Origin of the sequence: Pseudomonas sp. R45(2017), from assembly GCF_002112305.1 — a bacterium.
Lineage (GTDB): Bacteria > Pseudomonadota > Gammaproteobacteria > Pseudomonadales > Pseudomonadaceae > Aquipseudomonas > Aquipseudomonas paraglycinae.
The window spans coordinates 1-51017 of the sequence record NZ_NEHH01000019.1; the positions used below are offsets into that span (position 1 = coordinate 1).

Below are 51017 nucleotides of genomic sequence, written 5' to 3' on the forward strand. Positions count from 1 at the left end.
CTCCCCGGGCGGCGGTGGCTACAACGAACTGCGCATCGAAGACAAAAAAGGCGCCGAACAAATCTTCATCCACGCCCAGCGCGACTGGGATGAAAACGTCGAACACGACCAGAAGATCCGCGTTGGGAATGAACGTCACGACACTGTGGTGAAGAACACCTACACCGAGCTGAAGGCTGAAGAACACCGCACCACGATTTCCGATCGCAAAGTGGAAGTGAAAGCCAGCGATCACCTGACCGTTAACCAGGACCAGCACATCAAACTCGGCACCGCTCAGTTGACCAGTGCAGGCAAGGAAATCCACCTCAAGGCCGGGGACAAAATGGTCATCGAGGCCGGCAGCGAACTGACCCTCCAGGCGGGTGGCAGCTTCATCAAACTCGATGGCGGCGGCATCACGGTGGTCGGGCCGGTGGTGAAGATCAACGCCGGTGGCTCGGCGGGAACAGGTTCCGGGATTGCGATCCTGATGCCGCTGCTGCCGATCCCTGCGCCGTCGGCCAAGGCCGGCAATCTCATGGCGCCCGCGCAACCGGGCGTATTGCCGACCAAGCCCGAGCCACGGGAATACTTCTTCGACATTACCCTGACCGATGTGCCCGGCGATGAAGGTTTCCCGCTGGCCCACACCCTCTGGCAGATCGTCCAGGACGGCGTGGATCAACCGTTGCTCGAAGGTCAGACCGACGAGAACGGACGCGTCAATATCGACGAACCGCAACGCCTGAAACTCTCCAAAGCTTATGCCGAAGCCGGCCCGTTGTGGCTGTGCTATCCGGGGCAACGCGTGCCCGTGGCCCTGCATGACGAACCGGCGGATGCGGACAAGGAGCGCTTCGCTCTCGCTGCCCTCGACTTTCATGACAGCACCCACCACCGCACCATCAACACCGCCAGCAACGAACGCAGCAAGCAGGACTTGCTCACCGACGGCGACTTGTACAGCCGCCTGCACAGCACGGACGAATGACCATGACGGATTCCGCTACCCCCTACAACGGCGTTCGCCACAAGGAAGTCAGCCAGATCAACACGGCCGCCGGCAAAGCGCTGCCCGCCGTCAACGCGCCGGACTTTTTCATACAGGACAAGTCCGCCTTCGCGCCGAAGCGCAGTGGCAACCAGGTACGTTTTTTCACCACTGGCGAGGATTACTACAAGGATCTGGCCAAGAAAATCGCCAAGGCCGAAACCTCGATTTTCATCACTGGCTGGCAGGTCAACTACGATGTGACCCTGGACGGCAAGCAGACCTTGTGGGAGTGCTTGTACAACGCCCTCCAGGCGCACCCGACACTGAAAGTCTTTGTCATGCCGTGGCTGAGCCCGGCGGCAAGCGTCGGCACTCATGACTTCGAAACCATGCTCGCGGTTTTCCAGCTCAACGCCGGGCTGAAAGTGCCGCGCGCCTTCTGCACCCCGGCCATCCAGCAAAGCGACATGAAGGGTCTGGGCTCGACATTTTCCCATCACCAAAAGTGCGTGGTGATCGACAACAAGATCGGCTATGTCGGCGGTATCGACCTGGCCTACGGTCGTCGAGATGACAACAACTTCAGCCTCAGCGCCGTCGACCGTCAGGGTAACGATGCGTATAACCCGGGGATTCCGCACCTGGGCTGGATGGACATGAACAAGCACGTCAGTCGAGCCGGCCTGCTGCTGGGCACGCTGTTCGACCTGTCCAAACCGCTGGCCGAAACGACCATCGGCACAGAAAACACCAACATCAAACTGGCGTTGCCCCGTCGCGCCAGCGTGATCAACGCCATCGCGGCGATTCAGAACTTCTTCGCAAGTCCCCCACTGCCCGTTCTGGACCGGGCAATGAAGGCTGGCAAAAGTCTGAAGGAGTCCGTGTCCTCCATCGATCCTTTGGCCAGGCCCAGGGAATATCTGACCGACGCGGCCATCCGCAATATCACCGCGCTGATCAAACACAACTGGACGCGCCTGCCGCTGGCCGAACCGCTCAAAGGCCAGGCTCAAGTGTGGATTCGCGAAGTCGAAACCAGCGCCGGCAATTTGCAGGCTTCCGTGCGTCTGAAGAGTTACGAGCTGATCAACAACTGGACGAACTCGACCGATCTCGGCCGTCTTGTCGCGATGTTCTGCGACAAGGGTTACGACGCGATGCCCGCAGAGAAAATGGGTTGGCTGAACAACATCGGCCAATTGACCACTTCATTGCTCGGGCACTTTTACGCGTTGCTGCAAGACCGCGTGGCCAATCACCGGGAGCCCTTTGAATATCTCAAACACCAACCGCAGCCGCTGGCTTCGGCAGATTACAGCCGGCTGGACAAGGATCAGCCGCGCATGCCGTGGCAGGACGTTCATAGCCGCATCGAAGGGCCGTCGGTGTACGACCTGTCGCGCAACTTCATCGACCGCTGGAACGGCCAACAGGCTTACATCGCCGAGATCAAGAGCCTGGAAAAAACCACCGTCATCGTCGCCCTGATGGAGTGGGTCAACACGCTGGTCAGGGACGCCGGCCTGCCCCATCACCTGGATCTCAACAATCAGATCAACCTGAAGCTGCCCATGCCCAAACCGGTCTGGATCGATCAGGCCCCGACCCTGCCGACGCCACCGCAGACAGCGCAAGGCGGAGTCAGCGTGCAAGTGCTGCGCAGCGCTTCAGCCGCGATGACCACTCAGGAAGCCAAGGGTCGAGACATGGCCAGGGTCAACCTGCCGCTGCCCGAGGGTTTCAACGTGGGCGGGGTCCAGGACAACTGCCTGCGCGCCATGCTGCAGACCATTTCCAGTGCCCAGCACTTCATCTACATCGAGAACCAGTTCTTCCAGACCGACTTCGGTGACGAGGGCGAGCTGGCGGAAGGCCGGCCGCTGTCCGGCCCGATGGCCAGCCTGCGCGACCCGTCCACCTTGAACGAGAATTTCGTCGCCCGGATCAAACTGCGTGAAGCGATGGAAGACCAGGACTTCACCCAGATCGACTGGAAAGAAGTCAACGCCATCAGCAAGGAGCCCGGCGAAGAGGCCCGCACCTTTCTCAAAAGTTTTCTGACGATCTGGCAGACCAACGCACAGGGCTGGCTGACGCAGAAACTGGGGAAAGAACAGAAGCTCACCAACACCATTGGCAAGGCGCTGGCCGACCGCATCGGTCGGGCGATTGCCGAAAACCGTCCTTTTCACGTGTACCTGATTTTGCCGGTGCATCCGGAAGGTGCGCTGAACGTGCTGAACCTCATGCACCAGGTTCACCTGACCATGCAAAGTCTGGTGTTTGGCGAACAGAGTCTGGTCAAACGCATTCAACGGCACATGGCGATAAAGGACATGATGGATCGCGGGGCGAGCAAGGAAGAGGCCGGGAAGATTATTGAGCGGGTGGATACCAACAAAAAGCCCGTCTACGCCCAACAGGACTGGTCAAAATATTTGACCCTGCTCAACCTGCGCACTTGGGATACGCTTGGCGATCGCGTGGTCACTGAACAGATCTACGTGCACAGCAAGTTGTTGATCGCGGATGATCGTGTAGCGATTCTCGGCAGCGCCAACATCAATGACCGCAGTCAATGCGGGACACGTGACTCTGAGCTGGCAGTCATTGTGCGCGATAGCGAATCGACTGACGCCAAGCTGGACGGCAAACACAACCAGAAGGTAGGGAAGACAATCAATAAATTGCGCAAGGATTTGTGGAAGAAGCACTTCGGAATGAGTCAGGCGAAGCAAAATGGCCCTGTGGCTCACTTTTCTGTTTCGGACGAAGTTCTCGATCAGCCTGCTGCTGAAAAGACCTGGAGAGCGATCCAGAATCAGGCTGCTGACAACACCAAAGCTTATGAACTTGCCTTCAGCTTTATCCCGCGAAATTTCAGTCGATTACAAGTAATCGAATCATCCACGATCCAAATGTACCAGAGCGGATTTCCAGCCCCAATCTGGCCAACCTGGACATATCGCTCAACTTTGTATCTCGATCAAGGCGGCCAGATATCGGACCCATTGCCCCATGAACAAGGTTTTTGGGAAAGCAAGACCTTGGCTGGAGTAAAAACGTATCCCGCCCCTATCGGGATTCAAGGATTCATCACGGCGTTACCTATCAACTGGACAAAAGGTGAGAATAACGATTCGGGATTGAACCTGACGATCATTGCTCACCATGACGATAAGAAGAACGATGTTCGCATCGCAAGCGCGAGCAAGACGCCCCATTCAAATGAGCACAATTCATGATACGAGTCATCATTGCCTTCACCAGCCTGCTGCTTGGCGCTCAGTCAGCTTGGGCTGAATCCAAGCTGCAAGAGTGCTTGGGACGCATGCGATTCCAGTCGCCAGAAAAGTTTGAGTGGGCAACCTTCGCGATCGAACGCAGCAACATGAAAAGTGCCGGCGGCCATGTTTTTTCGAAAAATGTTCACGCAGTGAGCGACTTCGTTAGTTACAACTACGACGATCTGACCATCAGAGTCAGCGATATTACGACCCGTGAAAATTTCGACAGGGAACGTAATGCCATCATCCATGAAACCGAACTCTATAAAAAAAACTTAGAGGAAGATCTCAAAACCAATGAGCGTCTGCTGGAAACGATCAAGCGAATGAAATACAGCGCCGACATCGTCAAAAACCACGAAAACGAAATCACCAAACTGGAAGACCAGATACGACAGACCAAAACCTATGAACACGACCTGGGCATCCCCGATTCCCACGTTCTGGGCAGCAAGGAAACGCCCTACGAATTCCTGCTCTGGCGCAACAACCGGGTGTTCTACTTCAACATGAACAAACCCGCCGAAAACTCCGCACAACGGATCAAGGACCTTGCCGCCCGCTTCGAAGCCCGCGACCTCTATGAAGTACCCGAAGGCCCCGGCGTCTGTATGCCTTACGGCTTTATCCATGACGACGGCAAAACCGGTTTCAGTGTCAAGAACAGCCTGCGCTTTACCAGCACTCCGAACGTGATCATGAGTTTGATCAATGCCTCGCAAAACGATCCGACCAAACCAACCCGTGGCACCTACGACACCGACTACCGCCCCGGCTACGACGCCGAAATCTGGAAAAAGTCGAAGATCATGGAGAAGTTCTACATCGGCGATCGCATGACCACCCTCGAAGGCTGGCGTCTTGACCCTCGTCCGGAAACCACCGAACAGGATCGCGCCTGGTTCGCCATCGCCCATGTTGGCGGTCTGGCGAGCCCGCTGATCGCAGCGCAGATGTTCACTTTCCAGAAAGGCACCGACGGCCTGAAAGATCTGGTGCCACCGCCCGAGGCGGTCGTACCGCGCTTTTTGAAGTTGACGCAAAGTATCCGTGAGCAGTGAGAGTCGGGTCGTGAACATGAAGCCACATCGAAGTAAGCACAGTTCATGAACCGAATCTTCTTTTCCTTCGCAGTTCTGCTGCTGGGCAGTCAGTCAGCACTTGCGGAACCTGCCTTGCACGAATGTCTGGGACGTACCAGATTCGAGTCACCGGAAGCATTCGAGTGGGCAACGTTTGCTATCGAACGTAGCAACATGAAAGGTGCAGGAGGACACGTATTTTCCAAGAATGTGCATGCGGTGGGCGACTACGTTAGTTATGACTTTGACGAACTCACCATCAGAGTCAGCGATGCCACGACACGTGAAAATTTTGAAAGACAACGCAACGCCATCGTTCACGAAACCGAACTCTACAAAAAGCGCCTCGAGGACAAGCTTGAAACCAACAAGGACCTTTTGGTATCGATCAAGGAGATGAACTATTCCCGTGACCAAGTGAAAAAGCAGGAGGAACAAATCAAAAAACTGGAAGAGCAAATACCCAAAGTAAAAAAATACGAACACGATCTAGGTATCCCCGACTCCTACGTCATGGGCGGCGAAAATATCCCCTACGAATTCCTGCTCTGGCGCAACAACCGGGTGTTCTACTTCAACATGAACAAACCCGCCGAAAACTCCGCACAACGGATCAAGGACCTTGCCGCGCGTTTCGAAGCCCGCGACCTCTATCAAGTCCCCGAAGGCCCCGGCGTCTGTATGCCCTACGGATTTATCCATGACGACGGCAAAACCGGTTTCAACGTCAAGAACAGCCTGCGCTTTACCAGCACGCCCAACGTCATCATGAGCCTGATCAACGCCTCACTCGGCAACCACGCCAAACCCACCGACGGCACCTACGATACCGACTACCGCCCCGGCTACGACGCCGAAATCTGGAAAAAGTCGAAGATCATGGAGAAGTTCTACATCGGCGATCGCATGACCACCCTAGAAGGCTGGCGTCTTGACCCTCGTCCGGAAACCACCGAACAGGATCGCGCCTGGTCCGCCATCGCCCATGTCGGCGGTCTCGCGAGCCCGCTGATCGCAGCGCAGATGTTCACTTTCCAGAAAGGCACCGACGGCCTGAAAGATCTGGTGCCACCGCCCGAGGCGGTCGTTCCGCGCTTTTTGAAGTTGACGCAAAGCATCCGTGAGCAGTGAAACGCTGTCACCGATCAGCCGAATCGGGAACTCAAGGTCGCGGCCCATGGACTGATGTGCAACGATGTTGCCCTGCATCACGCCATTGACCGCAAGACCAAGGACGTTTCATGACTGCCATCAACACCCCGCCCCCCCTCGCACCCGGACGTCTGCAACAGATGTCCACGCGCATCGCTTTCTTCATTGCCGGGCTCGGCATCGCCGCGTGGGCACCGCTGGTGCCCTACGCCAAGGCGCGGGCCGGTCTCGATGAAGGCACGTTGGGGTTGCTGTTGCTGTGCCTGGGCGTCGGTTCGATTCTGGCGATGCCGCTGGCGGGGATTCTGGCCACGCGATTTGGCTGCAGAAAAGTGGCTACCGGCGGCACGCTGCTGATCTGCGCGGCGTTGCCGTTGCTGGCGACGGTGTCGTCGATTCCGGCGTTGATCGCCACGTTGTTCATGTTCGGCGCCGGGCTGGGCACGGTGGATTCGACGGTGAACCTGCAAGCGGTGATCGTCGAGCGGGCCAGCGGCAAGAACATGATGTCGGGGTTTCACGGCCTGTTCAGCCTCGGCGGGATCGTCGGCGCAGCGGGCGTGAGCGCCCTGCTCGGTCTCGGGTTGTCGCCACTGGCGGCGATGCTGGTGGTGGTCGTGGTGCTGATCGCGGCGCTGTTCAAGGCGGTGCCGCACATGTTGCCTTACGGCAGTGAAAGCTCGGGCCCGGCGTTCGCAGTGCCCCACGGAATCGTGCTGTTCATCGGCGGCATGTGCTTCATCGTGTTCCTTACCGAAGGCGCGGCGCTGGACTGGAGCGCGGTGTTCCTGGCGCAGGAACGCGGGATCGACACCGCCTATGCCGGGCTGGGTTACGCAGCGTTCGCGTTGACCATGACGGCCGGCCGTTTGACCGGTGACCGGATCGTCCGCGCACTGGGCGCAACCCGGATCATTCTGTTTGGCGGACTACTGGCAGCGGCGGGACTGTTTCTGGCGACGTTCGCCCCGAGCTGGCAAGCCGCGCTGCTGGGCTATGCGCTGGTCGGTGCCGGCTGTTCGAATATCGTGCCGGTGCTGTATACGGCGGTGGGCAAACAGACGGTGATGCCGGAAAGCATCGCCGTGCCGGCAATTACCACGCTGGGTTATGCAGGGATTCTGGCAGGGCCGGCGGTGATCGGCTTTGTCGCCCATGCCAGCAGTTTGAGTTTCGCCTTCGGGCTGATGGCGACGTTGCTGGTGGCGGTGGCGATTGGCGGGAAAGCGCTGAAGGTCTGAGCTGGATCGTTCCCACGTCGAGACGCGGGAACGATCAGTGCAGATCAGAAACCGACGCTGGCCTGCACGAAGAACGTCCGTGGCGTGCCCACGTAGATTCCCGAGTTGTTGTCGCTGGAACGGGTGAAGTACTGCTTGTCGAAGATGTTTTTCACCCCGGCGCCGAGCTTCAGGTTCGACAGCTGTGCACCGAAGTCATAGCCGCCGCGCACGTTCCAGGTCACGTAGCCCGGAATGTCGCCGTACTGCCCGTCCGCCGTGCCTTCGGTGATGTAGTTGCCATTGAAGCTGCCGTCAGCATTCACGCCGGTGCCCGGCGAGCGCTGTTTGGACTGGGCGAAACCGTCGATGTTGTAGGTCCAGCGGTTGATGTCGTAACGCAGGCCGACGGTGGCCACCTGACGCGAGTAGAACGGCAGGTCGCGGCCCTTGAAGCCGGGGATCTCGCCTTCGTAGGTCGCGCGGGTGTAAGTGAATCCGGCGTTGGCGGTCAGGCCGTCGAGGCGTGGATCGAGCGCCGCCATGTCGTAGTGCACCGACGCTTCGATCCCCTGGTGCTTGGTCGCGCCGAGGTTGGTCCAGCCCACGTCGTTGCTGATGTATTGCAGTTCGTCATCGAAGTCGATGTAGAACAGCGTCACTTCACCGCCCCACACGTCATTGTTGTAGCGCGTGCCGATTTCGTAAGTCTTGGCTTTCTCCGGTTCCAGGCCATTGGCGGTCTGGTCACCCGAGCCGCCCTGGCCGAGCTGGAAGTACTGCAGGCTGCCGAACGACGTCTCGTAGTTGGCGAACAGCTTCCACGCATCGGACAGGTGATACATCACGCTCAGGGCCGGCAACGGCTCGTTGCTTTCGATGCTGCGGTTTTTCTCGGGGACGGGTTTGCCGGCGGTGTCGAGCACAGCGCGATCATGCCAGTCGGTGCTGATGTGTTCGAAGCGAATGCCCGGGGTCACGGTCCAGTTGCCGACGTCGATCTTGTTGTCGATGTACACCGAGTTGGCCTCGGTGCCGCCGGTACGGTCCTGGAACACGTGACCGTCGGAGGTCTTGGTGACCACTGGCACATTGTTGACCAGCGCCAGACGGCTCGACTGCTCGTGCATCGCCTCTTTCAAATAACGGTAACCGACGCTGACTTCCTGGGTGGTCGGGCCGACGTCAAACACACGCGAAACACGCGGCTCGATACCCAACGTGTAGTAGGAGCGCGGGAACGAGCTGAGGGTTTTCTGATCGCGGGCGGCGATGGTGCTGCCGCGAAAGCTGTCGGAATAGTAGGTCAGCACTTCTGCCTGGGTGCGCTCGTCGATCTGCCGGATCCACTTGAACGACACGTCCTTGCGGCGGCCGCTGAAGCCGTCGTAGTCGCGGTCGGACTGGAACGGTTTGTCGTCGTACTGCTTTTGCGTCAGGCCGCCGGGCATGTCGGCGCTGGCGTCGTAGTAGTGGAAGTTGAGGCTGAAATCGTCCTGATCGGTCGGTGCCCAGTGGGTCTTGAGGATCACGTCGTCGATGTCGTTGCCGTTGTTGCGCTCGCGGTAACCGTTGCCGTTGACGCCCGAGTACAACAGCGCCATGCCGATGCCGTTGTCGGCCGTGCCGCCGAGGAACGCGGTGTCGATGTGTTTCCAGCCACCGTGCTGCGAGGTTTCCAGGGTGGTGCCGATTTCACCGGTGGTTTTTTCCGGGATCGCGCGGGTCACGAAGTTGATCACGCCGCCGACGTTCTGCGGTCCGTAACGCACGGAGCCGGCACCACGGACCACGTCGATGCTGTCGAGGTTGCCGGAAGAAATCGGCGCCATCGACAGTTGTGGCTGACCGTACGGGGCGAACGCGGCCGGCACGCCATCAATCAATACGGTCGAGCGTGGCGACAGGCGCGACGTCAAACCCCGTACGCCGACGTTCAGCGAAATATCGCTGCCGCCGGTGCCGTTGGCTTCCTGCACCTGCACGCCCGGCACGCGGCGCAGCACGTCGCCGACGTTCATCGCGCCCTGCTCGACCATCGCTTCACGGCGAATCACCGTGCGCGCGCCGGGGTGGTTCTGCACCACGGCGGCGTCGGCGTCACCGAGCCAGTCGCCGACCACTTTGATGTCGGTCACGCCCAGCTCCAGCGGGCCGTTGGCGGCGGAAGTCGGGGCCGGGGACAAGGTCACCGAGCCTTCATTGATCTGATAATCCAGACCGCTGCCTTGCAGCAATTGGCGCAGGGCCTGCTCCGGAGAAAGATTGCCGTCCACCGCCGGGGCCTGTTTGCCGGCAACCAGGTCCGGGCTGAAAAACACCTGCAACGACGTTTGCTGGCCCAGTTCGCTCAGGGCCTGGCCCAACGGCTGTGCGCGGATGTGAATGGCTTCGGCGGCGAAGGCCATCGGCACGGCGGCGTTGACCGCCAGCGCGAGCGCCAGCGGTAACCAAGGGAATTTTTTGTTTTTGGCGGTGGAGTTTTTCACGTCGAACGGAGTCCTGTGGATCGCAAGAGTGTGCGGCTGTTAATGCAAACCAGTTGCAGTTGAACAGGAAGACGACGAACTCGAAAAAAACCTGAATTTTATTTTGAAATTATTTCCTGGCTGCCGTCGGCAAGAGTGCGCACGGCCACTGGAAGGATGCTCGGCAAGGCCCTGAGCAAGGCATCGGTATTGTCGGATTTGAACACGCTGGTCAGGCGCAAATTGGCCACGGCGGGGTTAGAGACCTTCAGCGGCTTGTCGCGATAACGCGACACTTCCTCGGCGACTTCGCTGAGGCTGGCGTTGTTGAACACCAGTTTGCCGCTGCGCCAGGCTGTCAGCTCCGCCGGGTTGACCGCGTAGGCCGGCGTTACTTTGCCCTGTGCATCGATCCGCGTGCCGAGGCCGGCAGTGAGGCTGATGAAATCGGCATCGGCCGCACCACGACCCTGCACCCTGACCGTGCCCTGCTCCACCGCGACCCGGGTCTGCGTCACATCGCGGCGCACATCGAAACGAGTGCCAGTCACCGTGACCTTGCCGCTGCCGGCCTCGACCACGAACGGGCGAGAAGTATCGTGCTCGACGCTGAACATCGCTTCGCCTTCAGTCAGCTCGATGAGCCGCCGATCCTTCTCGAAACGCACCTGCAGACGGCTGCGGCTGTTGAGGTCGATCACCGAACCGTCCGGCAGCGCGACATGCTTGCGCTCGCCCAGCGCGGTGGCGAATTCGGCGCTGTAACCTTGCGGGTGATTCAGACCGCTGAACAGACCGAGCCCGAGCGCCACCGCGACCACGCTGGCCGCCACGGCATAACGCAACAATGGACGGCGTTCGCGCCGTGCCGGCGGGGTTTCGCACAAAGCTTTGAGGCGTGGCGCCGGCAGCAGATCCGCCGCCGTCCACAAGCCCTGGAGCAACTGGAATTCGTCACGGTGCTGGGGATGTTCGTTCAGCCACGCGTCGAAGCGCTGCTGTTCGTCGACACTGACGGCCGGCTCCTGCAAACGCACAAACCAGCGTGCCGCGTCATCGCGCACCGTTGTTTGCCCGCACGCGCAATCACGAGTATCCATCATGGAATGTCCTGTTTGGCTGGGGATGAAAAGACGCCGCGGCTCATGAATGCGCCCCGTCCAGGCGATCACGCAGATGCCGCAGGGTGCGGATCATATACTTTTCCACCATGTTCTTGGACAGGCCCAGGCGCTCGGCGATTTCCGCCTGGGTCAGGCCTTCGATCTTCTGCCAGACGAAGATACGTCGACAGTTGACCGGAAGCTCCGTGAGCGCGCGTTCGATGGAATCGGCCAGCTGGATCGCATGCATGTAATGCTCCGGATCGCCGGTCGGCGACTCACTGAGATCGATCGCCTCCGACTCCATGGCGCCCCGCCGGTCCTCACGCCGATAGCCGTCCACCGCGATGTTGCGCGCGGTCTGATGCAAATACGCCCGGGGTTGCTGCACCGTCGACGAATCGGATTCGAGCACCCGCACAAAGGTGTCGTGCGCCAGATCCTCGGCCTGCGAGCGATTGCGCAGGCGACGGGTCCAGGTGCCGATCAACTCTTCGTAATGCTCGAGAAAGCCGGGTCTGCGGGGCAGCATGGGGATCATTGCGGCGTGCTGAAGAAAGGGGCGTGAATAGTAATGCTTCCTATTAAGCCGAAGCAATGGATTCCTCGGGAATGCCGACGAAGCTGTTTCCTTCTATCAATCCGGCGCTCTAACCCGCGGCAATCCCTGCCTTGCGCGGGCAGAACCACCCGTGCATCAGACCCGCCTGAAAGAACTGGACCGGCGCCTCGAACCCGGACGACTCGATCAGACTGGCGACCTGCGGCACCGGCAGAATCGCCACATCCCGGGCATACGCCGTGCGCGCTCGTTCGAGCATTTGCGGCGGCACCTGGGCCGAAGCCATCAGCGTCATCCAGTGACGCAGCAATGCTTCATAGGCCGGGGATTGAGTATCCGAGGCCAGATCAGCATTCGCCAGAATCCCACCCGGTACCAGACGACGGGCAATCTCACGGAAAAAGTCGATACGCACCTGAGGGTCGAGCAAAAACTGCGACACCAGAAAACAGGTTGCGCCGTCGTAACCGGATTCATCCGTCAGCGTATCGAGGTAGCCTTCGTGAAAATGGCAGCGGGAGAGAAAACCGCCCTCTGTCGCTCGCTGACGGCACACGTCGAGCATGGCGCCCGAAGGGTCGACTGCGGTGAATTGCCAGCCGGGAAACTGCTGCGCCAGATGGGCCATTTCCACACCGGTGCCCACGCCGACGCAGAGTATCCGGGCATTCTCCGGCAGGCCCGCGAACACTGAATCCAGCAGCAGATACAGGGCATCACGAAGGGGCGCCATGCCGCTCCACTGTTTGTCATAGACGGCGGACTGCTGGTCGAACAAGGCCTTGAGTGCTTGATTGTCCATGGAAAACCTTCCTCTGCATCATGATCGCGGTGAAGTTTCATTATCGCAGGGCTGTCAAGACCTCCCCGATACAGCCTGAGATTGATCATTCCACCCATCAACTGGTCGCAATCCATCAACCCCACCCTCGCGCCGCACCCTAGATTAGATCCCACAACAACACGCCGTGGAGATCGCCTCATGCACAGTTTCCAGACCCGCAAGCAGCACAGTCCGGTCGACGCCTGGGATCAGCAGGATCCGGAGCAGGCCTTCACCCTGCCCTCGCGTTATTTCTACGACGACAGCCTGTTCCGTGCCGAGCGCGACAACATTTTCATGAGGGCCTGGCATGTCGCCGGGCATGTCAGTGAGTTCGCCGAGCCGGGGCAGTTCGTCGTCACGGATCTGTTCGACCAGAGCGTGGTGGTGGCGAAGAATCGGCAGGGGCAGATCCATGGTTTTCACAACGTCTGCCAGCATCGCGGCAATCGCCTGCTCGAAGAACGCCGTGGCACTACCGGCGGCGTGGTGCGCTGCGCCTATCACTCGTGGTGCTATGAAATGGACGGCAGCCTGCGCGGTGCGCCGCGTTGCGAGCGGATGAAGAATTTCGAGCTGGCGCAGTTCAACATTCCACAGGTGCGCACGGAAGAACTCGGCGGCTTCGTCTACTTCAACCTCGATCCGAATGCGCCGTCGCTGCGGGATCTGTTCCCCGGTGCCGACGAAGAAATGCGCCGGGTGTTTCCAGACCTGGCCGACATGCATCTGATCGAGGAACAAGACGTGATCGTGCCGGCCAACTGGAAAGTGATCATGGACAATTCCATCGAGGGCTATCACTTCAAGCTGTCCGGCCCGTGCCACATCGACCTCGCCCGGCTGATCGATTTCAAGGGTTACCAGTTGATCAAACGCGACAACTGGTGGACCTACGCCGCACCGGCCAATCTGTCGGCGACCGAGGCCTATGGCGTGCCGCTGAAAAGCGAACTGAACCCGCAGGAATGTTTCTTCAACATCGGCCTGTGGCCGAACAACACCTTCTACACCTTCCCGTTCTCCGAGCTTCTCGGCTCGTTCATCATGATTCCGCTCGACGCCGAGCGCTCGCTGCTGCGCTTCGGTTACTACTCCAGCAACCCCGAAACCGCCGCCGTCAGCACGGCGTGCATGAAGTGGATGAACGGAGACCTCGGCCCCGAAGACATCGCCCTGAACATCTCGGTGCAAAAGGGCCTGCGCTCGCTCGGTTACGACCAGGGCCGCTACATGATCGACGCCCAGCGCAGCAATGAAAGCGAGCATCTGGTGCATCACTTTCATCGTCTGGTGTTCAACGGTATTCACGGCCATTGCGTGGACTGATCCGCCCTTCCCTCGTCATTTGTCTGAACGGAGCAAACCATGGACGAAACCGGGTTTGATTACCTGATCGTGGGCGCCGGTTCGGCCGGTTGCGTGTTGGCCAATCGCTTGAGCGAAGACCCGAACGTGCGCATCCTGCTGCTGGAGGCCGGGCCCGAGGACAAGAGCTGGACGATCGACATGCCGTCCGCCATGGGCCTTGTGGTGGGTGGGTCGCGCTATAACTGGAGTTATCAGTCGGAGCCCGAGCCGTACCTCGACGGCCGCCGAATCGGCACGCCGAGAGGCCGCACCCTCGGCGGTTCATCGTCGATCAACGGCATGGTCTACATCCGTGGCCATGCCCGGGATTACGACGGCTGGGCCGAGCAAGGCTGCGTTGGCTGGAGCTATCGCGAGGTACTGCCGTACTTCAAGCGAGCGCAGACTCACGCCGGCGGTGGCGATGACTATCGCGGCGGCGACGGCCATTTGCACGTCACTCCCGGCGATGTAGAAATACCATTGTGCGCGGCGTTCATCGCGGCCGGGGCCGAGGCCGGTTATGGCGTCAGCGAGGACTTGAACGGCTATCGTCAGGAAGCCTTCGGCCCGGTGGATCGCACTACACGCAACGGTCGGCGCTGGAGCGCTTCGCGCGGTTATCTGAGCGAAGCACTGGCTCGGGGCAATGTGCGCGTGGTCACCGATGCGTTGGTGCTACGCATTCTGTTCGAGGGCCGGCAAGCGGTCGGGATTGATTATGAACAGAACGGCGAAACGAACACCGTCCGCGCTCGCCGGGAAGTGTTGCTGACGGCCGGGGCGATCAATTCGCCGCAGTTGCTGTTGCTCTCGGGCGTCGGCCCGGCGGCGGAACTGCGTGACCTCGGGATCGGCGTCGTGCACGACCTGCCCGGCGTCGGTAAACGCCTCAACGATCACCCGGACGCGGTGGTGCAATTTCGCTGCAAACAACCGGTGTCGCTGTATCGCTGGACCACCGCGCCGGGTAAATGGTGGATCGGCGCGCGCTGGTTCGTCCGTCACGACGGCCTGGCGGCGAGCAATCACTTCGAGGCCGGTGCGTTCCTGCGTTCCCGAGCCGGCGTCGAACACCCGGACCTGCAACTGACCTTCATGCCGCTGGCGGTGCAACCGGGCAGCGTCGAGCTGGTGCCGACCCACGCGTTCCAGATCCACATCGACCTGATGCGCCCCACCAGCCTGGGCAGCGTGACCCTGCACAGCGCCGAACCGCGGCGGCCGCCGAGGATTCTGTTCAACTATTTGAAGACCGCGCAGGACCGTGCCGACATGCGCGCCGGCGCTCGGCTGGTGCGGGAAATCATCGAGCAACCGGCGATGGCGCCGTTCAAGGGCGAAGAGCTGGTGCCGGGCCGTTCGGTGCAGACCGACAACGAACTCGATGCCTGGGCGCGGCAGGTCACGGAAACCGGCTACCATGCCAGCGGCACCTGCAAGATGGGGCCGGCGGGCGACCCTGAAGCGGTGGTCGATCCGCAACTGCGAGTGCATGGCCTCGACGGCTTGCGGGTGGTGGACGCGTCGATCATGCCGGCGATCGTCAGCGGCAACACTAACGCACCGACGGTGATGATCGCGGAAAAGGCCAGCGACCTGATCCGTAAGCTCACGCCGTTGCCAGCCCTCGATGTACCGGTGTGGATCAACCCGCACTGGCAGACCGAACAACGATGAAGCAGAGATGGCGATGACCCGATCCGCTGAAGCTGTACCGCGCAATGAAGCACCGCTGCGAGTGGCGGTGCTGTTGCTGCCGGCGTTTTCCAATTTCGGTCTGGCGGCAGTGCTCGAACCGCTGGCCATCGCCAACTGGTTGAGCCAGCGCACGCTGTTCGAGTGGACGTTGCTGTCGTTGCAGCCGGGCCCGGTGACGGCCAGCAACGGTCTGGCGAGCATCGCCGAGGACGGCTTGAACAACGAGCAGGCCTTCGACGCCTGCGTGGTACTGGCCAGTTTCGAGGTGCATCAACACAGCCGCAATCCGGCGCTCAAGAGTTGGCTGCGCAAGCAGGCGCTGTTCGGCGCGATCTTGATCGGCGTGGAAACCGGCACCGAACTGCTGGCCGCCGCCGGTGTGCTCGACGGCTACGAAGCGGCGGTGCATTGGGACAACCTGCAGGGTTTTCAGGAGAGTTACCCCAAGGTCCGCGCCCGACCGCAGCTCTACACCCTCGAACGCCAGCGCCTGACCTGCGCCGGCGCGACCACCATTCTCGACATGCTGCTGGGCTGGATCGGCCAGCGCATCGATCCTGATCTGGCCCGGGAAATCGGCCTGCACCTGTTGATGGGCCAGATGCGCGCGCCGGCGGACAATCAGCTCGACGGCGGTCTGGGCAACAGCGGGATGTACGGCAACAAGATCCGCCGTGCCGTGCAACTGATGGAAAAGGCTCTGGAAGAACCGCTGGACTGCGAGGCGATTGCCAGCGAAGTTGGCCTGTCGCGACGGCAACTCGAGCGCCAGTTCAAACATCAGACCGGGCTCTCGCCGCTCAAGTACTACATCACCCTGCGCCTGGCCCGGGCGCACAACCTGTTGCAACAGACGCAGATGAGCGTGGCCCAGGTGGCGGCGTGTTCCGGGTTTGGCTCGCTGGAGCATTTCTCCCGCACTTACCGCGCACGCTTTGGTTGCCCGCCGAGTGAGGATCGGCGCCAGGCGTGGAGTGCGCCGGTGATGCGCCAGCCGTTGAGCAAGGCACCTTGAAACGAAGAGCGGCCATTCACCCGTGACGTTGCGCAAGCCTTGCTGGCAAAAAAATGCCTGCAACAGGCAGGCATTGTTGAAACTCGGACGTTCAGTTGTGCGTTCGGACCTCGTCGCACGATTGACCACTTGAATTCATTAACCGGACCACTACCGATGCAGTGTTCCCCATTACGCCATTGATCAGGTAGTTATAACGAACCGAGCCATTTCCAATGAGTTTGATTTTGTTCCATTCCTTAAAGCAATCAACGGAGCCATTCTCGATGTCAGCCCGTGTTACATTTCGGCTCAATGATGTCGAAGCGCCCTGGATGGGTACCTCACCTTCGGAATCACTGCATCCCTGAAATTTGCCGATGAACTCGTCACCCACTTTCGCCTCATTTGACAACGCCCCCACTTCTACCGAAATGCCGTTAATTTGAGGTTTTGAGCTGCAGTTAATCACACCGTTAAACAAGTCTTTAAAATGAATATCAGCCATTTCTGTTGCTCCATGAATTGATTGGTTTGATGCTCGCACAGGTTAAATTGAAACCACGCGCCTCAAGCCAATCGTCGTCCCTTATCAGCTTTTTGCACACTGTCAGAACTGACAGTCATTCAATACCCATTCGCTATAACAATTTGTTCTTTCCAGCCAAACTCAATTTCACTGTGGCACGAATCCGCGCGGGTTCTGGATCAGCCATCCGAGAACCCATCGCTAATTCAGCTGGCGGTAGACCGGTTCCTCTTCGTCGAGGATGCCCATCAATGCATTGAAATGCTTATCCGCAAACCCCGGATAATCCAGCCATTGCCGACACGTCTTGCGCGCCACTTCATCGCTGGCCACGCGCAATTCCTGCCCGGTCGCCAGTGCGGTGATATACACCTCGCACGCCCGTTCGAAGTAATACAGATCATCAAACGCCTGAGCCACGCTCGGCGCCGCGACCAGCAATCCATGATTGCCCATCAGCAGGATCGGCTTGTCACCGAGCAGCCTGCTCACCCGCTCCGCCTCTTCCCCAAGACCCATGCCATCGAATCCTTCGTCAATCGCCACCCGCTCGAAAAACCGCATGCTGTTCTGCTCGATCGGTGGCAGGCGCGAGTCCTTCAGGCATGCTAGCGTCGTCGCGTATCTGCTGTGGGTATGGAGGATGCAACGGGCCTGGGGCTGGTTGCGGTGCAAGGCACTGTGCAAGGCCCACGCGGTTTTGTCCGGGGAGTCCGGGCAGTCGAGACTGGACGGATCGTCGGCATTGAGCAACAGCAGATCACTAGCACGGATCCGCGAGAAGTGTTTGCCGTAGGGGTTGATCAGAAACTCGCGACCGTCCTGCGAAGTGGCCACGCTGAAGTGATTGGCGATGGATTCGTGCAGGTTCAAACGCGCAGCCCAGCGCAGGGCGCAGGCCAGCTGGATTCTCAGGTGTTCGACGTTGTCGTGCATGGCGCGGCCTCCCGGTTTCACCCGAGTGTAGAGCGCATGCTTTCATCGACTTGACGGGAAACGACAGTGGCTGCCGTTTTGAGCCGTGTGTCCATCAGAAACGGGAGCGAGCACGCTCGCTCCCGCCGGTTTCACTGACGGTAAATCAGCCTTTTTCGTCGATCCCGGCTTGCAGGGGCTGACTGTCCAGATGACCGCTCAGGGTCACCGGGCCGACTTTCAGGTTGCCGTTTTCAAGGGACACCTTCGGTGCGTTTTCTTCGGTTTTATGTGGCAGGTCGAGGCCGGCTTTCACGCCGTAGTCGAGGTTGCTCAGATCGCTGCTGCTGACCTTCGAACCACCCAGATCGACCTTGCCTTCGGCGGCGGAAATCCGCGCGCCGGTCAGCTGGGTAGCGCCGCCGACAGCGAGGTTCACACCCTGACTAGCGCTGATGCCGGAGGCCTGTTTGACGCTGTCCTTGTGCGCGTATTCGCCTCCGGCTTTCAGCGTTGGCTTGTAGTCGGTGCCCGCGAGTTTGCCCTTGTCGTCGGCCGGGGTTTTCTTGGCGGTCAGGCTCAGATCCACGTCGACCTTGGCGTGAGTGCTGGAGTCCTGACGGCTTTCGACCGACAGATCACCCGCCACATTGCCGCTGACGTTGCGCGCATCAATCCGCGCGCCGCTCAGGCTCGCATCACCGCCACTGTTCAACACCACCCTGTCAGCCTTGATCTGGCTGTTCTGCTGGGTGGTGCCTTGCAGGTAGTCCACGCCGACCTTGGCCCCGGCATTGAAGCCGTGATCGCTGCTGACTTTTTCATCGGCGGTGGTCGGTGTGCTTTTGCTCAGATTGCCGCCGGCGTTCAGCGCTACGTTCCAGTTGTTGCGGTTGTCGCTGGACTGCGCGGATTCCTGAACGAAACCGCCCTTCTGCGCATCGATGCTGACGTTCGGCGCGCCGACCTGAGTGCCTTGCAGGTGCACCGAATTGCCGCTCAGGGCGATGCCGTTCTGGCTGTTAAGCTGGCCACCGCTGAGGGTCTGGGTGTTCTCGTTGACCCGACCGATGTTGAAATTACCGCTGAGGTTGCCGCCCTGATCGCGGCTCTTCTCGCTGCTGGTTTTGCTGCCGCCGGCCTTCAGGCCGCCGCCGAGATTGCTGCCGGTGGCGACGTGCGAATCGGTGGCCGCTTGCAGGTCGAGTTTGCCGTCGGCTTTCAGGTCGATAGCACCAACGCTGTCGATCTTCGTGCCCTGCTGCACCTGATTGCCGCCGCTGCTCAATTGCACCGGGCCGTTGCCATTGATACTGGCTACGTGGGCCTGGCTGTCGGCGGTCTGGTTGTCTTTGTGATCGAGTTGGAACCCGGCGCCGAGATCGACATTGGTGCCGTCGGTGCCCGGCAAAGTGCCGACGGTCAGCGAACCGTTGCCACGCAGGCTGGAGCTGTCGCTGCTCTGGCGGTCGTTGGCCTGATTGAGAGCCAGATCGCCGCCGGTCTTGATGCTGACACCGCCCTGCCCGCCATCGAAACGGCTGCCTTCGAACTGGGCATCGCCGCCGACATTGATGCTCACGCCCTGATTGCCAGCGTAACCGCCAACCACCGCCGTGGAGCTATCCTTGCTCGACTGGCTGCTGCCACCCGCGCCGCTGCCGGCCACGTTCACGTCTTCACCAGTCTTGGTGTAGACGCGCACGTCGACCTTGGCATCCACCGTTTTTTCGGTGCAGCTGTGGGTGTTGTTCGCGGCATCGGCCACCAGTTTGTCGGCGCCGATGTTCACTTTGCCGACGCTGGCGTTGTACTGGGTGCCCTGGTCGTGCAGCGTGCCGCCGACCTTCACGTCCACGGTCTTGCCGTCGAACCGGCTGACCACAGCGTTGCTGCCTTGCTCGGTTTTATCGGCGCTGGCATGACCGATTGCCACGTCGATACCGACGTTCGGCTGACCGAGATTGGTCAGTGCGTCCTTGTCCGGCACCTTGCCGCCGAGCACGTCTTTCACCGCACCGGCAATCGGCCGGGCGATGTCTTTGTACTCGACGTTGGCGCCGATGTCCGCCGACCAGTTGCTCTCGCTGTGAATGATGCTTTCGGTGTTGCTGGCAGCACGGTTGTCGACTTCGTTGGCGGCGACGTTCAGACCGTTGCCGGACTTGAGTTGCGCGCCCTCGGTGGCGAGTTTGTCAGCGTTGATGTTCAGGCTGCCGCTGCTCTGCACGCCGGTGGTTTGCGCGGTCGTTTTGCCGGTGGAGTCTTGCGAGGTGCTGTGCGAGAAGTCCACGCCGCTACCGGCGCGGTCGAGCCCGCCGGTGTAGTAGAACCCGCCGCCGGTGCTGCGGGTTTCGGTCGAGGTGTTGTGGCTGTCCTGCTCGGCCAGCAGCGAGACGTTCTTGCCGCTCAGGGTGGTGTCGCCGGCGGTAGATTTCACCTCGGCGCCCTTGAGCGTCACATCGCCGCCCGCCTTCACTTGCACAGTGCCGCCGCTGAGGCTGGAACCCTGCTGCGTGACGTCGTTGGCGGTGACGGTTTGCGCCTTGTCTTCGTAATGCACGCCGGCGCGATACTGCTCCGCCGTCTGCTCCTTGGCGTAAGCGTCGAAACCACGAGTCTGCGTGCTGTTGGTGCTGTCGTGGGTGTTCTGCGTCGAATGCACCTTCACATCACCCGCCGCATCAGCCGTCAGCGAACCGCCGGCCTTGACCGTGGAGCCGGCGACTTCGATGTCCTTGGTGCTTTTCAACTTGAGGTTGCTGTCGGAAGCCAGCTCGCTGCGCACCGTGGTGCTGTCCTTGCTGTTCTGCCGGGACTCGTCCTTGGTGATGCCGAAGAACTTGCTGTCCTTGTCGTGGTTGTTGCTGTGCGAAGTGTCCTGCACGCCGTCGATGGTCAGCGAACCGTTGTCGCTGATCACGCTCGCGTCCTTGGCGCCGCGCACCTGGCTGCCGCTGATGCGTACGTCGTCAGCCTTGACCACCAGTTTGCCGGCCGCGTTGACCTTGCTGCCCTGATGCTGGGTCTGGCCCTTGTCGGCGTCGCCGGTCTTGCCGAAGAAACCGCCGCCGACCAGGTCACCGGAATAGCGGTTGTCGCTGCTGCGGTTGGTGCGGGTCGCGGCGGTGATTTCCACCTGTTTGCCGGCCAGTTGCAGATCGCCGGCGCTGTTCAATTCAGCGCCTTCGGAGCGCAACAGTGCGGCGGTTTGCAGGGCAATGTTGCCGGCCTTCAGCTGGCTGGTGATGCTGCGCTGCTCTTCGCTGCTGCTGTCCCAATCGGCTTTCCACAGGTGTTTGCGGTGCTTGCCCTGATCGGTCTGGGTGTGGCTTTCAGTGGCGGCGGTCAGGCGCAGATCGCCGCCGCTTTGCACGCTGAGGTTGTTCTTCGCGTCGACCTTGGCGGCTTTCAGTTCGGTGTCTTTGCCGGACGAGAGTTGCGCGTCGCGGCTGGCGACGATCTGGCTGCCGTGCTGGCGCGAATCGCTGTCGGTCTTGGTGCGCTCGTAAGTTTCCCAGGTGATGCCGATGGTGCTGTTGTTCCAGTTTTCGCGCTGTTCCTGAAGCTTGCGGCTTTCGACGGTGGTCAGGGTCAGATTGCGCTTGGCATCGACCTTCACGTCGCGACCGCTGACGTCGGCGGCGGCCAGCGTCAGGTCCTTGCCGCTGTGCAGGCCGACGTCGCCCTGGCTGCTGCGGATGCCGGCGCGGGTCACGTCGAGGCTGTCCGGAATCGCCTGACCGCTGACGCTCAAGTCGCCCGCCGAACGAATCTGCACGCCGTCACGTCCTGCGACTTGCACCGCGCCGACCTTCACGCCCGCGCCTTCAGCGGTGCTGACGATGTTGATGCGCCCGGCCTGCATCGCGCCGAACAGGCTGGCGTCGATCCGTTGATCGGTGGTGTTGCCCGCCGGGTCCACGGCTTTCACCTGGCCGCTGGCGTAGTCGATCTGATTGCGCCCGACGGTGAGGTTCAGTTGATCGCGAGCGCTGATTGCGCCCTGGCTGTCGATGCGCGGCGCGATCAGGTTGATCGAGCCTTCACCGTTACGCAGCCCGCCGCCCTGGATCTGCAACTGACCGGTGGCGTCGCGGGTGCTCAGGGCTTGCAGCTTGCCGTCGTTCAGCTCGGGCCGGCCGACCACCAGATTGGCGTTCGGCGTGTTGATGAAACTGCCGACATTCACCGAAATGCCGTTCGGGTTGGCGAGTACGTAGTCGGCGGCGCGACCGAAGATTTCCTGGGCGCCGTTGATGGCCGAAGGGTTGCGGCTGATCACTTCGTTGAGGATCACGCTCGCGGCCTGGCCCTGCAATTGCGGGTTGGCCGCCAGTTGCCCGGCGAGCTGCGATTGCCCGGCCTGCAAGGCGTTGTTCAACACCAGGCCCTGTCGGTCGACGTTGTAGTCGAGGAATTGGTTATGCGAAAGCCCCGAGCCGTTGGGCGCGACGATGTTGACGATCGGGACGTCGCCCTGGGTCTGCAGTTGCGCGGTGCCGCCGGGGCCGGGCGCGACCACCACGCCGCCGGCCATGGCGCCCGGCAGGTGAGCGACCAGGAACAGGCTGGCGATGGCCCAACGCAGTTTGCCCCGTGGGGAAAGATGAAACGCAAAGGTATTCATTGGCATAAAAAACTCTCCATGTAGTGCGGCATCACGTTGCGCGTTGAGTTGAAGGCCACGGCTGTCGCGCTCAGGTCCGATGGCTGTTGTTCACTGACGTTCATATCTGTAATCCGACCCGCATCAGCCAGGTTTCAGGCTCGCGGTGCAGGCCGGTCGGGGTGTTCAGGCTGCGTTGATAATCGACGTCCACTTGCAGGTTTTTCCAGCCCAGGTTGAGGCCGATGCTGGCGCCGCTCAGGCGTTGAACCGGGGCGCCGTGATCGGCCTTGATCCAGCCGTGGTCGAGGCCGACACGCGGGGTGAGTTGCATCGGCAAATCGGTGCGCAACGGCAGGCGCAAGGTGTTGCGCCAGATCGCGCCGCTGGCGCCAGACGCGCTGCTGACACGGTAACCGCGCACGGCGGAATCGTCGGTGCCGAGCAATTGTTCGATGGCCGGCAGCGGGTCGGGGCTGTACTGCAAATTGAGTTGGCTCTGCCATTGCCAGGCTTGCGCGCCGAGCTGGCCGTTGCGCCATTGGCTGAGGCCGGCGCGGTACTTGCGAAACTGTGCCTTGGGCAGGTTTTTGACCTGACGATCGGCATCGTCGTCGGCACCGAACCCGCTTAAGCCCTGGGCGTAATTGACGTCGAGGTTCCACACCGCGCGGTCGAGCCAGAACAGATTGAGCCCGGCCTCGGCCACGGTCAGGGTCGGGCTCTGGATGCCGAGGCGGACGCTTTCCAGATAGCTGTCGACATCCTTTTGAGCCAGTTGCAGGTTGGCGCTGAGCTGATGACTCTGGTCGCGCCACAACACACGGTCGGCGCGCAGGCTGAGTTGATCGGTGATGCCGGTGCTGTGAAAGGTCAGCGTGCTGAGCTTGAACGGCGCGCGGTATTCGGCGTGGCTGGCGAAAGTGCTGAACGTCCAGTAACCGTAGGGAATCGCGTAATAGAGGCTGGCGTTGCGGCTGTAGCGGTCGCCCTGATTAAGGGTGTCGCTGGCGCTGAGGCTCAACAGGTCGTTGAGTTCCAGCGGGCTGTCGAGGGTCAGGCTCAACGTGTCGCGATCACGACCGGTACTGGCGCTGCCGAGGTTGTCCACGCCCAGGCCCAGGCTCCAGCGCGACTGCCCCGAGGTGCGCGACCGCAAGATGATTTTCGACGCACCGGGCTGGCTGCCGGGGGCGATGTCGGCGGTCAGATCGAGCGAGCGCAGGCGGTTCAACTGATCCAGACCCTGCTCCAGATCCCGCAGGTTCAGCGGCTTGCCGAGCATGCCCGGGAATGCACCGCCGAGGGACACCGGCAGGCTCTGGTCGGCCAGTTCGATGGACTCGATGTAGCCTTCGTCGATCAGGATATCCAGCGATTGCTCGGCTACCGGCGCGCTGCTCAGGTAAGGCCGACTGGCGATGTAGCCCTTCTCCACGTACAGCGCGGTAATGGTCGCCAGCAGATGGTTGATCTGGCCGACGCCCATGCACGGCGCCAGCAGCGGTTTGATCCGGGCGTTGAGTTTGTCTTTGCCGATCAGCGTGACACCACCGATACGCGTACCGCTCAAGGGCCAGCAGCGCTCATCGGGTTTGATCGACCCAGGAATGGCCGGAGTGGCAGGCGTCGGGCCGAACGCGCCGCGCTCCAGTTGCCGCTTGCGCTGTTCGAGTTGCAGCTGTTGCAGATCGCGCTGTTGCAGTTGTTGCTGGCGCAGCACTTCCTGGCCAGGGGCTGGAGTTTCGGCGGCGAGAACGCTGGGCGCACACACACTCAACAACAAGGCCGACAACAGCGGGCGAGGCAGGGAACGACTACGAGAAACAGCGCAAAGCGAATACGGCACTCAACATCCTTGCAATCAACTGGCTTAATGCCACCCCATCAATTGCGGTGATAGTCAGAGCCTTCCTACACAAATGCAAGACGCTTCCTACGGCGCTTACATTTCTTAAACAAATGGTCAGCTTCTTCTTTCGACAGTCTTCATCTGACGATCGGCGGAAAAAATCAATTGCCACAAAATATTACTAGCGTCATATTACGGTCGTAATAGCCATTCCGCTTCTTCAGGTATTACGCCATGACCAGCATGCCCACCGTAGAACCCGATCTCGCCGTTCCGGTCAGCGCCCCCAAACCTCCCCTGCTCAAACGCCTGCTGTTGCCGACTGCGGGTCTGGCCGCGCTGGTGTTCGCCGGGCTGTACGCCGTGCATTGGTGGGGCACGGGGCGATTTCTCGAGGAAACCGACGATGCCTACATCGGCGGCGACGTGACGGTGATCGGGCCGAAAGTCGCCGGTTACATCGAGGAAGTGCTGGTCAGCGACAACCAGAAGGTGAAGGCCGGCGACGTGCTGATCCGCCTCGACGCGCGCGACTACCGCGCCAATCTGGCCAAGGCTGAAGGCGCGGTCGCCGCTGAGGAAGCGCTGCTGGCTAACCTCGATGCCACCGAACAACTGCAGCAAGCGGTGATCGGTCAGGCCCGCGCCGGCATTGATGCCGCCAGTGCCGAAACCGCCCGTTCGCGAGATGACAACGCACGCTACAAACGCCTGGTGACCACCAATGCAGTCTCGGTGGAAAGTGCACAACGGGCCGACGCCACCTTCAAGACCGCGCAAGCCTTGAGCGCCAAAGCCCAGGCCGAACTGCTGGCCGCGCAGCGCCAGCTCACCGTGATCGAAACCCAGAAACAACAGGCCCGCGCCGCCCTCCAGCAAGCCCGGGCCGAGCGTGATCTGGCGCAACTCAACCTCGGCTACACCGAACTGCGCGCACCGGTCGACGGCGTGATCGGCAACCGCCGCGCGCGGGTCGGCGCCTACGCGCAGGCCGGTTCGCAGCAACTGTCGGTGGTGCCGGCCAGCGGCCTGTGGGTCGATGCCAACTTCAAGGAAGATCAACTGGCGCGGATGAAACCCGGCCAGCGCGTGAGCATCCGCGCCGACGTGTTGTCCGGCCAGGAATTCCACGGTCGCCTCGACAGCCTCGCCCCGGCCACCGGTTCGCAGTTCAGTGTGCTGCCGCCGGAAAACGCCACCGGCAACTTCACCAAAATCGTCCAGCGCGTGCCGGTGCGGATCCTGCTCGACCCGGCCGACGGCGTGCTCGGCCACCTGCGTCCGGGCCTGTCGGTGACGGCTGAAGTCGACACCCGCGCCCAACCTGAAACCAACGCCGTGGCCAGCGCGCCATGAGCACCGCCCTCACCGCCGCCGCGCAGCCATTCAATGCCGCCGACATGACGACGGCGACCAAAGTGTTCGCCTTCGCCACGATGTGCATCGGCATGTTCATCGCGTTGCTGGACATCCAGATCGTCTCGGCCTCGCTGCGCGATATCGGCGGCGGGTTGTCCGCCGGCACCGATGAAACGGCGTGGGTGCAGACCAGTTACCTGATCGCCGAGATCATCGTGATTCCGTTATCCGGTTGGCTGTCGCGGGTGTTTTCCACGCGCTGGCTGTTCTGCGCCTCGGCGGTCGGCTTCACCCTCGCCAGCCTGCTCTGCGGCATCGCCTGGAACATCCAGAGCATGATCGCCTTTCGCGCGCTGCAAGGGTTTCTCGGCGGGTCGATGATTCCGCTGGTGTTCACCACCGCGTTCTTTTTCTTCACCGGCAAACAACGGGTGATCGCCGCCGCGACTATCGGCGCCGTGGCTTCGCTGGCACCGACATTGGGCCCGGTGATCGGCGGCTGGATCACCGACATTTCGTCCTGGCACTGGCTGTTCTACATCAACCTGGTGCCGGGGATTTTCGTCGCCGTGGCGGTGCCGATGCTGGTGAAGATCGATCAGCCGGAGTTGTCGCTGCTCAAGGGCGCGGACTATTTGAGCATGGTGTTTCTGGCGCTGTTTCTCGGCTGCCTGGAATACACCCTCGAAGAGGGCCCGCGGTGGAACTGGTTCAGCGATCAGACCATCCTGACCACCGCGTGGATCAGTGGACTCGCAGGGCTGGCCTTCATCGGCCGCACGCTGCACGTGGCCAATCCGATCGTCGACCTGCGCGCGCTCAAGGATCGCAACTTCGCCCTCGGCTGCTTCTTTTCCTTCGTCACCGGGATCGGCCTGTTTGCGACGATTTACCTGACGCCGCTGTTTCTCGGCCGGGTACGCGGCTACGGCGCGCTGGACATTGGTCTGGCGGTTTTCTCCACCGGGGTGTTCCAGATCATGGCGATTCCGCTGTACGCCTTTCTGGCCAATCGCATCGATCTGCGCTGGATCATGATGGCGGGCCTGGCGTTGTTCGCGTTGTCGATGTGGGAATTCAGTCCGATCACCCACGACTGGGGCGCCGGAGAATTGCTGCTGCCGCAAGCCCTGCGCGGAATCGCCCAGCAACTGGCGGTGCCGCCGGCGGTAACGTTGACGTTGGGTGGCCTGGCACCGGCGCGGCTCAAGCATGCGTCGGGCCTGTTCAACCTGATGCGAAACCTGGGCGGTGCAATCGGGATTGCCGCGTGCGCGACCATTCTCAACGACCGTACCAACCTGCACTTCACCCGGTTGGCGGAGCATCTGAACAGCAGCAACGAAGCGGTGAATCAGTGGCTGGCCCAGGTCGGCGGCAACTTTGCCGCACTGGGTCAGAGCGGCGATGTCGGCCTCACTGCCAGCCTGCGTCAGCTATGGCTGCTGACCTACCGTGAAGCGCAAACGCAAACCTACGGCGACACGTTCCTGATGATCATGGTGTGCTTCGGCATCGCCACGGCGATGGTGCCCTTGATGCGCAAGGTGCAACCACCGGCCGCGCCGAGTGCCGATGCACATTGATCGATCAGGCCTGTGGGGTTTTACGGAAGCCCACGGCCAGACGGTTCCAGCTGTTGATGGTGCTGATCGCCACAGTCAGGTCGACCATTTCTTTGGGCGAGAACTGGGCAGCGACGGCTTCGTAATCTTCGTCCGGGGCGTGGGTCAGGCTCAGTTGGGTCAGGGATTCGGTCCACAGCAGCGCGGCGCGTTCACGTTCGGTGAAGAACGGCGCTTCACGCCACGCGGTCACGGCGAACAACCGGCGCGGGGTTTCGCCGCCCTTGATCGCGTCGGCGGTGTGCATGTCGATGCAGAACGCGCAGCCGTTGATCTGCGAAGCGCGCAGCTTGACCAGTTCGATCAGGGTCTTTTCCAGCGGCAGTTTCGAGACGGCGGTTTCCAGGGCAATCATCGCTTTCAGGGCATCGGGGGACGCGGTGTAGAAATCGATACGAGGTTTCATCGGGGATCTCCGGGGCAAGTGAATGTGGGGCTACGTTAGTCCCGGCGCCCGGACCGGCAAATAGCCAATCTCCCGGAAGATGGGTAGGCCACTGCGCGGGTGTCAGAAAAGAAAGTGTGAATGGGCAATTGCCAGCACTCGTTGCGCGCCACTAGAATGCGATCAATTCTTAATTGCACCCTAATCGCACTCTCGATTGCATCTCTGGCAACGGACGCCCGAAACGAGTACCTGCCCTCCATGTCGTCCCTCGATCAGCCGTTGAATCAGCAAGTCCAGACGCTCTACAGCGAACACCACGGGTGGCTGCAGGGCTGGCTGCAGCGCAAGTTGGGCAACCGCTGCGAGGCGGCCGATCTGGCGCACGATACCTTTTTGCGCCTGCTCACCCGTCAGGTGATCAAGCCCCTGGGCAACGAGCCCCGGGCACTGCTAACGCACATCGCCAAAGGCCTGATGATCGATCGCTGGCGGCGTCAGGACCTGGAGCGCGCGTACCTGGAAACCATTGCGCACCTGCCCGCCGCCGAAGTGCCGTCGCCGGAAACCCGCTACCTGATTCTCGAAACCCTGTGGCGCATCGAAGCGCTGCTGCGCGAACTGCCCGAGCAGACCCGCGACACCTTCCTGCTGTCGCAGATCGAAGGCCTGACCTACGCGCAGATCGCCACGCGCCTGAATGTTTCGCTGATCACCGTCAAACGGCACATGCGTGCCGCGTTCATTGCCTGCCTGAGTGTCGCCTGATGAGTTCGTCGATGATCAACCCGCAGATTCTCGGCGAAGCCGCCGACTGGCTGGTGCAACTGCATTCCGGCACCGCGACGCCGTCCGACCATCAGGCCATCGCCCAATGGCGCAGCCGCAGCGCCGAGCACGCCATGGCCTGGCAACGGGCCGAAGCGCTGTTGGGGGATTTGCGCAGCGTGCCGGCCAACGTCGCGATCCAGACCTTGAAACGCGCGTCCCGCAAAGAAGGCCTGAGCCGTCGTCAGACCCTTACCCGCCTCGGCCTGCTGTTGATGGCCGGGCCGCTGGGCATCGCCTCGCAGCATGTACCGTGGCAGCAATGGACCGCCGACCAGCGCACCGCCGTCGGCGAACAAAAGAACCTGCAATTGCCGGACGGCACCCAACTGGTGCTCAACACCGACAGCGCGGTGGACATTGCTTTCAGCCCGGTGGAGCGCCGCGTCCTGCTGCTCAACGGCGAAGTGCTGATCAACACCGCCGCAGACGCCAGCGCCCGTCCGTTCATTGTCGAAACCCCGCAGGGCATGGCTCGCGCACTGGGCACGCGATTCTGCGTGCGTACCGAGGGTTCGCGCAGCCAGGTGTCGGTGCTTGAAGGCCAGGTCCAGATCACCCCGCAACTGCTCAAGCAGAGCGCGATTCTCCAGGCCGGTGAGCGTCAGCGTTTCAAGCTCAACAGCTTCGACAGCGCCGAAACCTTCGACACCGCGTCCCTGGCCTGGGACAAAGGCATGCTGCTGGCCAGCAACATGCGCCTGGACGAATTGCTCGGCGAACTCAGCCGCTATCGCCGGGGCGTGCTGCGCTGTCATCCGGACGTGGCGGCGATGCGCGTGTCCGGGGCGTTTTCCCTGCGCGACACCGACGCCAGCCTGCGTTTGCTCAGCGATACGTTGCCGCTGAACATCAACAGCCTGACCCGCTATTGGCTGTCGGTAGAGCCCCGTGTCTAAGCCCTCGGAAAATATTTTCGATATTTGCTGATACCTTTTCGCGACTCGTCCGGTGAGTGGATAGACCTTTCAATTCCACGCCCCCGACAGGAACACCGAATGACCGCAATGCCATCGCCCCGCCCCGCCACGTTTGCGCTCAAGGCCCTGAACCTGAGCCTGGCCCTGGCCTTCAGCGCACTGCTGCCGAGCGCCGCCCAGGCCGCCGACAGCGTCAGTGAAAGCGCCAGCCGCAGCGTCAACATCGGCCCCGGCCTGCTCAGCCATGTGCTGGCGCAATTTGCGGTCAGCGTCGGCGTGCCGCTGTCGTTCGATCCGGCGCAACTGGGCAATCGTCAGAGCCCGGGCCTGCAAGGCAGCTACACCGCGCAGAGCGGTTTTGCGCGGTTGCTGGAAGGCAGCGGTTTCGAGCTGATCAGCACCGGCCACAACGGTTACACCGTGGCGCCGAAAGTTGCGGCGGACGGCGCGCTGGAACTGGGCGCCACCAACGTCAGCGCCCTGCGCGACGACAGCGGCAATACCTACGGCGGCGAACAGGTCGCGCGCCGCGCGCAGATCGGCATGCTCGGCAACCAGGAGGTCAACGACCTGCCCTTCAGCGTCACCAGTTACACCGCCAAGACCATGGCCGACCAACAGGCCCAGACCGTCGGCGATGTGTTGCTCAACGACGCCTCGGTGCGCCAGTCCAACGGCTTCGGCAACTTCTCGCAGATGTTCATGATCCGCGGCCTGCCGCTGGCCTCCGACGACATTTCCTATAACGGCCTCTATGGCGTGCTGCCCCGGCAGATCATCGCCGTCGAAGCGCTGGATCGAGTGGAACTGTTCAAGGGCCCGAACGCGTTCGTCAACGGCGTGACCCCGAGCGGCAGCGGCATCGGTGGCGGGATCAACCTGCAACCCAAACGCGCCATGGACACGCCGACCCGCAGTGTCACCCTCGATTACAGCGCCGACGGTCGGGTCGGCGGGCATCTGGATCTGGGCCAGCGCTTTGGCGAGGACAACCGCTTCGGCGCGCGGGTCAACCTGATGCAGCGCGAAGGCGACACCGCGGTCGATGACGAAGATCAGCGCTCGTCGCTGTTCAGCGTCGGCCTGGACTATCGCGGCGATCGCCTGCGGGTCTCGACCGATTTTGGCTATCAGAAGCAGGTCATCAATCAGGGTCGCTCGGTGGTCTATGTCGATTCGAGCCTGACAAAAGCCCCCAAGGTGCCGCACGCCAACGCCAGCTACGCCCAGAGCTGGAGCTACTCGCAACTCGAAGACACCTTCGGCATGGCCCGCGCCGAGTACGACCTGAACGACAACTGGACGGCCTACGTGTCCGGCGGCGCCAAGCACACCCGCGAGAACGGCGTGTACTCGTCGCTGACCGTCACCGACCTCAACGGCAACGCCCGTGGCGGCATGCTCTATTCACCCCACGACGAAGACAATCAAAGCGCCATGGCCGGGCTCAACGGCCGCTTCGACACCGGCCCCGTCACGCACCAGTTGAACCTCGGCTGGGCGGGGATCTGGGGCGAGCAGCGCTCGGCGTTTGAAACCATTGGCACCGCTGGGCGCTACAGCACCAACCTGTACAACGTCACCGACAAGCCGCGCCCGGCGCCAACCTCGTTTGCCAGCGACATCAACGACCCGCGCATCACCGGCAAGAACATCCTGCGCAGCGAGGCGATTTCCGACACCCTCGGCTTCGTCGATGACCGCATCCTGCTGACCCTCGGCGTGCGTCGCCAGGCACTGAAAGTCGACGGCTGGAGCACCGCCACCGGCGCCCGCACTTCGAGCTATGAAGAGTCGATCACCACCCCGGTCTACGGCCTGGTGATCAAGCCGTGGGAACACGTGTCGTTCTACGCCAACCGCATCGAAGGCCTGGCCAAGGGCCCGACGCCGCCGACCACCGCGATCAACCGCGACGAAACCTTCGCCCCGGTGCGCAGCAAGCAGATCGAAGCCGGCGTGCGCCTGGACATGGGCAGTTACGGCGCCAACCTCGGCGTCTATCGCATCGAACAACCGTCGAGCTACACCCAGGACGGAATCTTCCGGGTCGACGGCCAGCAGACCAACAAAGGCGTGGAACTCAACGTCTACGGCGAACCGCTCGACGGTCTGCGCCTGCTCAGCGGCGCAACCGTGATGAAGACTGAACTGGAAGGCAGCAGCAACGGCGTGAATGACGGCAACCGTGCCGTCGGGGTGCCGCGCTTCCAGTTCAACCTCGGCGCCGACTGGGACATTCCGGGCCTCGAAGGCGCCGCCCTCAGCGCGCGGATGTTGCGCACCGGCGGCCAGTACCTGAACGCGGCCAACACCCAGAGCATTCCGGCGTGGAACCGGTTCGACCTGGGTACGCGCTATGCCTTCAAACTGGATGAGAAGCAGATCATCCTGCGGGCCAATCTGGAGAACGTCGCCAACGAAGCCTATTGGGCCTCGGCCAACGGCGGTTACCTGACCCAGGGCACGCCGCGCACGCTGAAGGTTTCGGCCACCGTGGACTTCTGACCGCTCGTCATCCGGCCGGCACCAAGGGTTCGGCGCGTCTGACCAATATCAGGTAAATCCCCTTTCCGGAGACAGACCATGATGACGCGCAAACTCACCTCGCTGTTGTTGATCGGCCTGCTGGCCACGGGCTCAGCCGCGACATTCGCCGCCAACGACGGCGCCGATGCCACGGGCACCAAATCCGGCTCCACCAATGGCTCGCCCATGCCACCGGACAATACGCCGGGCTCGCCGTCCGGCGGCAGCGGCGCGGGTGGCGGCACCGGCACCAACGGCGGTGCCAGCGGTTCGGGTTCGGGAGCGGGAGGTGGCACCGGTTCGGCCGGTGGCGGCACGGGCGGTGCCGGCGGTGGCACTGGCGGCTGAACGAACAAGAGCAGGCCGTGGTAAACGCCATGGCCTGTGTCTGAACCCTACCGTTTTTTGTCAGCGATCCGAACGTAGCAATTCGCCGAAACCGACGTCCATCGACAACACGGCCGCGCGATTGCGGCCGGCGTTTTTGGCCTGATACAGCGCCGCATCGGCGCGCTGGATGAACAGCTCAGGGCTGTCGTTGCCCAGCGGAATAAACGAATAGCAGCCCAGGCTCACCGTCAGATAACCGGTGGGCGAACCGCTGTGGGTGATGTGTTTGTCCATGACGCTGCGGCGGATCTGCCCGGCAATCGCCAGCGCGCCGTTGATGTCGGTGTCCGGCAGCAACACCGCGAACTCTTCCCCGCCATAGCGCACCGCCAGATCGGACTTGCGCTGGCAGCAGTTCTTCACCACCTGCGCGACCTGCGTCAGGCAATGGTCGCCGGCCACGTGGCCGTAGGCATCGTTGTAGCTTTTGAAGAAATCGATATCGAGCATGATCAGGCTCACCGGGCTCGACTGCCGCGCGCCCCGGGCAAACTCCACCTCCAGCGAGCGCTCGAACAGACGCCGGTTGGCCAGCCCGGTCAGGCTGTCGTGGGTGGCGATCTGCTCCAGCGTCCGCTGGGCCTTGCGCAGGTTTTTCTCGATCCGCTCGCCATCGCGCACCTGATGAATGAACACCCAGCCGAACAGCCCCACGCCGAGCATCACCAGCGCCACGATCACGCTGGACTGGAACGCCCGGTCATACCAGCCCTGGAGGATCGTGTCCCGGGACGAAGACGCCGCGACCACCAACGGGTAGCTTTCCAGCTGCCGGTAACCATAAAGACGGGTGACACCGTCGACCACCGAATCGATCATCGCGGTGCCGGCGGACGCATTGGGCAGCAACTTCTGGTAGATCTCGCCCTTGGCCAGCGAGGTGCCGATCAGGCTCTCGTCGAACGGCCGCCGGGCGAGCAAGGTGCCGTCGGTCAGGCCGAGGAACATGGTGCCGTTGTCGTCCAGGCTGAAGCTTTTGAAGAACCGGTCGAAGTAGGACATCTTGATCCCGGCCAGCAGCACACCCTGAAAATTGCCGGCGTGGTCGTTGACCCGTTTCGAGATCGGGATGATCCACTCACCATTCTCACGGCTGCGGATGGCCGGGCCGATGTGCGCCACGGCCGAGACGTTCTGCTGGTGAAACTTGAAGTACTCGCGATCCGCCACACCATTACCGCGCGGCAGATCCGCGAACGAGGTAATCACCCACTGCCCTTCGCGGTCGAACAGGAACATGCCGTGCAACTGCTCGAGTTGCTGCACCCGCCGCGCGAGGGTTTTCTGCAAACGCGGCTTCTGCGCCGCGCCATAACCATCGTCCTGAACCCAGTCGACCAGGCTGGTCAGCACCAGATCCGCTGCCAGAAAAGTGTCTTCAGCCTGCTGCGCCATCGCCCGGGTCAGGTTGGCCGACGACACCTGTGCGTTGGCCAGATCCTGACGCCGCGACTGTTCGATCTGCAAATACAACAGGCCAGACAGGCTCAGACACACAGCCACGATGAACAACACCGCCGCCTTGCGCAGGGGCAAACGCTTGAGGGTGCCGCCGGGGGCTTGGTTCGGATCGTGAATGGGGATAGGCAAAAGCGTGTCCTGGGCAGGTACGACAGGGGCAAAAGCCCGAAACCCTTGTTTTCGTGAGCGTAGCCCACCGGGTTGTGTGGGGCAACCAAGTGCCCCCGCTACGATCCCGACCCAGTTGCTATCGGCGCGCAGGGCAATTGGATGACCTGCGGCGCGAATTATTTTTGCCTGCCCGTTTTCCTCGCTTTTACCCCCGGCTCGACAACCGCCGCATTGCACTGCGCAGATGCGCCCGCGCACTTTCCGGATCGCCCTCGCGCATCTGCTCGTACGCCCGCTGCGCAACCGCGTGCGGCACCGGTTTCAACACCCGTTGCGTGGCCATCGCCAGCAGTTGCACTTGCGCGGCGCGCTCCAGGTAATACAGATCGTCCCAGGCTTCGGCGATGGTCGGCGCCGCGACAATCACTCCGTGATTCTTCAGGAACAGAATGTCGGCCTCGCCCATGACCCCGGCAATCCGGTCGCCTTCGCGCTCATCCAGCGCCAGCCCGTTGTAATGCTCGTCCACTGCCGTGCGCCCGTAGAACTTCAGCGCGGTCTGACTCAGCCATAACAGCGGTGGCCCCTCCAGCAGGCACAACGCCGTCGCGTTCGGCATGTGGGTATGGAACGCGACCTTCACCCGGGGCAGCCGCTGGTGCAGGCGCGCGTGAATATAGAAAGCGGTCGCTTCCGGCTGACCCTCGCCGTCCACCACGTTGCCGGCGAAGTCGCAGATCAGCAGGTTGTGCGCGGTCACTTCGGAAAACGCATGGCCGTACGGATTGACCAGAAAAAGGTCAGCGTGTCCCGGCAACATCGCCGAAAAGTGATTGCAGATCCCCTCCTCCAGCCCGTGCAGCGCCGCCAGTTGAAAGCACGCCGCCAGCTCTTGGCGAGCAGTGATGATGGCTTCGCTGTCGAGGTTCAACGAGGCGTAACGCGCGGGTCGGGCGCTGCCGGTCAGGGTATGGGCCATGGCGAAACTCCTTTATGACCAGCCAAGGGATGAGAACAACGGAAGGACTTCGTCCAGCGTGTTGAGGATCGCGTCGGGTCGATAGTCCGGCAGCAACTGACGACCGGTCCCTCGATCAATCCATACGCAGCGAAAATGCATGTCGCGGGCCGCCGTGTGGTCGAGCATCGGGCTGGCGCAGATGTGCACCACCTGATCGCGGCTGACGCCCAATTGCTCATGAGCGTAGTCGAACAGCCTCGGCGCCGGTTTGTAGGCGCCGGCCTGTTGCGCGGTGATCAACCGGTCGATGTGGCCGCCGAGTTGAGCGACGTTGCCGGCGATGATGTCGTCATCGGTGTTGGAGACGATGCACAGCTTGAAACCCTTGGCCTTGAGCTGCGCGAGGGTCTCGACGACTTCGGGGAACGGCGGCATCTGCGGGATCGCAGCGGCCAGACGCTGACTGTCTTCGCTGGCACTCGCCAGGCCCAGTTCTTCCAGGGCCAGTTGCAGGCCGAGAGTGCTGAGTTCGCGAAACGAGCGATGCGGCGGCGTCTGTTCCAGGCGATGTTCGTGGCGGTCATAAACCTCGATCAGGCGCCCGGCGTCGACCCGGTGTTCGCCCTTCTCGCTCAGGATCCGCCCAGCCACGGCGCGCAGGCCTTCGTCCCATTGAATCAAGGTGCCGTAGCAATCGAATGTCAGCCATTGCGGGCGCGGTGTGTTGATCAAGGTCATGGGGAATTCCTCTGCAAGTGAGGGCTTCAGCTTATGAACTCGGGGTGATAGTGTGAAATTAAATAAATAGCCGACCGTCAGTTGCCAAAAAAATATCGAGGCCGCCGCCATGCTGGATCTGGAACTGCTGAAAACCTTCGTCTGCGTGGTCGATGAAGGCAGCTTCACCCGCGCCGCCGAACGCGTCCACCGCACCCAATCCACGGTCAGCCAACAGGTACGCAAACTCGAAGACCTGGTCGGCCACGCCCTGCTGTTGCGCGACCGCACCGGGTTGAACGTCAGCGTCACCGAGCACGGCGAACTGCTGATCCACTACGCCCGTCGATTACTGGCCTTGTCGGCCGAGGCCAGCGAAGCCCTGGCCAGCGATCTGGATCTGGAAATCCTGCGCATCGGCATGCCGGAAGACTTCGACGCCCGACGCATGGCGCTGATCCTCGCCGGCTTCACCCGCAGCCACCCGCAAGCGCGGCTGGAAACCGTCAGCGGCATGAGCCTCGACCTGCGCCAGCGCCTCGACAGCGGCGAAATCGACATCGCCCTGATCAAACGCGAACCCGACAGCGGCCCGGCCTGGGCGACCTGGCCGGAGCGACTGGTGTGGGTCAAAGGCGTGGAATTCGATGCCTCCACTGGCGTGCTGCCGCTGGCATTGTTTCCCCAGGGTTGCCTTTACCGGCAACGGGCAATCCGCCTGCTCGACGTGGCGCAACGCCCATGGCGTGTGGCCTTCGGCAGCCACAGCCTGACCGGCATTCAGGCGGCGGTCGCCTCCGGGCTCGGGGTTTCGGTGCTGCCGGCGTCGGCAGTGTTGCCGGAGCATCGGGTGTGCACGGACTTGCCGCCATTGCCGCCGACGGAGCTGGCGCTGGTCAGCCGCGAAGGGGTGTTGAGTGGATTGCAGCGGGGGTTGGTAGAGTTTTTGCGGGGAGAACTGGGGGTGGATGCGGGGGGATTTGCTTGATCCCCCCAAATGGCGCTGAGCTCAGGGCTTGTTGACTTCGCGCAGCAGGTCTGCGACCGGGAGGTTCATGGTGTTTGAGTAGTAGGGTTTGTAGCCGTAAGCGGTGACCACGACCTTGCAGGGGATTTGTTGTTTGTCTGAGAGGAGTTGGTTGATTTCTGCCACTGACAAATATCTTTCCGAGCTTCGGTTGCTGGAGGTCTCGGAAATGAAAGCATGGGTCAGATAAGAGTATCCCGCCGGGGCTCCGTCTCTTTTATCCGGCGATATCAATCCAAACGCTGAAAACCGAATGGCTTTACCAACCGAGAAATCCTGATCTTCAGCCAAGGCACAATGAAGCATGCCTGAAGCCATTCCAACCCTCTCTCCCCGACCAAAAAGATCCAACACATCAATATTCGACTGATATCTGATTACATATAAAGATCTGTCTCTCTCAACAGACACATAGCTCAAATTCGCTGGAGGCCATACATGGTCTTTTGCACAACCAGAACAAATCACGAAAAGCAGGCAAGCGAACAGTCTATACATCAGGAAAATTCCTCCATGATCGAGTCAAACAGCAGATCACCAGCAGACTTGTTTCCCGCGATACGTGCGGTAAACAGACCCAAAGCGTTTGCATGATTGGTATCTACATTCACGTTCAGTGACGGGCCACAAGTGATAAGCCATTTTTCGCCAAAGTCGGCGACCCCATCTGAAGGGTCTCTTTTGCTAGGCGTAGCCTTGATATTGACCCAATTGGCCGCAACCGGATCAGGACGGTCAAAATAGATATCTGAACCCAACCAGACCAAAGCGCCCTCACCCACGGGATCAAGGGTAACCAGCATCTGAACACGGTATCCCCATTCGGACATGATCTTTGTCAGGTGCGCGCCATTCCAGCCACCGAGGCTGTGGCCGACGATATATACGGGGCAGCTTTTGTAAGGGATCAGGCTTAGAACATACCGCTGAATATCTTTCTTTCCTTTGACTTCGTTGTACCCCAACCAATCCGATTTATATTTCCCCTCCGTTGCCAAATCCTGAACGCGCTGATCGAAGTATTTATGGGCTTCTTGAATGTTTCCATACGGCCCTGAAAAGTAATAACTCTCCTTATCCCCAGCGCCTCCGACAAACACAACAACCGCCTTGGTACTCTCCACCGGCACAGACTTCACACTGACATCCTTCTTGTCCGTCAGCGTATGTTCCTTATGCAGCTTGTAATTGTTGCCTTTCTCGCACGTAACCGTTTCCGCACTCATGCTTCATTCCTCCAGAAACAGTTTGATGGTTTCAGGAAGATGCGAACTGATCGTGTGGGTAAAACCGGCGGCGTCAGACACGCCGTGCTCCATCCGACCGTCCGCGCGCTGAATCATGTACGGATGATTCGGCATCGGTTCGCCGGTCGTGTCATTCACCAACTGCAACTTGTCGGTGAAATGCACCGGCATTGGCAGCAGGCCGCTGAAAGGAGCGTTCACCACGGTATCGCCGATGATCACGGTGCCAGATCCACCGATGACCACATTTCCATGCCCACCGGTGCTGTCCAGGGTGGCGGCGTTCAGGCCATTGATAAAAACCGTCGAGGCAACGCCACCGGTAATCGGACTGCCGCACGCCGACTTGTCGGTCATTCGCGCAGCGGGCAGCCCGTCGAAATTCACATTCGGCGAACCACTGACAATCGGGTTGGTGCCATGCCCCGGCAACGGGCAAGCGGTCGGGTCGGTCACTCGGGCAGCGGGTTTTCCGCTCATGAAAAGCTCCTTGCGGTGTCGCATCATCATCCATTGGCGCGCAAGCATGAACAAAGTCGGGGCGTTGTTCAAACCCGCATGCAAAAAAACAGGCGCCTGAAGAGGCGCCTGTTTTTTATGGCCGGTAATCGCTCCGGTTAACGCGACGGCGGTACTCGAATATCCCCCGCCCGGCACTGGGTTTTCACACCCTTGCCGCAAGCGCCGAATTGCAGGTCCTTGCCCATGCACACGCGCACTTCCGAGAGTTCCGGGCCGTTGCAGATGACGGCGATGCCGTCTGACGGGATGCCCGGGTTGCTCCTGCGGAACAGGTCGGCAATTTCCTGCGCTTCGAAGTAATAAGAGCTACTGAACGGTTGCAACTCTTGCGGGATTTTCACCGCGCCCACCGCTTTGTCCGCTTCGTCCAGATAGCCCATCGCGCCGAGGCCGCTGCAAGTGCCGTGCTTGCTCCATTCGTGATCGAGCAGTTTTTTGGTCGGGAACAGCGTCAGGCCTTTGGCCGTTTCGGCGGCCGACAGGTTGGTCAGCGGTGGGCAGGATTCCGGCCAGCCGCCCTTGGCGTATTGCGGCCAGAGGCCATGCAGGACAAAACCGTAACCCTTGCCGGTACATTGCGGGTCATCCTTGTGGGTCAGGCAAAAGGTCGGCGACCAGGACAACGTCAGCAGGTAGTAATCGAACACCCCCGCCACCGATTCCGCCTTGCTGGCAGACGACTGGCGTGCCGAACTCAGGCCGATGCTACCGACCGTCAGCGCAATCAGCGCCATAATTGTAAAAAGCTTTTTCATGTTCCCGTTCCTTGGGACGCGTGCGTCCGTGGTTTCTGTGGTCTGACCGTCACATGGTCAGGGGCTGATTGAGTCACGCTTGTGTTGCAGGCGCATGACGCAGGGCAAAACCTGCATTACTTTGAAAGGACTACGATGTTGTTGAACTCAACACAGGGAACCGACATGAGTAAAGCAGACGAACTCGCCGCGAAACTCAAACAAACCCGGCACACCCATGCTGACGAAATCACCTGCGCCGAACTGGAGATCGATTGCTGGCCGGCTCAGGTCTACGCCTTGTATCACCGCATCGAAGGCTGGTTGCAACCGGTCACCGAAGTAGGACTGAAGATTCGGCGAAATCCTACCCATGTTTGCGAAACTTCGCCGGATGGCGAGACCCACGACTACGCCATCGACCAGTTGATCATCGAAGCCAACCATCACAGCCTGACGTTCGATCCCATCGCCCGTTTCACCGAAGACGGCTCCGGGCGTGTGCAAATCGTCCTGCCGGGCCGCGAAGCATCGCTGCTGCGCACGGTCGATGAGCACGGTGAAAGCCATTGGTGGTTGCAGACGCTCGAAACCGGGCAACAGCTGGATGCCATTGCGTTGACGGAAAACAACCTGTTGTTGGTGGTCCAGGAAGGTCTCGGTTTGTAGGTTGAACCTGACACAACTGTAATCCGCGCCTCAGCCTGCTGAAAGCTGCCGCTGGTTAGCCTCCCCGTCATTGGTCAAACGGGGACTTCCAGCGCATGCCTTCCACCACCTCAAGACGCACCTTCGTCAAAGGCCTCGCCGCCGGCGGTCTGCTCGGCGGCCTCGGCCTGTGGCGCACACCGGTCTGGGCCTTGAACAGCCCCGGCCAGGTCAATGAGCTCAGCGGTACCGATTTCGAGCTGTTCATCGGCGAAACCCCGGTCAACTTCACCGGCCAGCCCCGCACCGCGATGACCATCAACGGCAGCCTGCCCGGCCCGCTGCTGCGCTGGCGCGAAGGCGATACCGTGACGCTGCGGGTGCGCAACCGGCTCAAGGACAGCACGTCGATCCACTGGCACGGCATTCTGCTGCCGGCCAACATGGACGGCGTGCCGGGCCTGAGTTTCAAGGGCATCGAGCCGGGTGGCGTGTACGTCTACCAGTTCAAGGTTCGCCAGCACGGCACCTACTGGTATCACAGCCATTCCGGCTTGCAGGAGCAGGCCGGGGTCTACGGGCCGCTGGTGATCGATGCGCGGGAACCGGAACCGTTCCACTACGACCGCGACTACGTGGTGATGCTCAGCGACTGGTCCGACGAAGACCCGGCCAGCCTGATGAAGACCCTGAAAAAACAGTCCGACTACTACAACTTCCACAAACGCACCGTCGGCGATTTCATCCACGACGTCGGCGAAAAAGGCTGGGGCGCCACCGTTGCCGATCGCACGATGTGGGCGCAGATGAAGATGAATCCCACCGACATCGCCGACGTGAGCGGCGCCACGTACACCTTCCTGATGAACGGCCACGCCCCGGATGACAACTGGACCGGCCTGTTCCGCCCCGGCGAAAAACTGCGGCTGCGGCTGATCAACGGCTCGGCCATGAGCTACTTCGACGTGCGCATCCCCGGCTTGAAAATGACCGTGGTCGCCGCAGACGGCCTGCACGTCAAGCCGGTCAGCGTCGACGAGTTGCGCATCGCCGTGGCGGAAACCTATGACGTGATCGTCGAGCCCGCCGCCGACGCCTACACCCTGTTCGCCCAGGCCATGGACCGCACCGGTTACGCCCGAGGCACCCTCGCCGCCCGCGCCGGTTTGTCGGCTCCGGTGCCGGCGCTGGACCCACGCCCGCTGGTGACCATGGACGACATGGGCATGGGCGGCATGGATCATGGTTCGATGGACATGAGCGGCATGGATCACTCGAGCATGAACATGGGCCCGATGCAGGCGCACCCCGACAGCGAAAAGGACAACCCGCTGGTGGACATGCAAGCCATGACCACCGCGTCGAAACTCGACGACCCCGGCCTCGGCCTGCGCAACAACGGTCGCCGGGTGCTGACCTACGCCGACCTGCGCAGCACCTTCGAAGACCCGGATGGCCGCGATCCGAGCCGCACCATCGAACTGCACCTCACCGGCCACATGGAGAAATTCGCCTGGTCGTTCAACGGCATCAAGTTCTCCGACGCCGATCCGCTGCGCTTGAAGTACGGCGAGCGAATCCGCCTGGTACTGGTCAACGACACCATGATGACTCACCCCATCCACCTGCACGGCATGTGGAGCGATCTGGAAGATGAAAACGGCAATTTCCAGGTGCGCAAACACACCATCGACATGCCGCCCGGCTCCCGCCGCAGCTACCGCGTCACCGCCGATGCGCTCGGCCGTTGGGCTTATCACTGCCATCTCCTGTACCACATGGAAATGGGCATGTTCCGCGAAGTGCGGGTAGAAGAATGAGGACGCCGACCATGACTCGATTTGCCGCGTTTTCGTTGTCACTCCTGTCGATGGCCCAAGCCTTCGCCGCCAGCGACATGCAGGGCATGGATCACAGCCGGATGGCTGATATGCAAGGCATGGATCACAGTCAAATGACCGACATGCAGAGCATGGACGACGGCATGATGCAGCCCGCCGCGCCGACCGAAAGCCGCACGCCGATCCCGGCACTGACCGACGCCGACCGCGCCGCTGTGTTCACCAGCCACGCCGGACACCAAGTCCACGACAGCGCCATCAACACTTACTTCCTCGCCGACAAACTTGAATGGCAGGACGCCGACGACGCCAGCACCCTGGCCTGGGATTTGTCCGGCTGGATCGGCGGCGACATCGATCGGCTGTGGCTGCGCTCCGAGGGCGAACGCAGCAACGGCAAGACCGAAGACGCGGAAATCCAGGCGCTGTGGGGCCACGCGGTTTCGCCGTGGTGGGACGTGGTCAGCGGCGTGCGTCAGGACTTCAAACCCGGCGCTCCGCAAACCTGGGCCGCGTTCGGCCTGCAAGGCATGGCGTTGTACAACTTCGAAGCCGAAGCCACGGCCTTCATCGGCGAAAACGGCCAGAGCGCGGTGCGGCTGGAGGGCGACTACGACATCCTGCTGACCAATCGCCTGATCCTGCAGCCGACCGCCGAACTCAACGTCTACGGCAAAAACGACCCGCAACGCGGGATCGGCTCGGGCCTCGCGAACACCGAAGCCGGGCTGCGCCTGCGCTATGAAATCCGCCGCGAATTCGCGCCCTACATCGGCGTGACCTGGAACCGTACCTACGGCCGCACCGCCGATTACGCACGGGAAGAAGGCGAGGATCGCAGCGAAGCGCGACTCGTCCTCGGCGTGCGGATGTGGTTCTGAATCCCTTCAAAAAACAACACCGAGGTCTTGCATGCGCACATTGAAAATCTCACTCGTCCTCGCCAGCGGTTTGCTCCTGAGCACCCTGGCCCAGGCCCACCCGAAACTGCTGTCGTCGACCCCGGCCGAAGGTGCCGACGGCGCGGCGCCCGGCAAGATCGAACTGCGTTTTTCGGAGGATCTGCTGACCCAGTTCTCCGGCGCCAAACTGGTGATGACCGAAATGCCCGGCATGGCCCATTCGCCCATGCCGATGAAGGCCAAAGTCAGCGCTGGCGGCGACCCGAAAACCATGCTGGTCACCCCGCTCGCGCCCTTGCCGGCCGGCACTTACAAGCTCGAATGGCGCGCAGTGTCGTCGGACACGCACCCGATCACCGGCAACGTCACGTTCAAAGTGAAGTGAGCGATGGCTGAACTGATCAACATCCTCCTGCGTCTGGCGCTGTATGTGGATTTGCTGCTGTTGTTCGGGCTGGCGTTGTTCGGGCTGTACAGCGTTGATGCGGTGCTGCGGTTTCGGCCGATGCTACGCGGGATGGCGTTGATCGGGGCGCTGCTGTCAGTGGCGGGACTGGTGCTGATGACCCGCGCCATGAGTGGCGAAACGGAGTTCGCGGCGCTGTGGCCGCACCTGCAAATGATGGTGCTGGAAACCGACGTCGGGCTGGCGTGGACGCTGCGGATGATTGCGCTGATCGCCGTGGTGATCTGGCCGGGATTGTGGCTGGCATCGATGGCCGGCGCCGTCGCCCTCGCCTCCCTGGCCTGGAGCGGACACGGGGCGATGGATAACGCGTGGCATCTGCTCAGCGACATCCTGCACCTGCTCGCGGCGGGTGCGTGGCTGGGCGCCATGCTCGCGTTGATCTTGATGGCGCGGCTCGACGCATTGTGCAGCGAGGCGCGCATTCGTTCGCTGGCGGATTCCGTCAAACGCTTCGAAGGCGTCGGCGCGGCGATTGTGCTCATCCTCTCGGTCACCGGCGTGGCGAATTACCTGTTCATCGTCGGCCCGACACTGGGCGAAGTCCTGCTCGGCACCTACGGGATTCTGCTGGCGATGAAGGTTGTGTTGTTCGGGGGCATGCTGGTGCTGGCCGCGTTGAACCGCTTCCACCTCGGGCCGTTGCTCGAACAATCGTTGCGCGCGGGGCAGCATCAGGTGGCGGCAAACGCCTTGCGCCGCAGCGTGGCATTGGAGCTGGTGATTGCACTGTTGATCGTGGGACTGGTGGCGTGGCTGGGCACGTTGAGCCCGGAACCGGGGTGACACCCGGCAAACCCATTCACTACACTGGCCCGCACCTCCACTGCACAAGCCCGATCTCCATGACAATTCCAAAAAGCACGATGATCTTCTGCGGCCTGCTGGCCATGGCCGGCGCCGCCCAGGCACAAGAATCGGCCTCGCACCTCGACACCATCCAGCAACAAGGCCAGTTGCGCGTCTGCACCACTGGCGACTACAAGCCCTACACCTTCAAACGCCCGGACGGCGGATTCGAAGGCATCGACATCGCCATGGCGCAAACCCTGGCCGACAGCCTCGGTGTCAAGGTCGAATGGGTGCAAACCACCTGGAAAACCCTGATGCCGGACATGCAGGCCGGCAAATGCGACATCGGCGTCGGCGGCATCTCGGTGACCCTGGAGCGCCAGAAAAAAGCCTTCTTCAGCAACACCCTCGACGTCGACGGCAAGATCCCGCTGGTGCGCTGCGCCGACCAGTCCAAATACCAGACCATCGACCAGATCAACCAGCCGAACGTGCGCCTGGTCGAACCCGCCGGCGGCACCAACGAAGCCTTCGTCCACGCCTTCCTGCCCAAGGCGCAACTGGCGTTGCACGACAACGTGACCATCTTCGAGCAACTGCTCGACAACAAGGCCGACGTGATGATCACCGACGCCTCCGAAGCCCTCTACCAACAGAAACTCAAACCCGGCCTGTGCGCCGTCAACCCGAGCCAGTTCATGCAATACGGCGAAAAAGCCTACCTGCTGCCGCGCGACGACATCAGCTGGAAACTCTACGTCGACCAGTGGCTGCACCTGAGCAAAGTCACCGGCAAATACCAGAAAGTCCTGAGCGAATGGATCGCCGTACCCGCGGCCCAGTAAACCTCAGTCGTCATGCATCAGGCCGGAGCTGTACTGGTTGAAACTGTTACCGATATTGCTCCCGCCAAACTTCAACGTATTCACGTTACGCGCCTCCGGCGACTGACAGTCGCTGGAGAAACAACTGGTGGTGGTCAAGCCACCGGAACCGGAACAGGCGCTTAGAACCGAAACGGTTGCGACGATCAATAGCGCTTTGAATGGGTTGTTCATGGTGTGTGGCGCTCGGGTGGGGTCGGGATCTTGTAGAGGGATCGTAGGCCTGTGCGGGTGGCGGGAAGATGAAACTTGCGGGGGTTTCAGCGTGGGTTCAGGTTGAACCCACGCCTGACGATCAACCCTCCACCGCAGAGGGTTGCCCGAACCTACTTCGGCTCGACGTTATCCAACGCCTGATTCACCGCCAACGACCCCAACATCACCAACTGCGCAATGCCGATGGCGGTTTTGCGGTGGGCGGGTTCCAGGGTGGCGGCGAAGTTGTTGAGCATTTCGGAGGCTGAACCCAGGGATTCGCTGGCATTGGCGAGCAGGGATTCGGTGTCGTAGGCCGGGTTGGCGAAGTACATCGGATCGTGTTGGGTGTGGCTGCCCATGATCCGTTGTTGTGGGGTGAGGTAGTGATCGAGGGCGCGCTCGGCGGCTTCGTTCAGGGTTCGTGAATCGGGGAATTTGTAGGGGGAGACTGGATCGGTTTCTGGTGGGTTGGGTGTTGGTTTGAACATTGGGTAACTCCCGACGGATAAGAGGTTAGGAGCCGCCACCTTCGCTACCAAACTAGGGTGGAGGCCATACGCAGGTTGGTAGACCGGCCGTCAGGAACCCCGGCGCATCCGAAGATGCCCTGCGCATGACCACCATAAAACGAAGGCACTGAAAGCCTCCGCAAGACAGTAGTCTTGTGCTTCTGACGGAATCCGGGCTACCAAACCCGATCACTGGTTTTCAGTGACCCAGGAACGATAGAACCCCCGTGCTAGAGGCACAAGCCGGCGGATTCTGTCTTAGGTGTAGGGGGTGACGCAAGGTGGTGTAGGGCTTGGATTACGAAAGAATGAGTCATTTAAACAAGTGAGTTTTGGGTTTAAAACAGACTCGGAGATTCATGACTTGAGAGGCTGCGCCTCTACCGCGCGCCTCACTGAAATCAGGGGTGTGTTGGGAAAAATAATGACCCTAAGCTAATAACTCAGTGAAGATCAGGAGCAAAGTTGTCCTCCCATTTCCGCCCCAAGGAAGGGTACAACTATTTTTCTCGAATTTTCGCAGAGTGTATTTTTCTCCTCCCCACCACAGTGCTCACGTACTGGCCGAGGTAAAGATTTCATTTTTCGCACCATGCCCTGATTGACAGCAGCGAAGAGAACACCGAAAGTCAAAAGGCATGAGTGCTGGCGTTCTGATCTCAAAAAATACTCAAGGATCGCGCTAGTAGCATTTTTTAAAATTTTTTCGGGATTTAATATATGGATATTGTAGAAGCAATCGACCAAAGCATTGGCGAAGTGAGAACAGAATCTCTAGATTTGAGCTTCGGCGAAATCGTCAACCTTCACTCAAGTAAAGAACTTATCATCCACCCAGATTACCAACGACTATTCCGCTGGTCCGACGATCAAAAATCAAGACTAATAGAATCCATAATCTTAGAGCTTCCCGTACCGCAGATTTTTGTCATTGAAAATGAAAATGGAATACTGGAACTGATTGACGGACTACAGCGCGTCAGTAGCGTCATCCAATTTATGGAGCCCGAAAAATTATCGATGGAGCCGCTAGTACTAACCGGTTGCGACTTGATAAAGGAGCTAAATGGGAAGTGCTTTTCCGATCTTCCACTAACAGTTCGATTAAGAATAAAACGTTCTTCCGTCAGAACGATCATGATCAAGAGGCAGAGCAAACCATTTCTAAAATACGAAATGTTCAAACGGTTGAACACCGGTGGCGCTATACTTGCTCCACAGGAGATAAGGAATTGTTCCGCCCGCATGATTGGAACAATGGGAGATAACTTCTATAGCTTCCTGAAAGACTGTGCAAGTCTTCCACAATTCAAAGCATGCACGGAAACTCTTTCCCAATCAGACTATGATAAAAAAGGGGACGAAGAGCTTGTACTAAGATTTTTCGCCACGAAAAATTCATCTCATACTTTCAAAGGAAGTGTACGAGACTGGCTTGATACTTATATGGAACAAGTTCTCCTAGAAGAAATCCAGTTTGACTTTAATGAAGAAATGAGGGAGCTATCTAATCTATTCGAATATCTCGCAACCTCATTAGGAGCTGGTGCTTTTGTCAAATATCGCGGTGAAAGCCCAGTTGGAGCACTTGCACCAGCTTACTATGAAGCAGTCAGCATAGGGGTTTGGCGAGCGCTTAAAACCAACCCTGATATCAATCCAGACACGGTTCGCCTTTGTATAATCCAAACAGTTCAAACTGAGGAGTTCCGAAGCAATACTGGCCCTGGAGCGAATTCAAAAGAAAAGTTAGAGGGTCGAATTTCAGCTATTGAACGTGTGATTGGAGAGGCACACCGTGCCTAGTTTATCGGAAATACTAGAACTTGATCTTAACTGGAGAGAGAGTGAGCTTGCGTCATTCAAAGCCGCCATACTTTCTTCCGATCGAAAAACGATACGTGAAAGCGCTCTACTCCGAGGAGCCTGGGCCATTCTCTATTCTCACTATGAAGGTTTTTGCAAATTTGCTTGGGACTCATACCTTGACGAGCTAGAAAAAAAACAAGTCCCACGCTCACAACTTTGTGGTGATATGGCCGCACTCTCTTTGCGAAAAAGTTTCAAAACACTAAGGGGCGCTCTCAGTGATAAAGATTTATGGGAGTTTGGAAACAAAAAATTCTCTGAACTACAGAGTACAGTTGCAACTTTTGAAGAAAAATTAGATACCGACTCAAACTTGTGGCCAAACCTCTACAGAGAAAATGCTCACACTCTAGGCATTCAACCCACATACATTGATAAATATGCAACACAAATAAAAACCTTAGTATCTAGACGGAACGATATTGCACACGGTCAAAAAATGATAATCAAGGACATTCAAGAGTATGCCGAATATGAGAGCGCAGCACTCCTAGTCATGCATGATCTTGCATTATGCTTAATTGAGGCAGCCGAATCAGAGTCGTACAAACTCAAAGCGTAACCAATACAAAATCCAAAAAACTAAAATATGGGACTGATTTATTTACCACCTAAACATCAAAATAATAAATCCGTCCCTTTTTTCCGCATAGTTTGGTACCCACCCAGAAACGACGACTACTACCGAATCAAGGCTCCGCCGCTTTGAACACGGCGCGAAAATCTGCGATCTGGTCTGAGAACAAAACCCCGAGCTTCCCCGTCTTGATATTCATACCGAGGTCTCGCTGACTGGCAATGTGTTCGATGATCTCTGCATAATCTGGGGCGAGCCTGCCTACAAGATAATTAATAAAGTCCTCGATCACCTTTCGGTCTTGCTGAATCGTATCAAATTTAATTGATCGCAAAGAAGCGCCAATAGACTCGCTCCACATATCCTCATATTGGAGAAACAAAGGAATCTTTCCTCGAAAATAAACATCTCCCATCGCGAGTTTCGGTATCTCTATATTCCCATGTAAAAGGTCATTCCGGTCATTCATTAAAGTGTGAAATGCCTTGCACTCTTCTGAGGAATAATCCACCACACTCGAAAATCCGATACAGTGCACGGACAACATTTGCACCCGAACATCAATTGGCTGACGGACGACGTTTTGAAATAGGCGATCGTTAACCTTAATCTCGGAACGGGCAAGTACGAATATGAGAAGATTCACAAATGATTCGGCCAGCACGGGTAGCATGGCACGGAGACCAAACACAAGGCCAACGGCGGAGCTATATCGCTCGTTTAGAGCCTGCCAGCGATATTTAAACTCTTCATAGTCAGTGCCTTCGCCTGGATGAGGCAGTCGGTCCCTACGTGGATCAATATCTAGCATGTCGAGCTGCTTAAAATTCTGCTCAACCGAACTCTTTATCCTACTGTATGGATTAAAAAATCTGGTCCACTTTTCAAGCTCTAGCCGAAAAGCAGATATTTTCTTTCCATAATTTTTGAAATCAGACTTAATCTGACTTATAAACATCTCAAGAGTTAGACCAGAATCAACAAAATCCCCTATCAAGTGAACCTCGGTTCGAAAATTCATACCCAAAATAGAAACGACACCCCGCTTACTAGCTAGAGTCCACTCCCAATGAATTAAGTTATCCGAATCATCTTTTCTCAAAAAGTTCTGAATACCGTTTGGCTCTCCGTATTTTGCATACAGATAACAGTAGAGATCAATCGGCTTTAACTCATTTACAAACTCCCACCTGAACCCACGCTTCGGCAATTTCCCTCCGAACACAATATTTTTTACGCAGTGAGGGTGCGGTGCTTCCAGCTCAACAAAAAAATTTTCCATGGCGCGCTCCATTGCTTGGTCGCTTGAAAAAACAATAAAAACAATGGGGACATAAAACAATGGGGACAGATTTATTGATCATAAAACAGCAAATACCCCTCTCTCTGTTCACTACCTTATTAGTAGCATTCGAGAAGATAAATCTGTCCCCCTTTCGCTGTCCTCCTTCACTATACCGGGGTCTCAGGCGTACTCCCCTCCCGCTACTAGTCGACATGCTCCGTGATAGGAACCATCACCGACCCGTCCTGCTCATCGTAAGCAATTCCGGCCCCGTACTTGTACCTCTCTGCCTGCTGTCGAAGCTCCTCCGTGTCAGCTTCATACAACGTAAACCGGTATTTTTTCGTATAAGACGCCGAACCTGGGGCAGCGATGACAGAGAGCGTGAACACGTACTCTCCCGTTTCCCAAATAAAGAGCTTCCGAAACAGCTCCAAGAAAGGAGCGATCATTTGTGGTTCTGCTTCCACCAGTTCTCTCCTTTCCGGCGGCTGGGCGTCTATTTTCTGCCGAATATCGGCTCTCAACCGCGCTAGGTCGCCCCGATACGCCTTATCAACCTGACGTTCAAAATTATTAAAAAAGGTAACGGCATGCGCCCAGCTGTCCCCTGGCTTCAAGAAAAAAGGAACGAGCAAAACAGTCGACGTTGACGAAGGCGTTTCAAAGTATGCCTGCGCATGAAGCGTTACCAGAGGCTGACCATCCCGTACCAAGTCAAGATGCATGGAACGAATTCTCAAGCTCCGTCCACCTGAATTGGTTATCCCTACGACCAGTCCTAGGTTCGGATTTCCTACACGATGGGTCAGCTGAACGCGGCTGTGAACTTCAACTTCTAAGCGACGAGGACGGAGTAGCAAATGAATCGGAGGGAGCTGCGACAAAATCACGGCAAGAACCGATACTACCAACGACCAAAATTTCCAGTCGGTATAGAACGGCAATGCAATTTCATTGGCCAAAACGATTCCCTCCACACATACAGGCGCTGCAAGTGCCCCTAACGCCACGCCCTGACTTTCGCGCACGGATGCATGACGAACTGACAGTGATTCTAGAAGTAGAAAATTGAAATGCACTATTTTCCTTCAGAGCGTTGCCATGCAAGGGCTACAAATTGATCAAGGATCCGTCAAGGAATAGGAAAAGCGCATCTCGGCTTAATCAGAATTTTTTAAAATGCGAAAAAATATGCGTTTTATACTGCCCTACCCAGCAAAACCGTCTCCTCCCACCTGTTGCTTCACGGGCACCAATCTAAACAACCAAGGGTCAATTCTTCATTTTTTACAAAGCGTGACACGCTGTGCAATCGCCAACTACCCCCCCTCCAGCCCAGAGTCAGCATGTTTGCGAGGCTCAATTGCGCACTCCTCACCCTTGCACAAAAAAACATGCAAAGCCGTTGGCGTAGAGGGGGATAAGTGCTTTTTCAAAGGATTTATTCTTGAAAACAGTATTTCCCTGGGACAGCAAAATTGCCGCCGATCAGCCTCAGAAGAATGTGGACTGACTTATTTATCAGTGCCCGTCTACAAGCCCCAAGCCCCGTCAGCAAAGCATTCAGGTCCTCCCCAAGCCCCACCCCACCATTCCTGATA

At 59.8% G+C, this 51017-nt stretch carries 43 protein-coding genes and 1 pseudogene; 23 read left to right on the plus strand and 21 right to left on the minus strand.

What is annotated here, in order from left to right; all coding sequences use genetic code 11:
- Together CAF74_RS29480 and CAF74_RS28320 are read left to right on the plus strand one after the other, a co-directional pair.
- A pseudogene (locus tag CAF74_RS29480) lies at positions 1–973 on the plus strand (type VI secretion system tip protein VgrG); the annotation flags it as partial.
- 2 nt (positions 974–975) lie between these two features.
- Positions 976–4224: a phospholipase D-like domain-containing protein gene (locus CAF74_RS28320; protein ID WP_305881817.1), complete on the plus strand. Its 3249-nt coding sequence runs from the start codon at positions 976–978 to the stop codon at positions 4222–4224.
- A 44-nt stretch (positions 4225–4268) separates the two neighbouring features.
- On the opposite strand, the gene CAF74_RS29315 is transcribed toward CAF74_RS28320, so the two are convergent.
- A complete protein-coding gene (locus CAF74_RS29315; RefSeq protein ID WP_166673450.1) occupies positions 4269–4517 on the minus strand; it encodes a hypothetical protein in 249 nt (82 codons plus the stop codon).
- A gap of 75 nt (positions 4518–4592) precedes the next feature.
- Here CAF74_RS29315 and CAF74_RS29320 point away from each other — a divergent pair, with 75 nt between their 5' ends.
- The 3 genes from CAF74_RS29320 to CAF74_RS28335 all read left to right on the plus strand — a co-directional run bounded on the left by CAF74_RS29320 (position 4593) and on the right by CAF74_RS28335 (position 7741).
- Positions 4593–5327, plus strand: coding sequence for a T6SS immunity protein Tli4 family protein (locus CAF74_RS29320; protein ID WP_256578415.1), 735 nt, complete (start codon positions 4593–4595; stop codon positions 5325–5327).
- A 45-nt stretch (positions 5328–5372) separates the two neighbouring features.
- The gene (locus CAF74_RS29485; RefSeq protein ID WP_085748550.1) at positions 5373–6479 is read left to right on the plus strand and encodes a hypothetical protein; all 1107 of its coding nucleotides are present in this window, start codon (positions 5373–5375) and stop codon (positions 6477–6479) included.
- A gap of 110 nt (positions 6480–6589) precedes the next feature.
- Complete coding sequence (locus CAF74_RS28335; protein WP_085613177.1) at positions 6590–7741, plus strand: MFS transporter; 1152 nt, start codon at positions 6590–6592, stop codon at positions 7739–7741.
- Positions 7742–7785: 44 nt separating this feature from the next.
- On the opposite strand, the gene CAF74_RS28340 is transcribed toward CAF74_RS28335, so the two are convergent.
- From CAF74_RS28340 to CAF74_RS28355, 4 genes are all read right to left on the minus strand, one after another.
- A complete protein-coding gene (locus tag CAF74_RS28340; protein WP_085748551.1) occupies positions 7786–10209 on the minus strand; it encodes a TonB-dependent receptor in 2424 nt (807 codons plus the stop codon).
- Positions 10210–10307: 98 nt separating this feature from the next.
- Positions 10308–11291, minus strand: a complete 984-nt coding sequence (locus tag CAF74_RS28345) for a FecR family protein (RefSeq protein WP_085748552.1) — start codon at positions 11289–11291, stop codon at positions 10308–10310.
- A 40-nt stretch (positions 11292–11331) separates the two neighbouring features.
- Positions 11332–11832, minus strand: a complete 501-nt coding sequence (locus CAF74_RS28350) for a sigma-70 family RNA polymerase sigma factor (protein WP_085748553.1) — start codon at positions 11830–11832, stop codon at positions 11332–11334.
- Positions 11833–11941: 109 nt separating this feature from the next.
- On the minus strand, positions 11942–12655 hold the full coding sequence (locus CAF74_RS28355) for a class I SAM-dependent methyltransferase (RefSeq protein ID WP_085748554.1): 714 nt from the start codon (positions 12653–12655) through the stop codon (positions 11942–11944).
- Between the two features lie 180 nt (positions 12656–12835).
- Here CAF74_RS28355 and CAF74_RS28360 point away from each other — a divergent pair, with 180 nt between their 5' ends.
- The 3 genes from CAF74_RS28360 to CAF74_RS28370 are packed head-to-tail and all read left to right on the plus strand — an operon-like array spanning position 12836 to position 16742.
- Entirely contained in the window at positions 12836–14005 is a 1170-nt protein-coding gene (locus CAF74_RS28360) for an aromatic ring-hydroxylating dioxygenase subunit alpha (RefSeq protein WP_085748555.1), read from the plus strand.
- 39 nt (positions 14006–14044) lie between these two features.
- Complete coding sequence (locus CAF74_RS28365; protein ID WP_085748556.1) at positions 14045–15706, plus strand: choline dehydrogenase; 1662 nt, start codon at positions 14045–14047, stop codon at positions 15704–15706.
- A gap of 13 nt (positions 15707–15719) precedes the next feature.
- Positions 15720–16742, plus strand: coding sequence for a GlxA family transcriptional regulator (locus CAF74_RS28370; protein ID WP_085748581.1), 1023 nt, complete (start codon positions 15720–15722; stop codon positions 16740–16742).
- A gap of 91 nt (positions 16743–16833) precedes the next feature.
- On the opposite strand, the gene CAF74_RS28375 is transcribed toward CAF74_RS28370, so the two are convergent.
- The 4 genes from CAF74_RS28375 to CAF74_RS28390 all read right to left on the minus strand — a co-directional run bounded on the left by CAF74_RS28375 (position 16834) and on the right by CAF74_RS28390 (position 24623).
- Positions 16834–17229 carry a hypothetical protein gene (locus CAF74_RS28375; protein WP_085748557.1) on the minus strand — a complete coding sequence of 132 codons (396 nt, stop codon included), beginning with the start codon at positions 17227–17229 and terminating at the stop codon, positions 16834–16836.
- Between the two features lie 222 nt (positions 17230–17451).
- The gene (locus CAF74_RS28380; RefSeq protein WP_085748558.1) at positions 17452–18186 is read right to left on the minus strand and encodes a class II aldolase and adducin N-terminal domain-containing protein; all 735 of its coding nucleotides are present in this window, start codon (positions 18184–18186) and stop codon (positions 17452–17454) included.
- A gap of 145 nt (positions 18187–18331) precedes the next feature.
- Positions 18332–22801, minus strand: a complete 4470-nt coding sequence (locus tag CAF74_RS28385; protein WP_085748559.1) for a hemagglutinin repeat-containing protein — start codon at positions 22799–22801, stop codon at positions 18332–18334.
- Positions 22802–22895: 94 nt separating this feature from the next.
- A complete protein-coding gene (locus CAF74_RS28390; RefSeq protein ID WP_085748560.1) occupies positions 22896–24623 on the minus strand; it encodes a ShlB/FhaC/HecB family hemolysin secretion/activation protein in 1728 nt (575 codons plus the stop codon).
- Between the two features lie 237 nt (positions 24624–24860).
- Between CAF74_RS28390 and CAF74_RS28395 the strand changes: the two genes are divergently transcribed.
- Complete coding sequence (locus tag CAF74_RS28395; protein ID WP_085748561.1) at positions 24861–25982, plus strand: HlyD family secretion protein; 1122 nt, start codon at positions 24861–24863, stop codon at positions 25980–25982.
- Positions 25979–27571, plus strand: a complete 1593-nt coding sequence (locus tag CAF74_RS28400; protein WP_085748562.1) for a DHA2 family efflux MFS transporter permease subunit — start codon at positions 25979–25981, stop codon at positions 27569–27571. Before CAF74_RS28395 ends, CAF74_RS28400 begins: the two co-directional genes overlap by 4 nt.
- Before the next feature lie 4 nt (positions 27572–27575).
- On the opposite strand, the gene CAF74_RS28405 is transcribed toward CAF74_RS28400, so the two are convergent.
- Positions 27576–28016 carry a carboxymuconolactone decarboxylase family protein gene (locus CAF74_RS28405; RefSeq protein WP_085748563.1) on the minus strand — a complete coding sequence of 147 codons (441 nt, stop codon included), beginning with the start codon at positions 28014–28016 and terminating at the stop codon, positions 27576–27578.
- Between the two features lie 240 nt (positions 28017–28256).
- Between CAF74_RS28405 and CAF74_RS28410 the strand changes: the two genes are divergently transcribed.
- The 4 genes from CAF74_RS28410 to CAF74_RS28425 all read left to right on the plus strand — a co-directional run bounded on the left by CAF74_RS28410 (position 28257) and on the right by CAF74_RS28425 (position 32620).
- Complete coding sequence (locus CAF74_RS28410) at positions 28257–28763, plus strand: sigma-70 family RNA polymerase sigma factor (RefSeq protein ID WP_085748564.1); 507 nt, start codon at positions 28257–28259, stop codon at positions 28761–28763.
- Positions 28763–29722, plus strand: a complete 960-nt coding sequence (locus CAF74_RS28415) for a FecR domain-containing protein (RefSeq protein WP_085748565.1) — start codon at positions 28763–28765, stop codon at positions 29720–29722. The genes CAF74_RS28410 and CAF74_RS28415 overlap by 1 nt, the downstream gene beginning before the upstream one ends.
- Before the next feature lie 99 nt (positions 29723–29821).
- Positions 29822–32251 carry a TonB-dependent receptor gene (locus CAF74_RS28420; protein WP_085748566.1) on the plus strand — a complete coding sequence of 810 codons (2430 nt, stop codon included), beginning with the start codon at positions 29822–29824 and terminating at the stop codon, positions 32249–32251.
- 78 nt (positions 32252–32329) lie between these two features.
- Positions 32330–32620, plus strand: coding sequence for a hypothetical protein (locus tag CAF74_RS28425; protein WP_039770290.1), 291 nt, complete (start codon positions 32330–32332; stop codon positions 32618–32620).
- 60 nt (positions 32621–32680) lie between these two features.
- Here the strand turns inward: CAF74_RS28425 and CAF74_RS28430 are convergent, their stop codons facing one another.
- The 3 genes from CAF74_RS28430 to CAF74_RS28440 form a co-directional block, all read right to left on the minus strand.
- Positions 32681–34252, minus strand: a complete 1572-nt coding sequence (locus tag CAF74_RS28430) for a GGDEF domain-containing protein (RefSeq protein WP_085748567.1) — start codon at positions 34250–34252, stop codon at positions 32681–32683.
- A gap of 187 nt (positions 34253–34439) precedes the next feature.
- On the minus strand, positions 34440–35213 hold the full coding sequence (locus CAF74_RS28435; protein ID WP_085748568.1) for an aldolase: 774 nt from the start codon (positions 35211–35213) through the stop codon (positions 34440–34442).
- A 12-nt stretch (positions 35214–35225) separates the two neighbouring features.
- Entirely contained in the window at positions 35226–35933 is a 708-nt protein-coding gene (locus CAF74_RS28440) for a haloacid dehalogenase type II (RefSeq protein ID WP_085748569.1), read from the minus strand.
- Between the two features lie 109 nt (positions 35934–36042).
- Between CAF74_RS28440 and CAF74_RS28445 the strand changes: the two genes are divergently transcribed.
- A complete protein-coding gene (locus CAF74_RS28445; protein WP_085748570.1) occupies positions 36043–36900 on the plus strand; it encodes a LysR substrate-binding domain-containing protein in 858 nt (285 codons plus the stop codon).
- 21 nt (positions 36901–36921) lie between these two features.
- On the opposite strand, the gene CAF74_RS28450 is transcribed toward CAF74_RS28445, so the two are convergent.
- The 4 genes from CAF74_RS28450 to CAF74_RS28465 form a co-directional block, all read right to left on the minus strand.
- Positions 36922–37437 (minus strand): hypothetical protein, encoded by a 516-nt coding sequence (locus tag CAF74_RS28450; RefSeq protein WP_176240522.1) that lies wholly within the window; start codon positions 37435–37437, stop codon positions 36922–36924.
- Positions 37437–38165, minus strand: coding sequence for an alpha/beta hydrolase (locus CAF74_RS28455; protein ID WP_085748572.1), 729 nt, complete (start codon positions 38163–38165; stop codon positions 37437–37439). The genes CAF74_RS28450 and CAF74_RS28455 overlap by 1 nt, the downstream gene beginning before the upstream one ends.
- Before the next feature lie 3 nt (positions 38166–38168).
- On the minus strand, positions 38169–38666 hold the full coding sequence (locus CAF74_RS28460) for a PAAR domain-containing protein (protein WP_011335137.1): 498 nt from the start codon (positions 38664–38666) through the stop codon (positions 38169–38171).
- Positions 38667–38803: 137 nt separating this feature from the next.
- Positions 38804–39463, minus strand: coding sequence for a ribonuclease T2 (locus CAF74_RS28465; RefSeq protein WP_011335138.1), 660 nt, complete (start codon positions 39461–39463; stop codon positions 38804–38806).
- Positions 39464–39628: 165 nt separating this feature from the next.
- Here CAF74_RS28465 and CAF74_RS28470 point away from each other — a divergent pair, with 165 nt between their 5' ends.
- The 6 genes from CAF74_RS28470 to CAF74_RS28495 all read left to right on the plus strand — a co-directional run bounded on the left by CAF74_RS28470 (position 39629) and on the right by CAF74_RS28495 (position 44936).
- The gene (locus tag CAF74_RS28470) at positions 39629–40111 is read left to right on the plus strand and encodes a hypothetical protein (protein ID WP_045121792.1); all 483 of its coding nucleotides are present in this window, start codon (positions 39629–39631) and stop codon (positions 40109–40111) included.
- 95 nt (positions 40112–40206) lie between these two features.
- A complete protein-coding gene (locus CAF74_RS28475) occupies positions 40207–41910 on the plus strand; it encodes a copper resistance system multicopper oxidase (protein WP_085748573.1) in 1704 nt (567 codons plus the stop codon).
- A gap of 11 nt (positions 41911–41921) precedes the next feature.
- Positions 41922–42812, plus strand: coding sequence for a copper resistance protein B (locus CAF74_RS28480; protein WP_085748574.1), 891 nt, complete (start codon positions 41922–41924; stop codon positions 42810–42812).
- Positions 42813–42843: 31 nt separating this feature from the next.
- Positions 42844–43218 carry a copper homeostasis periplasmic binding protein CopC gene (gene copC / locus CAF74_RS28485; RefSeq protein ID WP_085748575.1) on the plus strand — a complete coding sequence of 125 codons (375 nt, stop codon included), beginning with the start codon at positions 42844–42846 and terminating at the stop codon, positions 43216–43218.
- Between the two features lie 3 nt (positions 43219–43221).
- On the plus strand, positions 43222–44085 hold the full coding sequence (gene copD, locus CAF74_RS28490) for a copper homeostasis membrane protein CopD (protein WP_085748576.1): 864 nt from the start codon (positions 43222–43224) through the stop codon (positions 44083–44085).
- A 59-nt stretch (positions 44086–44144) separates the two neighbouring features.
- Complete coding sequence (locus CAF74_RS28495) at positions 44145–44936, plus strand: transporter substrate-binding domain-containing protein (RefSeq protein ID WP_176240523.1); 792 nt, start codon at positions 44145–44147, stop codon at positions 44934–44936.
- Positions 44937–44939: 3 nt separating this feature from the next.
- On the opposite strand, the gene CAF74_RS28500 is transcribed toward CAF74_RS28495, so the two are convergent.
- Positions 44940–45149: a hypothetical protein gene (locus CAF74_RS28500; RefSeq protein ID WP_085748578.1), complete on the minus strand. Its 210-nt coding sequence runs from the start codon at positions 45147–45149 to the stop codon at positions 44940–44942.
- Between the two features lie 152 nt (positions 45150–45301).
- Positions 45302–45661 (minus strand): DUF6124 family protein, encoded by a 360-nt coding sequence (locus CAF74_RS28505; RefSeq protein WP_007955862.1) that lies wholly within the window; start codon positions 45659–45661, stop codon positions 45302–45304.
- A gap of 741 nt (positions 45662–46402) precedes the next feature.
- On the opposite strand from CAF74_RS28505, the gene CAF74_RS28510 reads away from it, so the two are divergent.
- Positions 46403–47488, plus strand: a complete 1086-nt coding sequence (locus CAF74_RS28510) for a DUF262 domain-containing protein (RefSeq protein WP_085748579.1) — start codon at positions 46403–46405, stop codon at positions 47486–47488.
- The gene (locus tag CAF74_RS29165; protein WP_139832940.1) at positions 47481–48113 is read left to right on the plus strand and encodes an MAE_28990/MAE_18760 family HEPN-like nuclease; all 633 of its coding nucleotides are present in this window, start codon (positions 47481–47483) and stop codon (positions 48111–48113) included. Before CAF74_RS28510 ends, CAF74_RS29165 begins: the two co-directional genes overlap by 8 nt.
- Before the next feature lie 127 nt (positions 48114–48240).
- Here the strand turns inward: CAF74_RS29165 and CAF74_RS28515 are convergent, their stop codons facing one another.
- Together CAF74_RS28515 and CAF74_RS28520 are read right to left on the minus strand one after the other, a co-directional pair.
- The gene (locus CAF74_RS28515) at positions 48241–49410 is read right to left on the minus strand and encodes a hypothetical protein (RefSeq protein ID WP_085748580.1); all 1170 of its coding nucleotides are present in this window, start codon (positions 49408–49410) and stop codon (positions 48241–48243) included.
- 206 nt (positions 49411–49616) lie between these two features.
- Positions 49617–50378, minus strand: a complete 762-nt coding sequence (locus CAF74_RS28520) for a hypothetical protein (protein WP_218189663.1) — start codon at positions 50376–50378, stop codon at positions 49617–49619.
- Positions 50379–51017: the final 639 nt, after the last annotated feature.

What these genes read in the sequence shown, in the direction of transcription:
- CAF74_RS28320 (WP_305881817.1), top strand. Translation starts at nt 976, where the DNA reads ATGACGGATTCCGCTACCCCCTACAACGGCGTTCGCCACAAGGAAGTC.
- CAF74_RS29315 (WP_166673450.1), bottom strand. Translation starts at nt 4,517, where the DNA reads ATGGATGATGGCATTACGTTCCCTGTCGAAATTTTCACGGGTCGTAAT.
- CAF74_RS29320 (WP_256578415.1), top strand. Translation starts at nt 4,593, where the DNA reads ATGAAATACAGCGCCGACATCGTCAAAAACCACGAAAACGAAATCACC.
- CAF74_RS29485 (WP_085748550.1), top strand. Translation starts at nt 5,373, where the DNA reads ATGAACCGAATCTTCTTTTCCTTCGCAGTTCTGCTGCTGGGCAGTCAG.
- CAF74_RS28335 (WP_085613177.1), top strand. Translation starts at nt 6,590, where the DNA reads ATGACTGCCATCAACACCCCGCCCCCCCTCGCACCCGGACGTCTGCAA.
- CAF74_RS28345 (WP_085748552.1), bottom strand. Translation starts at nt 11,291, where the DNA reads ATGATGGATACTCGTGATTGCGCGTGCGGGCAAACAACGGTGCGCGAT.
- CAF74_RS28350 (WP_085748553.1), bottom strand. Translation starts at nt 11,832, where the DNA reads ATGATCCCCATGCTGCCCCGCAGACCCGGCTTTCTCGAGCATTACGAA.
- CAF74_RS28355 (WP_085748554.1), bottom strand. Translation starts at nt 12,655, where the DNA reads ATGGACAATCAAGCACTCAAGGCCTTGTTCGACCAGCAGTCCGCCGTC.
- CAF74_RS28360 (WP_085748555.1), top strand. Translation starts at nt 12,836, where the DNA reads ATGCACAGTTTCCAGACCCGCAAGCAGCACAGTCCGGTCGACGCCTGG.
- CAF74_RS28365 (WP_085748556.1), top strand. Translation starts at nt 14,045, where the DNA reads ATGGACGAAACCGGGTTTGATTACCTGATCGTGGGCGCCGGTTCGGCC.
- CAF74_RS28370 (WP_085748581.1), top strand. Translation starts at nt 15,720, where the DNA reads ATGACCCGATCCGCTGAAGCTGTACCGCGCAATGAAGCACCGCTGCGA.
- CAF74_RS28375 (WP_085748557.1), bottom strand. Translation starts at nt 17,229, where the DNA reads ATGGCTGATATTCATTTTAAAGACTTGTTTAACGGTGTGATTAACTGC.
- CAF74_RS28380 (WP_085748558.1), bottom strand. Translation starts at nt 18,186, where the DNA reads ATGCACGACAACGTCGAACACCTGAGAATCCAGCTGGCCTGCGCCCTG.
- CAF74_RS28385 (WP_085748559.1), bottom strand. Translation starts at nt 22,801, where the DNA reads ATGCCAATGAATACCTTTGCGTTTCATCTTTCCCCACGGGGCAAACTG.
- CAF74_RS28395 (WP_085748561.1), top strand. Translation starts at nt 24,861, where the DNA reads ATGACCAGCATGCCCACCGTAGAACCCGATCTCGCCGTTCCGGTCAGC.
- CAF74_RS28400 (WP_085748562.1), top strand. Translation starts at nt 25,979, where the DNA reads ATGAGCACCGCCCTCACCGCCGCCGCGCAGCCATTCAATGCCGCCGAC.
- CAF74_RS28405 (WP_085748563.1), bottom strand. Translation starts at nt 28,016, where the DNA reads ATGAAACCTCGTATCGATTTCTACACCGCGTCCCCCGATGCCCTGAAA.
- CAF74_RS28410 (WP_085748564.1), top strand. Translation starts at nt 28,257, where the DNA reads ATGTCGTCCCTCGATCAGCCGTTGAATCAGCAAGTCCAGACGCTCTAC.
- CAF74_RS28415 (WP_085748565.1), top strand. Translation starts at nt 28,763, where the DNA reads ATGAGTTCGTCGATGATCAACCCGCAGATTCTCGGCGAAGCCGCCGAC.
- CAF74_RS28420 (WP_085748566.1), top strand. Translation starts at nt 29,822, where the DNA reads ATGACCGCAATGCCATCGCCCCGCCCCGCCACGTTTGCGCTCAAGGCC.
- CAF74_RS28425 (WP_039770290.1), top strand. Translation starts at nt 32,330, where the DNA reads ATGATGACGCGCAAACTCACCTCGCTGTTGTTGATCGGCCTGCTGGCC.
- CAF74_RS28435 (WP_085748568.1), bottom strand. Translation starts at nt 35,213, where the DNA reads ATGGCCCATACCCTGACCGGCAGCGCCCGACCCGCGCGTTACGCCTCG.
- CAF74_RS28440 (WP_085748569.1), bottom strand. Translation starts at nt 35,933, where the DNA reads ATGACCTTGATCAACACACCGCGCCCGCAATGGCTGACATTCGATTGC.
- CAF74_RS28445 (WP_085748570.1), top strand. Translation starts at nt 36,043, where the DNA reads ATGCTGGATCTGGAACTGCTGAAAACCTTCGTCTGCGTGGTCGATGAA.
- CAF74_RS28450 (WP_176240522.1), bottom strand. Translation starts at nt 37,437, where the DNA reads ATGTATAGACTGTTCGCTTGCCTGCTTTTCGTGATTTGTTCTGGTTGT.
- CAF74_RS28455 (WP_085748572.1), bottom strand. Translation starts at nt 38,165, where the DNA reads ATGAGTGCGGAAACGGTTACGTGCGAGAAAGGCAACAATTACAAGCTG.
- CAF74_RS28460 (WP_011335137.1), bottom strand. Translation starts at nt 38,666, where the DNA reads ATGAGCGGAAAACCCGCTGCCCGAGTGACCGACCCGACCGCTTGCCCG.
- CAF74_RS28465 (WP_011335138.1), bottom strand. Translation starts at nt 39,463, where the DNA reads ATGAAAAAGCTTTTTACAATTATGGCGCTGATTGCGCTGACGGTCGGT.
- CAF74_RS28470 (WP_045121792.1), top strand. Translation starts at nt 39,629, where the DNA reads ATGAGTAAAGCAGACGAACTCGCCGCGAAACTCAAACAAACCCGGCAC.
- CAF74_RS28475 (WP_085748573.1), top strand. Translation starts at nt 40,207, where the DNA reads ATGCCTTCCACCACCTCAAGACGCACCTTCGTCAAAGGCCTCGCCGCC.
- CAF74_RS28480 (WP_085748574.1), top strand. Translation starts at nt 41,922, where the DNA reads ATGACTCGATTTGCCGCGTTTTCGTTGTCACTCCTGTCGATGGCCCAA.
- copC (WP_085748575.1), top strand. Translation starts at nt 42,844, where the DNA reads ATGCGCACATTGAAAATCTCACTCGTCCTCGCCAGCGGTTTGCTCCTG.
- copD (WP_085748576.1), top strand. Translation starts at nt 43,222, where the DNA reads ATGGCTGAACTGATCAACATCCTCCTGCGTCTGGCGCTGTATGTGGAT.
- CAF74_RS28495 (WP_176240523.1), top strand. Translation starts at nt 44,145, where the DNA reads ATGACAATTCCAAAAAGCACGATGATCTTCTGCGGCCTGCTGGCCATG.
- CAF74_RS28500 (WP_085748578.1), bottom strand. Translation starts at nt 45,149, where the DNA reads ATGAACAACCCATTCAAAGCGCTATTGATCGTCGCAACCGTTTCGGTT.
- CAF74_RS28505 (WP_007955862.1), bottom strand. Translation starts at nt 45,661, where the DNA reads ATGTTCAAACCAACACCCAACCCACCAGAAACCGATCCAGTCTCCCCC.
- CAF74_RS28510 (WP_085748579.1), top strand. Translation starts at nt 46,403, where the DNA reads ATGGATATTGTAGAAGCAATCGACCAAAGCATTGGCGAAGTGAGAACA.
- CAF74_RS28515 (WP_085748580.1), bottom strand. Translation starts at nt 49,410, where the DNA reads ATGGAAAATTTTTTTGTTGAGCTGGAAGCACCGCACCCTCACTGCGTA.